The sequence below is a fragment of the Rhodococcoides sp. S146-33 genome, from assembly GCF_059489205.1.
In genome coordinates this window covers 132823-190493 of record NZ_JCAJWY010000001.1, presented here as the reverse complement: position 1 = coordinate 190493, position 57671 = coordinate 132823, and the positions used below count along the sequence as shown (strand labels likewise).

The 57671-nt window shown below is 65.5% G+C and carries 47 protein-coding genes (1 of these 47 running past the window's edge); 17 read left to right on the top strand and 30 right to left on the bottom strand.

Translation table 11 applies throughout. From position 1 onward, the window contains the following. From AC5WEY_RS00865 to AC5WEY_RS00850, 4 genes are all read left to right on the top strand, one after another. On the top strand, nt 1-905 hold the 3' portion of the coding sequence (locus AC5WEY_RS00865; protein ID WP_495644292.1) for a flavin-containing monooxygenase. Its footprint begins 619 nt before the window's first position; 905 of the gene's 1524 nt are visible here — the last part of the coding sequence; the start codon falls outside the window, past its left edge; it ends in the stop codon at nt 903-905. Nucleotides 906-1017: 112 nt separating this feature from the next. Continuing rightward, nucleotides 1018-1752, top strand: coding sequence for a MerR family transcriptional regulator (locus AC5WEY_RS00860; protein WP_057478945.1), 735 nt, complete (start codon nt 1018-1020; stop codon nt 1750-1752). Between the two features lie 77 nt (nt 1753-1829). Beyond that, nucleotides 1830-2036 (top strand): hypothetical protein, encoded by a 207-nt coding sequence (locus AC5WEY_RS00855; RefSeq protein WP_032376182.1) that lies wholly within the window; start codon nt 1830-1832, stop codon nt 2034-2036. 71 nt (nt 2037-2107) lie between these two features. After that, nucleotides 2108-2662, top strand: a complete 555-nt coding sequence (locus AC5WEY_RS00850; RefSeq protein WP_057478944.1) for a YdcF family protein — start codon at nt 2108-2110, stop codon at nt 2660-2662. A 12-nt stretch (nt 2663-2674) separates the two neighbouring features. Here AC5WEY_RS00850 and AC5WEY_RS00845 read toward each other — a convergent pair whose 3' ends face one another. Both AC5WEY_RS00845 and AC5WEY_RS00840 read right to left on the bottom strand, forming a co-directional pair. Then, entirely contained in the window at nt 2675-3040 is a 366-nt protein-coding gene (locus AC5WEY_RS00845; protein ID WP_495644291.1) for a CrcB family protein, read from the bottom strand. After that, nucleotides 3037-3432 (bottom strand): fluoride efflux transporter FluC, encoded by a 396-nt coding sequence (locus AC5WEY_RS00840; RefSeq protein ID WP_495644290.1) that lies wholly within the window; start codon nt 3430-3432, stop codon nt 3037-3039. The genes AC5WEY_RS00845 and AC5WEY_RS00840 overlap by 4 nt, the downstream gene beginning before the upstream one ends. A gap of 80 nt (nt 3433-3512) precedes the next feature. On the opposite strand from AC5WEY_RS00840, the gene AC5WEY_RS00835 reads away from it, so the two are divergent. Genes AC5WEY_RS00835 through AC5WEY_RS00825 form a run of 3 tightly spaced genes read left to right on the top strand, consistent with a single transcriptional unit; the run spans nt 3513 to nt 6188 of the window. Next, complete coding sequence (locus tag AC5WEY_RS00835) at nt 3513-3893, top strand: STAS domain-containing protein (RefSeq protein WP_442971008.1); 381 nt, start codon at nt 3513-3515, stop codon at nt 3891-3893. Nucleotides 3894-3914: 21 nt separating this feature from the next. Further along, entirely contained in the window at nt 3915-4379 is a 465-nt protein-coding gene (locus AC5WEY_RS00830; protein ID WP_057478941.1) for an ATP-binding protein, read from the top strand. A 21-nt stretch (nt 4380-4400) separates the two neighbouring features. After that, the gene (locus AC5WEY_RS00825) at nt 4401-6188 is read left to right on the top strand and encodes an ABC transporter ATP-binding protein (protein ID WP_495644289.1); all 1788 of its coding nucleotides are present in this window, start codon (nt 4401-4403) and stop codon (nt 6186-6188) included. Nucleotides 6189-6192: 4 nt separating this feature from the next. On the opposite strand, the gene AC5WEY_RS00820 is transcribed toward AC5WEY_RS00825, so the two are convergent. Together AC5WEY_RS00820 and AC5WEY_RS00815 are read right to left on the bottom strand one after the other, a co-directional pair. After that, nucleotides 6193-6564, bottom strand: coding sequence for a hypothetical protein (locus AC5WEY_RS00820; protein WP_495644288.1), 372 nt, complete (start codon nt 6562-6564; stop codon nt 6193-6195). A gap of 93 nt (nt 6565-6657) precedes the next feature. Beyond that, nucleotides 6658-7164, bottom strand: coding sequence for an arsenate reductase/protein-tyrosine-phosphatase family protein (locus AC5WEY_RS00815; protein ID WP_495644287.1), 507 nt, complete (start codon nt 7162-7164; stop codon nt 6658-6660). Nucleotides 7165-7317: 153 nt separating this feature from the next. On the opposite strand from AC5WEY_RS00815, the gene AC5WEY_RS00810 reads away from it, so the two are divergent. After that, entirely contained in the window at nt 7318-8673 is a 1356-nt protein-coding gene (locus AC5WEY_RS00810) for an Hsp70 family protein (RefSeq protein ID WP_495644286.1), read from the top strand. A 16-nt stretch (nt 8674-8689) separates the two neighbouring features. Here the strand turns inward: AC5WEY_RS00810 and AC5WEY_RS00805 are convergent, their stop codons facing one another. Further along, nucleotides 8690-9628 carry an endonuclease/exonuclease/phosphatase family protein gene (locus AC5WEY_RS00805; RefSeq protein WP_495644285.1) on the bottom strand — a complete coding sequence of 313 codons (939 nt, stop codon included), beginning with the start codon at nt 9626-9628 and terminating at the stop codon, nt 8690-8692. A gap of 357 nt (nt 9629-9985) precedes the next feature. On the opposite strand from AC5WEY_RS00805, the gene AC5WEY_RS00800 reads away from it, so the two are divergent. Continuing rightward, a complete protein-coding gene (locus tag AC5WEY_RS00800; RefSeq protein WP_495644284.1) occupies nt 9986-10990 on the top strand; it encodes a DUF1839 family protein in 1005 nt (334 codons plus the stop codon). Next, entirely contained in the window at nt 10987-13404 is a 2418-nt protein-coding gene (locus AC5WEY_RS00795) for a glycoside hydrolase family 2 protein (RefSeq protein WP_495644283.1), read from the top strand. The genes AC5WEY_RS00800 and AC5WEY_RS00795 overlap by 4 nt, the downstream gene beginning before the upstream one ends. A 28-nt stretch (nt 13405-13432) precedes the next feature. On the opposite strand, the gene AC5WEY_RS00790 is transcribed toward AC5WEY_RS00795, so the two are convergent. From AC5WEY_RS00790 to AC5WEY_RS00735, 12 genes are all read right to left on the bottom strand, one after another. Then, the gene (locus AC5WEY_RS00790; RefSeq protein WP_057478934.1) at nt 13433-14395 is read right to left on the bottom strand and encodes a glycosyltransferase family 2 protein; all 963 of its coding nucleotides are present in this window, start codon (nt 14393-14395) and stop codon (nt 13433-13435) included. Continuing rightward, nucleotides 14392-15249: a glycosyltransferase family 2 protein gene (locus tag AC5WEY_RS00785; RefSeq protein WP_082521117.1), complete on the bottom strand. Its 858-nt coding sequence runs from the start codon at nt 15247-15249 to the stop codon at nt 14392-14394. Before AC5WEY_RS00785 ends, AC5WEY_RS00790 begins: the two co-directional genes overlap by 4 nt. Nucleotides 15250-15462: 213 nt before the next feature. Beyond that, the gene (locus AC5WEY_RS00780; protein WP_495644282.1) at nt 15463-17715 is read right to left on the bottom strand and encodes a hypothetical protein; all 2253 of its coding nucleotides are present in this window, start codon (nt 17713-17715) and stop codon (nt 15463-15465) included. Next, a complete protein-coding gene (locus AC5WEY_RS00775) occupies nt 17696-18982 on the bottom strand; it encodes a glycosyltransferase family 2 protein (RefSeq protein ID WP_495644281.1) in 1287 nt (428 codons plus the stop codon). The genes AC5WEY_RS00780 and AC5WEY_RS00775 overlap by 20 nt, the downstream gene beginning before the upstream one ends. A gap of 48 nt (nt 18983-19030) precedes the next feature. Beyond that, the gene (locus tag AC5WEY_RS00770; RefSeq protein WP_495644280.1) at nt 19031-20011 is read right to left on the bottom strand and encodes a glycoside hydrolase family 16 protein; all 981 of its coding nucleotides are present in this window, start codon (nt 20009-20011) and stop codon (nt 19031-19033) included. Beyond that, nucleotides 20008-20709 (bottom strand): DUF998 domain-containing protein, encoded by a 702-nt coding sequence (locus tag AC5WEY_RS00765; RefSeq protein WP_495644279.1) that lies wholly within the window; start codon nt 20707-20709, stop codon nt 20008-20010. The genes AC5WEY_RS00770 and AC5WEY_RS00765 overlap by 4 nt, the downstream gene beginning before the upstream one ends. Beyond that, nucleotides 20706-21986 carry a hypothetical protein gene (locus tag AC5WEY_RS00760; protein ID WP_495644278.1) on the bottom strand — a complete coding sequence of 427 codons (1281 nt, stop codon included), beginning with the start codon at nt 21984-21986 and terminating at the stop codon, nt 20706-20708. Before AC5WEY_RS00760 ends, AC5WEY_RS00765 begins: the two co-directional genes overlap by 4 nt. Then, nucleotides 21983-23548, bottom strand: coding sequence for a lipopolysaccharide biosynthesis protein (locus AC5WEY_RS00755; RefSeq protein ID WP_495644277.1), 1566 nt, complete (start codon nt 23546-23548; stop codon nt 21983-21985). The genes AC5WEY_RS00760 and AC5WEY_RS00755 overlap by 4 nt, the downstream gene beginning before the upstream one ends. A 110-nt stretch (nt 23549-23658) precedes the next feature. Next, entirely contained in the window at nt 23659-25428 is a 1770-nt protein-coding gene (locus tag AC5WEY_RS00750; protein WP_495644276.1) for a hypothetical protein, read from the bottom strand. A gap of 41 nt (nt 25429-25469) precedes the next feature. After that, a complete protein-coding gene (locus AC5WEY_RS00745; protein ID WP_057478928.1) occupies nt 25470-26417 on the bottom strand; it encodes an amino acid--[acyl-carrier-protein] ligase in 948 nt (315 codons plus the stop codon). Beyond that, complete coding sequence (locus tag AC5WEY_RS00740) at nt 26417-27571, bottom strand: acyl-CoA dehydrogenase family protein (protein ID WP_057478927.1); 1155 nt, start codon at nt 27569-27571, stop codon at nt 26417-26419. Before AC5WEY_RS00740 ends, AC5WEY_RS00745 begins: the two co-directional genes overlap by 1 nt. Nucleotides 27572-27575: 4 nt before the next feature. Then, nucleotides 27576-27833, bottom strand: a complete 258-nt coding sequence (locus AC5WEY_RS00735) for an acyl carrier protein (protein ID WP_057478926.1) — start codon at nt 27831-27833, stop codon at nt 27576-27578. Nucleotides 27834-28083: 250 nt separating this feature from the next. Here AC5WEY_RS00735 and AC5WEY_RS00730 point away from each other — a divergent pair, with 250 nt between their 5' ends. After that, complete coding sequence (locus AC5WEY_RS00730; RefSeq protein ID WP_495644275.1) at nt 28084-29529, top strand: DUF7159 family protein; 1446 nt, start codon at nt 28084-28086, stop codon at nt 29527-29529. Nucleotides 29530-29702: 173 nt separating this feature from the next. Then, nucleotides 29703-31826, top strand: a complete 2124-nt coding sequence (locus AC5WEY_RS00725) for an Hsp70 family protein (protein WP_495644274.1) — start codon at nt 29703-29705, stop codon at nt 31824-31826. A 6-nt stretch (nt 31827-31832) separates the two neighbouring features. Here the strand turns inward: AC5WEY_RS00725 and AC5WEY_RS00720 are convergent, their stop codons facing one another. Next, entirely contained in the window at nt 31833-32357 is a 525-nt protein-coding gene (locus AC5WEY_RS00720) for an Lrp/AsnC family transcriptional regulator (RefSeq protein ID WP_495644273.1), read from the bottom strand. 116 nt (nt 32358-32473) lie between these two features. On the opposite strand from AC5WEY_RS00720, the gene ald reads away from it, so the two are divergent. After that, a complete protein-coding gene (ald, locus tag AC5WEY_RS00715) occupies nt 32474-33556 on the top strand; it encodes an alanine dehydrogenase (protein WP_495644272.1) in 1083 nt (360 codons plus the stop codon). 82 nt (nt 33557-33638) lie between these two features. Here ald and AC5WEY_RS00710 read toward each other — a convergent pair whose 3' ends face one another. After that, nucleotides 33639-35006: a YibE/F family protein gene (locus AC5WEY_RS00710; RefSeq protein ID WP_495644271.1), complete on the bottom strand. Its 1368-nt coding sequence runs from the start codon at nt 35004-35006 to the stop codon at nt 33639-33641. Nucleotides 35007-35236: 230 nt separating this feature from the next. After that, entirely contained in the window at nt 35237-36487 is a 1251-nt protein-coding gene (locus AC5WEY_RS00705) for a pyridoxal phosphate-dependent aminotransferase (protein WP_495644270.1), read from the bottom strand. Nucleotides 36488-36587: 100 nt separating this feature from the next. Between AC5WEY_RS00705 and AC5WEY_RS00700 the strand changes: the two genes are divergently transcribed. After that, entirely contained in the window at nt 36588-37292 is a 705-nt protein-coding gene (locus AC5WEY_RS00700; protein ID WP_495644269.1) for an SOS response-associated peptidase, read from the top strand. Between the two features lie 3 nt (nt 37293-37295). Here AC5WEY_RS00700 and AC5WEY_RS00695 read toward each other — a convergent pair whose 3' ends face one another. Beyond that, complete coding sequence (locus tag AC5WEY_RS00695) at nt 37296-37523, bottom strand: DUF3263 domain-containing protein (protein ID WP_057478919.1); 228 nt, start codon at nt 37521-37523, stop codon at nt 37296-37298. Nucleotides 37524-37624: 101 nt separating this feature from the next. Between AC5WEY_RS00695 and AC5WEY_RS00690 the strand changes: the two genes are divergently transcribed. Beyond that, nucleotides 37625-39538: a dipeptidyl-peptidase 5 gene (locus AC5WEY_RS00690; RefSeq protein ID WP_495644268.1), complete on the top strand. Its 1914-nt coding sequence runs from the start codon at nt 37625-37627 to the stop codon at nt 39536-39538. Here the strand turns inward: AC5WEY_RS00690 and AC5WEY_RS00685 are convergent. From AC5WEY_RS00685 to AC5WEY_RS00675, 3 genes are all read right to left on the bottom strand, one after another. Continuing rightward, entirely contained in the window at nt 39531-39800 is a 270-nt protein-coding gene (locus AC5WEY_RS00685; protein WP_156399642.1) for a hypothetical protein, read from the bottom strand. The two genes, AC5WEY_RS00690 and AC5WEY_RS00685, sit on opposite strands and share 8 nt — an antisense overlap. A 162-nt stretch (nt 39801-39962) precedes the next feature. After that, nucleotides 39963-40883 (bottom strand): hypothetical protein, encoded by a 921-nt coding sequence (locus tag AC5WEY_RS00680; RefSeq protein ID WP_495644267.1) that lies wholly within the window; start codon nt 40881-40883, stop codon nt 39963-39965. 168 nt (nt 40884-41051) lie between these two features. Beyond that, the gene (locus tag AC5WEY_RS00675; RefSeq protein WP_495644266.1) at nt 41052-44357 is read right to left on the bottom strand and encodes a (Fe-S)-binding protein; all 3306 of its coding nucleotides are present in this window, start codon (nt 44355-44357) and stop codon (nt 41052-41054) included. A 555-nt stretch (nt 44358-44912) separates the two neighbouring features. Here AC5WEY_RS00675 and AC5WEY_RS00670 point away from each other — a divergent pair. After that, nucleotides 44913-45566, top strand: a complete 654-nt coding sequence (locus tag AC5WEY_RS00670) for a DUF8020 domain-containing protein (protein ID WP_495644265.1) — start codon at nt 44913-44915, stop codon at nt 45564-45566. A gap of 65 nt (nt 45567-45631) precedes the next feature. Here the strand turns inward: AC5WEY_RS00670 and AC5WEY_RS00665 are convergent, their stop codons facing one another. From AC5WEY_RS00665 to AC5WEY_RS00640, 6 genes are all read right to left on the bottom strand, one after another. Further along, the gene (locus AC5WEY_RS00665) at nt 45632-46750 is read right to left on the bottom strand and encodes a S1 family peptidase (protein ID WP_495644264.1); all 1119 of its coding nucleotides are present in this window, start codon (nt 46748-46750) and stop codon (nt 45632-45634) included. 78 nt (nt 46751-46828) lie between these two features. Beyond that, on the bottom strand, nt 46829-48127 hold the full coding sequence (locus AC5WEY_RS00660) for a S1 family peptidase (protein ID WP_495644263.1): 1299 nt from the start codon (nt 48125-48127) through the stop codon (nt 46829-46831). Nucleotides 48128-48202: 75 nt separating this feature from the next. Then, nucleotides 48203-49843, bottom strand: coding sequence for an Hsp70 family protein (locus tag AC5WEY_RS00655; RefSeq protein ID WP_495644262.1), 1641 nt, complete (start codon nt 49841-49843; stop codon nt 48203-48205). Then, nucleotides 49840-50970 (bottom strand): hypothetical protein, encoded by a 1131-nt coding sequence (locus AC5WEY_RS00650; RefSeq protein ID WP_495644261.1) that lies wholly within the window; start codon nt 50968-50970, stop codon nt 49840-49842. The genes AC5WEY_RS00655 and AC5WEY_RS00650 overlap by 4 nt, the downstream gene beginning before the upstream one ends. 59 nt (nt 50971-51029) lie before the next feature. Continuing rightward, complete coding sequence (locus tag AC5WEY_RS00645; protein WP_495644260.1) at nt 51030-53537, bottom strand: helix-turn-helix transcriptional regulator; 2508 nt, start codon at nt 53535-53537, stop codon at nt 51030-51032. Between the two features lie 7 nt (nt 53538-53544). Then, a complete protein-coding gene (locus AC5WEY_RS00640; RefSeq protein ID WP_235581765.1) occupies nt 53545-55350 on the bottom strand; it encodes an Hsp70 family protein in 1806 nt (601 codons plus the stop codon). Between the two features lie 261 nt (nt 55351-55611). Here AC5WEY_RS00640 and AC5WEY_RS00635 point away from each other — a divergent pair. Next, nucleotides 55612-57671: IniB N-terminal domain-containing protein (locus AC5WEY_RS00635; RefSeq protein ID WP_495644259.1), on the top strand; the 2060-nt coding region annotated here is incomplete at its 3' end.

The following is a 57671-nucleotide window of genomic DNA, read 5'->3' as shown; positions in this document are numbered from 1 at the left end:
GTACCCCGGGTTGGACGCTGCCCAGAATCAATCGAAAGGTGCAGGCAGGCACCAAGCGTCGATACGCCCGGTACCCGCAGACACAGACCCTGGCGCGTTCGCTGTGGTTCTGGGGCCACGAGTCCGTTGCCCTCGGTGTCGTATGGAAGACCCCGTTGACGCGCATCGTCGAACTGGCCGGTCGTGCCCATCTGCGTCAGCAGGTTCGCGATCCGTGGCTGCGGCGACAGCTGACACCCCGGTTCCGGGCCGGCTGCAAACGACTGTTGATGACCAGCGACTACTACCCGGCACTGCAGAAGCCGAACTGCACGTTGGTGACCTGGCCGATCGCAACGCTCTCGCCCAAGGGTATTCGAACCGTGGAAGGGGTCGAGCATCAGTTCGACGCCATCGTGTTCGCCACCGGATTCGACGTCTCCAACACCGGGACGCCCATACCGATCACCGGCCGTGACAGGCGCGTGCTGGCCGACGAATGGAGCGCAGGGGCCAAGGCGTACAAGAGCATTGCGGTCTCGGGATATCCGAACATGTACTTCACGTTCGGTCCCAATTCCGGACCTGGACACAGCTCTGCTCTGGTGTACATGGAGGCCCAGATCGACTACATCGTCGAGGCGATCTCCCTGGTGCTCGAGAAAGATTTGCACAGTGCCGATGTGCGCCAGGACGTCCAGGATGCCTACAACGAGGAGATGCAGCGCAAACTGGCCAAGACGACCTGGAATTCCGGTTGCAGCAGTTGGTATCTCACCGAGGACGGCTTCAACGCCACCATGTTCCCGGGCTTCGCCACCCAGTACGTCAACCAACTCAGAGGTGTCGAACAGAGAGACTTCACCATGGTTCCGCGCCGCGTCGATCTGCCGCGGGAACCGGCACGGGCCGTCGCCCACTCCTGAATCGCTCGCGAGCACACTTCTCGTTGCGGTGACGTTGGGCTCCGGCTCCCCCTTCTGCCGCGTGGTCGACGTATATCCTGTGGGTCGACGCGCGGCGGAGGTAGGGAGCTCGGTGGAATATCGAATCGACGACTTGGCCCGAGAGGCCAAGACGACCACTCGCAACGTGCGGGCGTACCAGGAACGAGGCCTCCTGCCGCCACCCACCCTCCGCGGACGAGTCGGTATCTACGGTGACGATCACCTGACGCGGTTGAAGGTGATCGATTCTCTGCTCCAACGTGGGTTCACCTCGGCGCACATCGCCGACTTCCTCTCGGGCTGGGAGCAGGGCAAGGACCTGGAGGAAATCCTGGGTCTGCAGGAAATCGTGACTCGTAAATGGTCCTCGGCCGAAACCACCACCATTCCTGTCGACTTGATTGCGGAATTTCTCGGCGAGGACAACAACGACATCGTTGCCCGACTGATCGACGCGCAACTGATCAGAATCGACGGGGACCAGGCCGAGATCCTCGACCCCACTCTCCTCGAGGTGTTCGTCGATCTCAGCCAGTACGGCTTCACTCTCGAACACCTACTCGACCAGCACGAGCGGACCGCGTCGATGATGAATGCCATCGCGGAGTCGATGGTGCGGAGTGTGACCGACCATCTCGCCGCGAAACACGGACCGGGTTGGCTTCCCAAGTCGGGGGAGGTGGCCGAGACGACCGAGATGTTCGAGAAGATGCGCAGTCTGGCGATGAAATCTGCGCAGGCCGAGCTGGCTCGCGCCCTCGACCGCGTTCAGGAGCAAGCTCTGAGCGACTATCTGTCGCAGACGCTGTCCAGGCAGAACGAGTGAATGGTTTGCCGACTGCGACAATCGGACATACGTAGCTCTCGACAGCCGAACGGCGGCTGACCGCCTAAGGGGGCACCATGAGGTTCGTAACGTTGATCGTTCTCGTCTGGCTGATCATCGGCGCATTCGCGTCGTACCAGCGTGGAGATTTCGAGAGCGCACCCGACAACTGCGCAGGCGCGGGCACCATTGCCCTGACCGTCGTCGCAGGACCGCTCAACTACTTCGGCGTCAACCCCGAGGTCACAGATTGCAACGTCACGGTTCCGCAGCCGAGTGAGTGATCCGAGTCTCTGACCGCGCGGACGCGGAACACCTTCCCTAACCTGGTGGGGTGTTCCGTGGACGCCTGTCGATGCTTCTCGCCTTCGCGATCCCGGTTGTGTTGGTGTCGTTGGTGGGCGTCGGCGGATACATCGCGTTCACCAAAGCCCGCGTCGATCCACTGACCACCGCCGATGCCATCGTGGTACTCGGCGGCGAGCACGACGGGCGCGAGGCTTACGGCATTTCTCTCGCTCAGCAGGGTCTGGCGAAGACGGTGGTGCTCTCGGATCCGTACGGATCCAGCGACCCCACCATGAAAAAGGCCTGTGCGGCCTCCACCGCCGAGTTCGAGGTGCTGTGCATTCCGCCGATTCCGTCGACGACGCGCGGAGAAGCGATGTTCACCGAGGAGCTCGCCCGCGAGCGCGGGTGGAATCACGTCATCGTCGTCACATGGCGCTACCACCTACCGCGCGCTCGGTACATCTTCGATCAGTGCTTCGACGGCACCGTCACGATGCGTCCGACGCCACGCGCCTACGACTTCTCCCTCGTCGAATGGGAATTCACGTACCTCTATCAACTTGCGGGGTTCGTCAAGGCCGGCGTGCAGGGATCGTGCCAGGACTCGGCGGGCGACTGACCCGGGTGGGGCTCACCCGATCTTGTAGTAGAGCGTGACGCCCGACTTCCAGGCCAGAAATCCGAACATCGCCGCAGCGATACCTCCCACGACATTTGCGACGAAAAAGGTTGCCGCACTCCGATACCGCCGCCGTCGGGCGAGTCCGATCGTGACCGATACCAGTGCCGCCATCGGTGCCACCGAGGCCAGGAAGCCGACGCCGACCACAGATCGGAGAGCGTCCGGTGGATCGATCGCGAACACCGACCCCAGCGCTGCGCATGCCAGAAGATTCAGCGCGGACAACCGACGGCGGGATGTGATCGCGAACGAGAACACGAACTGGAGAAGTGCCGCCAGCGCGCCCCCGACGGCCACGAGAACGATGGTCGTCATCGGCTGCTCGGTCTTGTCACAGCGGCACCGATGGCCATGGCGATCAATGCGATGACAGGAGTGGCGACGAGGTACACCACCGAGTTCCACGCACCGCGGTGCGTCACCGCCTGCAGCGCATACAGGCTGAACGTGGTGAACCCGCACGCCAGCCCGAACACTCCCGCGCGAGCAACCGGGGCCGACCGTCCCGACAGATAACCGAGGGCGGCTCCGACGACGAGGCAGCCGAAGACATCGACGCCGAACGTGCTCATCAAGAGCCATCGCGGCGTGACGCGCCACGTCCAGACCTCGTACCGCATCGCCGCACCGACCGCACCGCCGACGGTGACCGCGAGGTACTCACCGATCGAACGACGACGGTCCGCTCCCCGCAGTCCCTCGATCACCGAAGCAAGCCTAATGGGAGTCGAGCCAGTCGGCCGATCGGAAGAAAGTCGGCCGGGGTGTGCCGGGGTAAAGTCGCCGTGTGACTGTGGACGACATGGGCCTCGGGCCCCAGCACTTCGATGTGATCGTGGAGTGGCGTGATCGGGATGTGGTTCTGGCCGTATCCGGCGAATTGGATCTGGCGACTGCTCCCGACCTGTCCGAGTCGGTTGCTCTCGTACTCGAGAAGTCGCCGACGGCAGTGGTGATCGATCTCAGCAACGTGGGATTTCTCGCGTCCGCCGGTATGTCGCTGCTGGCATCCACTCATCAGCAACTCGGCAGCGAGGCCGGGTTCGCGGTGGTCGCAGAGGGTCCGGCCACCGGTCGGCCACTCACGCTGGTCGGTCTGGACGAGGTCTTCGGTATCTATGCAACGGTGGACGAAGCTTTCGTTGCACTTCGTAAGGGTAGATCCTGAACTTTTGGGTAGACGGGACTCATGATGGCGACACTCTCCGGAGGTGACGACTCACGTTCCGACAGTTCGATCTCGACGGCAGGCACGCGAATGAAAGAACTGGTGTTCACCGGCGAGCCTGCTGACGCTGATCGTGCGTCGGCTATTCGTCGTGAGCTCGGTGAGTGGTTGGACAGCGTGGGAGTCGATCCGGATCGGGCTTACGACGTGGTGTTGGCGACCTACGAGGCGATCGCGAACAGCGTCGAGCACGCGTACCGCGATCATGCCGACCGTGGAACTCTCGATATCCGCGTGCTGTGGGCCGCGGAGGGTCGGATCGACGTGAAGGTGGTCGACCGCGGCGACTGGGCATCGCACAACTCCGATCCCAATCGTGGACGTGGCGTCCCGCTGATGCGGGCATTGGCCGACAGTGCGGCGGTCACGTCGGATCAGAACGGGACGACGGTCCACATGATCTGGGATGCGGTCGGCACTACCTGATTCCTCCGGCACACTGGTGGCATGGTCGACGTGCAGATCGCTACAGCGGAGAAGAAGAAGATCACTCTCCCCAACCTTCGTGTGCTGTGGCAGTTCGTTCGACCGCACAGCCGAACCCTTGCGGTCGGAATGGCCCTCGGTCTGATCGGAACAGGTGCCGCTCTGGCCACCCCGATGGTCGCGAAAGGTGTGCTCGACGGCCTGGGCACCGATGCCTCGCTGATCGGGCCGATTCTGTTGCTCGTGGGTTTGCTCGTAGTGGGGTCGGTGGTGCTGTATTTCCAGTGGATCGTCCTGGGGGTGCTGGCCGAGCGGATAGTCCTCGACGCCCGCAAGTCCATCGTCCGTAAATATTTCGGAGCCACTGTCGGCAGTCTCGGCACGCGGCCAACCGGCGAGCTCGTCACCAGAGTCACCTCCGATACCGTATTGCTGCGTGAGGCGGCGTCGAATGCGTTGGTGGCCATAGTCAACAGTGTCGTGGGCCTGGTGGGCGCACTGATTCTGATGGCGGTTCTCGATCTGGTTCTGCTCGGTGCGATCGCGACGGCCATCATCGCGATCGCGGTCCTGTTCTCGCGTTTGATGCCGCCGATTGCCGTGGCGCAGCGACAGTCTCAAGAAGCAGTGGGTCGTTTGGGCGGAATCCTGGACGGCACCTTGCGGGCAATTCGCACCGTCAAGTCGAGCCGGGCCGAGACCCGTGAATCGGAGCGGGTGATCTCCGAGGCACGCACCTCCGCTCAGCACAGTGTGCGGGCGGTGAAGATCTCGGCACTGGCATGGACTTTCGCCGGTGGCGGTGTTCAATTGGCCATCATCGGGATCCTCGGTCTCGGTGGCTATCGAGTCAGCACCGGAGCGCTCGCGGTGTCGAGTCTGATTGCGTTCCTGCTGTACGCATTTCAAGTGATGGGCCCGGTCCAGACCCTGGCCACCAACATCACCGCGTTGCAGGCCGGAATGGCGGCGGCTGCACGTATTCGCCAGATAGACGATCTGGTCACCGAGGTGGGTGTGGAAGGTTCGACGCGCTCGGTGAGAACCGACTCCGTTGCACCCGCCCTCGAATTTCGTAGCGTCACAGCGCGATACGCGCCCGGTCGAGAACCCGCCGTGCACGGTATCGACCTCGAGGTGCCGGCACGTGGACACACGGCGATCGTCGGACCGTCCGGTGCAGGCAAGACGAGCGTGTTCTCGTTGATCCTGCGTTTCCTGACGCCCGAGAGCGGTGAGATCCGGCTCGGCGGCACCTCGTACGAGCACCTGACCATCGACGAGGTGCGATCCCGACTGTCCTACGTGGAGCAGGAGACGCCGGTGATCCCCGGATCGATCCGAGACAACCTGCTGTTCAGCCATCCCGAGGCCAGCGAGGCCGACATCTGGACGGCACTCGAGTCGGTGCACCTGGGCTCGACCATCCGTGCGCTGGACGACGGGTTGGACACCGATCTGATCGGCTCGACCGTTTCCGGCGGTCAGCGTCAACGAATTGCGTTGGCGCGCGCCATCGTTCGTCGGCCCGAGATTCTTCTGCTCGACGAGGCCACCGCGCAGGTGGACGGTCGCACCGAGGCGGCCATTCACGAGGTGATTCGGGCCATTGCGTCCGAGGCCGCCGTGGTCACCATCGCGCACCGGCTCTCCACGGTGCTCGACGCCGATACGATCCTGGTGATGGAGGACGGAGTTGTCCGCGCTCGGGGCACTCACGAGGAACTGATGAACTCCGACTCGCTGTACCGAGAACTGGTGGCGGCATTGCGCATCGGCGATGCCACCGCGCTGCCGAGCCCGAGCTGAGCAGCTAGCGTCCGGAACCGGATTCCGTGGTGGTGGTCTCGTCGTCCGACTCTTCCTCGGACGTGGTGGTCGATCGGTCGGCACCGGTCGTGCGACGCGAGCTCCGCGTCGTCGTCTCGGACCGATCCGGCGTGGTCGTCGTGGGACGAGCGGTGGTGGGCACCGCGACCTGCCACGTGGGGGACGGGGGTACGACGACGATCGTCGAGCTCGGCGACGCCACGACCGAGCTCAGGTTGTCCGACTTCAGTGCGGGTGGACGCACCGTCTGATCCGTGTCGTCGAACGCGCCGCCCAGAGCTCCGATGGTCAAGCCGACGGCGATGGCCACTCCAGCGCTTGCCACTGCTGCCAACGCGATGACCTTGTCGCGCATGCACAGACCCTAACGCCGTGGCCGAACCCGGATGGTCGGCAATGATGCGAGAACGTTACCTCAGGGTGCGGGGCTGTGAGGGATGGACGTTCGTCACGGCGTCAACCGCAGCACGGTGGGCAACGCTTCCGCGATCAGCTCTCCGGCCAGCTCGTACTCCGAGGGCTCGCGGCGGTAAGGATCTCCGATGTCCAGGGTGTCCACCCGATGTACCGCTCGCGCATCCGCGAGAGCAGCGATCGTGTGTGCGCCCGACGCGGCGGCCAGGCCGGCTGCTTCGAGGAGAGTGAACGTACGACGCATCTGCCGCGGTGCGAGGGCGAGAACGGCGTCGCGATGAGCGGACGACATCGTCAGCACCAGGTCTGCGTCGGCAGCGATTGCCGGTGTGAGGCGTCGAGCGACGAAACCGTCCGGATCGCCGCCGAGCTGAGTCAGCACCATCGCGGCAGTCAGGTCCATGGCGTGACCGGTCAGACCCTGGGTTCCGGCGCTGCTCGCGGTCAGGTCGAACCCACCTTCGTGGGCGAATGCGGCAGCGAGGCGCTCGGCCGTCGGAGATCGGCAGATGTTCCCGGTGCAGACGAACAGAACGCGCATGCGGCAACTGTAATGGTGTCGTCGACGCGAGATGTCGCGTCCACTGGGGCCCGGTCGCGGGACGCGCTACAGTGTGCCTTTGGGGGGATCGAGACTGGTTCGTGACATCGGGTCTCGGCGTGTGTTCACGGGGAAATCGACAAGAGGCGGGTAATGACCGAAGTTCTCGGTGTGTCGGTGGGGGCCAGTGCGGTCCGCATGGCTCGCCCTGACGCGCGCCCGCACAATTCGGGTCGCCTGGATTTCCACCACGACACCGTCGACGCCTACTGGGATCGTGCCGAGGAGTTGGCGGCCGAGTCGATCGGGGTGGTGCTGTCTCAATCGGGCGACAGCGGACCCGTGCAGGCGACCGGAGTCGCATACCGCGATCAGCAGCAATTCGGTGAGATCCAGCAGGCGATGGCGAGTCAGCGCCTCTACAACTACCGGTTGGTGCCCGAGGCGCGTGCGGCGTTGCAGTACCTCGAGGCATCGGGCGAACTGGGCCATTTCGGCACGATCGGGCTCTACGACCTCGGCAGCTCCGGGTTGACCATCAGCGTCATCGACCGCGGCACCGGCCAGGTATTGCTCGCCGAGCGCACCATCGACATCAGCGGTGACGACTTCGATCGGCTCATCTCGGACAACCAGCTCGCCAAGCAAGGCGTCGACATTGCCGACAACCAGGAGCTGAGCCAGTTCACCGCGCGTTGCCGGGTGGCCAAGGAGCAGCTGTCGACCAGTGGTGCAGTGTGCTTGCCGGGCGAGGGCGGCGTCATTCTGATCTCCCGCGAGGCGTTCGAGTCGCTGGTGACCGTTCCGATCGAGTACTCGGCCCGGTTGGTACGTGACGTCATCGGGCGATCACCCAAACACGTCGACGCCCTTGTCCTCATCGGAGGCGGAGCGCGTATTCCGCTGGTGGAGTCGATTCTCGGTGCGTGGATCGGCCTTCCGATCATCACCCCGGCCGATCCGGAATCAGTCGCTGCCCGTGGTGCGGCACTGTTGGCGACTCCGGTTGCCGATACGCCGCGTCCGCCCACTCCGCCCCCGGCCCTACGGCAGTCGTCGTCCGAGCCCGCATCGTTGTCCGGAGCTCCCGATTGGTTGAGCCCGGACCCCGCGTCCGACAAGCCGATCGACTCCAAGCGCAAGGTCCGCGGCGCGGTACTCGTCGCGGGTGGTCTCGTTGCCGTCGCCGCCCTGGGGTTGTCTCTCGGGTACGGCGGTGGTTCCACGCAGCCGACCAGCGCTCCGGCGGAAACGACGGCTCCGATCACGGCGGTGCCCACCACACCGAGAACGACGATTCCGCGTACCAGTGCGCCACCCACCACCACGACCGTGCCGCCCACCACGGAGGCTGCGCAGGCTCCGGCCCGCACGTACTCCGAGCCGGATTACGTTCCCCCCGCGGCGCCGGCACCCGCGCCGCCGCCGCTGATCCCGGGCCTCCCGCAGATTCAGCTGCCGCAGATCCAGTTGCCGCCGCCGCCGGTCTTCCAGCTGCCGCGTTTCTAGCCCGCGCTCGTCAGGCTCAGGGCAGCTGTACCTCCGCGAGAACCGCCAGGTGATCGCTCTTCGGGATCGTGAGCGGCTCGACCGACAGAGCACGAACGTTCTCACTCGTCACCACATGGTCGAGGCGTGCCAGCGGTCGCTCCGACGGGAACGTGCGGAACAGGCCCGCGCCCGCTGCGTCGGCGGCGTCGGAGAACGGAGACGACGCCAACGTCCGGAACTGCCGGTGATCGTTGGTGGCGTTGAAGTCTCCGGCGACGATTGCGGTCTCCTGGTAGGTCTCCATGATCGACCGCATCCTGGCCAGATCGGCATTCCATTCGGTGGTGTGCCGGGGTGTTGCCGGCGACATCGCGTGGAACGAGACGAGAGTCAGATCCTGCCCGTCGACGGTGGTTCGTGCCTGTACCGGCACGAAGCCGAAATTGTCGAGACGGGTGCCCTCGGTCAGCGGTGTGCGGCTCCACAGGCCGGTGCCGTCGGCCACGGGCAACGCAGCGGTGAAGGAGAACGGGAGTAGTTCGTCGATACCCGCCGCCTGCAGATCGGTCACTTCCTCGGGCGTCAGTTCCTGGACGGCGAGGATGTCGACGTCGTTGGCACGTACGGCGTCGACTATGGCTGAAGCGTCGGCGTCCCCGTGCGCAACGTTGACGGTCAGCAGGGACAACTCGGGGCCGGAGTTGTCCGGCCCGTCGGCCAGAAACATCGGCACCTGCACGCCGACGACAGCGATCGTGAGCACCACGGCGACGGCCGACCCGAGCCGGGCGCGGGCAGCGGCGAAGAGGATCACGGCGGCGAGTGAGGCGGTGCCGAGATACGGAGCCCCGACAACCAACGCAACAAACGTGATCTCCGTCACTCCCACTTGCCGGACGACGAACATTCCCAGGGTCACGGCGACCAGAATCCAGCCGACGACCTGCGCTGCGGTGCGAACGAAACGGCGCATCGCCGCGGTACCTCCTGTTGCGTGCCCGAGTTGGGCATGGATGTGTCGTGCGTTGTCTACACTCGGCATGTGCCCAGCTCAGAGCCGATATGCAAGTGTCATCACGAACAAGCTGCGCACCGGCATTACCGGCGTGGAACCAACTGTTCGCTGTGCGACTGCCCGCGTTTTCGGGGTCCGATACCGCTTCTGTCGAGATGGTGGCCCAGAAAGTATTTCGCCGAGCGAAAACAATCCTACCGTCCGATCCTGTGCGAATAATAAATCCAGTCGATAGGATTAGGGGCCTGGATACAGGCAATACGGACAAATGCGGCTCGGGGACCGTCCGACATTCGATCCGGTAGGAGAGGCGTCATGTCGAACGATGCAGTGCTGGACAGGCTCGGAACGGGATTGAGGGTCCTCGAGGTAGACCCCATCACGTACCGACCGCACCCGATTCACAACCACGACCGCATCTGGACCGAAACCAACTGTTACGTCGATCTCTGGATCGAGGTACTGCATTCGCTCGGTGCGGACCCCACTCCAGCACTGGCATTCGTACTCAGTGCCGGGTGCGACGGCAGGCAGTGGGACTTCGTGAAGATCATGCCCGAGGACCTGCGCACCTTGTACGGCATCGACGTGGCCGAGATGAACGTGTGGCGGCCCGTGCTCGAGCATGTGGTCGAGGGTCTGGACGACGGCATCCACGTCACCGTGGAAGTCGACGGCTTCTGGCTGCCCGACACCGCGGGCACCAGCTACCGAAACCAGCACACCAAGACCACCATCGTGCCGAACCTCGTCAACCGCGAGGACAAGGTGATGGGGTACTTCCACAATCGCGGGTACTTCGATCTCACCGGGGCCGACTTCGACGGGATATTCAACCTCGCTCCCGAACCGCATGCCGAGGTGCTGTTGCCCTACGTCGAGCAGATCCGGGTGAACTCTGCGGTGCTCGCTGCCGGATTCGGTGATCGAGACCTCGACGTCGCTCGCGCACACTTGGCACGCCGCGCGCCGGGCAACCCGGTGGATGCGCTTGCCCGGCGCATCGTGGCCGACATTCCGCTCGTCCAAACCGCCGGGCCCGACGCATTCCACCTGTGGTCGTTCGGACTGCTCCGGCAATTCGGAGCCACCGCGGAGCTCGCAGCGAACTACGTGGAATACCTCGACGGCCGTGGCGCGCCGGGTGCTGCCGCCGCAGCATCGCACTTCCGCGATGCCGCCTCCGGTGCCAAAGCCGTGCAGTTCCGCATGGCCCGCGCCGCCCGTGGCCGTGACGTTGTGCTCGACGAACCGCTGACCGAGATGAGCAGGAACTGGGCGGTAGCCATGGACCTCGTTGCAGGTGCCGTGGGCACGTGATCGATCTGCTCGACGGCGTCCGGTGGCGGCTGGGCCGAACCGACGCCGGCACCGTTCTCGACCCCGTGGACCTACCCGCCGATCTCGACTGGATCGACGCGGAGGTGCCCGGCACGGTGGCGTCGGCCCTCGGTGCGTCGCGTGGTGCAGCGAACCCGGACGATCACGACTGGTGGTTCGTCGCGGACGTCTCCGCCGCCGACCACGGCCGGGTGCGAGTGACGTTCGGCGGCATAGCAACTCGGGCCCAGATCTGGATCGACGGCAGTCACCGCCGAACGGTCACGTCGATGTTCGTACCCGAGATCATCGATGTGACCGAATGCGGGCCCACGGTCCGTATTGCCGTACACGTCGAATCGCTTGCTGCGCAGCTGAAATCACGCCGTCCCCGCGGGCGATGGCGATCGTCGTTGATTGCCGCGCAGGGGCTTCGGCACGAGCGGACGACGATGCTCGGCCGGGCGCCGGTGTACGGGCCCCTTCCGATCGCCGTCGGACCGTGGCGTCCGGTGTCGATGACGCCGATTCCCGATGTTCGTCGCCTCGAATCGACGACGGCCGTGTCCGGCACCGACGGCATCGTGGTGCTGCGCGCCGAACTGGGATCCCCCGCTGTGGCTCGAATTCTCGTCGACGACAACGCCTTCGAGCTCGGCACGGTCGAGCACATAGATTCGACTCTGACTCTGCCGGACGTCGAACTCTGGTGGCCGCACACGCACGGTCGACCGCGAACGTACCGGGTGGCGCTCGAGATCGACGGCACCGTACATCACACGGGGGTTGTCGGCTTTCGTACCGTGGAGCTGGACCGCTCCGACGGCGGCGCGCAACTCGTGGTCAACGGAGAGGACGTGTTCTGCCGAGGTGGAACGTGGACGCCGCTGGATCCGGTGCGATTGTGGTCCTCGGAGGCGGATCTGCGTGCCGCGCTCGAACAGCTTCGCTCCGCGGGTCTGAACATGGTTCGGGTGGTCGGCACCCTCGTGTACGAACAACCCGAATTCTGGTCGCTGTGTGCAGAACTGGGCATCATGGTGTGGCAGGACCTGATGTTCGGCACCGTCGACCCGCCCACCGACGAGACCTTCACGGCGTCGGTCGCCCGCGAACTCGACGCGTTTGCCGATACCGTGTCGGCCAACCCGGCACTGATGTTCGTCAGCGGCGGAAGCGAGACGCAGCAGCAACCGACGATGCTGGGGCTTTCCGCCGCAGATCAGCGAATGGAGATGTTGGACAGCGTTGTTCCCGACTTTCTGGCCGATCGTCTGCCCGACGCGGCGTATGTGACGTCGAGTCCGTCCAGTGTGCAGGGCGAGCTGCACACGCACGTGGGTGACGGTATCGCTCACTACTTCGGTGTCGGCGGGTATCTCCGTCCGCTGTCCGATATCCGCACTGCCGGTGTACGTTTCGCGGCAGAATGTCTTGCATTTGCCGTGCCCCCGGAACGGGCGTCGGTGGAGCGGTTCTTCGGGTCCTCAGCTGTGGCAGGTCACCACCCGGAATGGAAAGCTGCTGTCCCTCGCGATCGCGGCTCGTCCTGGGATTTCGAGGATGTGCGCGATCACTACGTACGCAGCATCTTCGGCGTCGACCCGCATCTTGTCCGCCGGGACGACGCCGAGTTGTATCTCGATTACGGCCGAGCCGCGACCGTCGAAGCGTTCACGGAGGCATTCGGCCACTGGCGTCGGGCATCCTCGGGGTGCGCCGGTGCCCTCGTGCTCACGTTGCGCGATACCGTTCCCGGTGCCGGCTGGGGCATAGTCGATACTGCCGGGGTGCCGAAAGCGCCCTTCTACGCCTTGGCGCGAGCAAGCGCGCCGATGGCACTACTGCTGTCCGACAACGGACTCGACGGCTACTCGGTGGAATTGGTCAACGACGGTCCGGCGTGCACGGGCACAATGCGAGTGGTGCTGCACGCCGCTGGGGGCAGTCACGAATTCGAGCAGCCGGTGAAGGTGGACACGAACTCCTCGGTCGCGCTGACGGTGGACTCCATCGTCGGCACGTTCACCGATGTCAATCATGCTTACCGCTTCGGCCGTCGAACCTACTCCGCCGTCACCGCCGCATTCCTGGACAGCAGCGGGGTCGAGTTGACGCGCACCACCGTCCTCGTCGGCCCGCAGGCCCGTCAGAACACTGTGGGGTTGTCTGCCGAGGTGACCGAGACGCGTACTGGTTCATGGGAATTGACGATTCGATCCGAGTGGGCGGCGCAGTACGTCTGTGTCGACATCGACAACTTCCAGGTATCCGACTCGTGGTTCCATCTGGCACCGAACGAACCCCGGACGGTGACTCTTGTCGGTGATGGCGCGCCCCGCGGACACGTACGTGCGCTGAATTCCGTGGAGCGGGCTACGGTTGCGCCCAAGGTCGTGAGCGGTAATTCGTAGTGGGCTACGAAGTTTCGTGCACGTGCCGCTAGCGGCTCGTGCTGAGTTTCCCTCGGGCATAGCCGATTCCGGCCGCGCCGACACTTGCCACCACGGCCATCGCACCCCAGGCGCGCATCGGATTGCCGCGGGCAGCGGCACTGGTTTCGCGACCGACTGCGCGAGGCAGGATCTTGGCGGTGTAGGCACGCTCCGAGGACAGTGCGTCCTCGGCCCCGATCAAGCGGGCGATGGCTGCCTTCGAGACACCCTCGGCGTAGCTACGGGTGATGAGGTAGCGCGGTCGAGTGCGGTCTGCGCTGACCGTGTGATCGACGACGATCGAGGGATCGAACACGATCTGTGCATCGGGATGCGTCTGACGGAGGCGGATGCACAGTTCGGTTTCTTCGCAGCCTAGGGGAACTCGACCGATTCGGCCGATGCCGGAGACGAACCCACCGAGTGCAACGACGGGCTCACGGCGGAACGACATGTTCGCGCCCATGAGATTGCGGACCTGAGCGGTTTCCGTTGGCTGCCCGCGGTAGGTGCACCCGACGACCCAATCGAGTTCGCCGGGTTCACCCACTACCTCGGCCGGTAAGAAAGCCGGACGTTTGTCCGGCCATACCGGGTATGCAGAGCCCCCAACGGCGTACACGGCATCGTCCGAGTAATGGGACAGAATGGCTCCCAGCCATCCTGTGGTGCGCGGTGACGCGTCGTCGTCGAGGAAGACGACGATGTCACCGGTAGCGAGATCCAACGAGGTGTTGCGCGCACCGGACAAGCCGCGCGGGTGGTTGTTCTCCACCACGTTCACGGTGTCGTGCAGCGGCAAGAATTCCTCGCGTGCGCGCTCGGCCAGCTGTGCGTTGTGGTCGATCACGACGATCAATTCGTCGGCCGGTACGACCTGATCGAGGACGGCGCGGACGGCGGTCCGAAGCTCGGACCACCGAGCCAACGTGTAAGCGCAGATGACGACCGAGGAAGTCGGCAGGCTCACGCCGTCCTCTCGCGAAGTTCGAGAACCTCGTTGTACGACTCCAGGGCCTCGAACTCGAGGTCCATGTCGGTACGAGCGTCGATCGACTCACGCAACGGGCGAACGATGGACTTGCGCTTGATGTGGCGAGCTCGCACGCGCTCGGTCATGAGCGTGCGCAGTACGCGGAAGCCGTCGGAGAAGGTCCGCAGGTTGCTCTGACCGTAGATCCGGGCGAGCTCGACGCTCGGCACCTCTTCGATACGAACGGACGCTTCGGCGAAGCGGCAGTTGATGATGGTCTCGATCTCGAAGCCGTCGCCCCAGAGCATCATGCCCTCGGATCCGGGCTGATCGACGACGGGCAGATCCAGCACCGGCACCAGGTCGCGCCAGAAGGCGTTGTAGCCGTAGCAGAGATCGGAGAAGCGGGTTCCGAAGAGCGTGTTCGCCACCAGGTGCAGACCGCCGTTGCCGGCGCGACGCAGCGGTGTGATGTCGTGGCTGCCGCCACCCTCGCAGAATCGGCTGCCCTTGGCGAAGTCGGCACCGGCGATCAGGGCCTCGACGAAGCGCGGGATCTCGGCAGCATCGGCCGAACCGTCGGCGTCGAACATCACGATGATGTCGCCGGTGGCGGCCTCGAAGCCACAGGCGAGCGCGTTGCCCTTGCCTTTGCGGGTCTGCTTGATGATGCGGATGTCGCCGCGAATCTCGCGAGCGGCGTCGATGGTGCCGTCTACCGATCCACCGTCGACGAGTACGAGTTCGTAATCGTGGGAGAGCAGGGGGAGGACATGGCGAAGGTTCGCCGCCTCGTTGAGCGTCGGGATGACGACACTGACGCGGGGATTCTGACGATTCAACATATCCATTCCACATGGGTCGAGTGCGATGGGCAGATGTCTCCGAACTCCGTGAAACGACCCCCGCCGCATCCACAGACAGTGTCTTGACGCCGTTTGTGAAGCGTAAGAACCTGTTTCCATTGACTGAAACCAAGCTTAAAAGAAGCTACGAGATTGTCAAGCTATAAACAAACCAACTGGGAGATTGTTTGGAGACGCTCGTCATAGTTTGTGGTCCGGCTACCTGGATCGGTACTGGTAGACGATCGTGTCGGCGTCCTGGTACCTGACCGACCATGCCGAGTTGGTCCGCAGCCACTGCCTGAAACGGTTCACTGCGTCGTCGGGAACGAACCCGTAGTAGTGCATCGCTTCGAGCGACTGGCGAGTCAACACCATGTATGTAGGCGTAGGGCTGACCGAGGCGTTGTAGTCGATCTGGCCGAGTTTCTCCGGCGTCGGGAACCCCTGCATGTACTCGGGGCCGAGAGCGTACAGAGGAACGTCCCAGTAGTCGTTGGCCTCGGTCAGACGGCCGTAATCCGATGTCGAGCGAGCCGGGTACCCCGAGGAGTAGAGCATCGTGACGGCGGTGCCGGAGGGCGACTCCGCGGCCACCGCTCGGGCATCGTCGATCTGGTCACGATGCTCGAGCACGATCGGCCACAGTCCGAAGTACGCCTGAAGCCCGAGAACCGCCGACCCGACCGCGCCGGCCGTGGCGACTGCGACAGCGGTACGTGCGGTGAGCCTGCGGGCGCGCGACGGCCGGTCCTGCGACGGCTGACGGTCGAACAGGGCAAGGAACAGCGGCGTGATCAACAGAACGCACCCCGGGATCGCATAGAGGTACACCCGGAAGATCGCTTCACCGCCGTAGCTCTGCCCGGCGAGCAGCATGATCGAACCGAATGCCATCACCATCGGGGCCCAGAACGTCTTCTTGGTACGCCAGGCGTAGATCGCCGAGACGAACGCCAGGCCGAACACTCCGCCGGACAACGCCCGGCAGACCAGAGACGTGATCTGTTTGCCCAGCACGCCCTCTTCCTGGACGTTGCTCGCCGCGTTCTGAACCGGGTCGAACCCCTGGAAGAGTCCGTACGGTGCCACGATCGGCAAGCGTGGATACAGGTATCCCAGCAGGATGACGCCGAGTGGAATCATCAGCCACCACGGCTTGGCTCGTCGGGTCACCAGCAGTACGCCTGCGACGGCCATCAACCAGTACGGAGTCAACTGATGCGTCGGCACCAGAGCAGCGAACGGGATGATCGACAGGAACGCCGCGGATCTGGTCAGCGACGAGGACATCAGCAGAGCCAGGAAGCCCACGGCGAGCAGCAGTGCCCAGGCCTGCGGGGAGTAGTAGTCCTGGCCCACCCAGTTGACGACCTCGGCGAGCATGGCGGCGGTGATGGCGGCCCGCTTGGTGAACTTCATGACTCGGGCCAGACCGTAGATGCATGCGGCGAGCACCACGTGGATCATCGGCGCGAACACGTGCGCCAGCGACAGCGTGTCGTACCCGGTGACGTGCTGGAACCACGCCGAGACGAGGAAGAAGCTGGGCCACTCGCTGTAGATGTCCACCCCGCTCGGGGCGAGCCGGTTCAGGTCGAGGACGAATTCGGTCACCGCGACGTGCTTGTACGTCCAGTCGTAGATCGGCGCGGACGTGATCAGCGTGACGGTGAACCGCTGCACCACGATGGCCAGTCCGATCGCGACCATCATGGTGCGCAGCTGATTCCGCCGTAGGGCGATCAGGAACGCCGCGATGATCAGGACCATGCACAGCACGAGCCCCGGGCCGGTGCCTGCGGTCAGCAACCCGAACTGCGAGTACGTCGCTCGTTCGAGGCCGGGCAGCATCGGCAGCCACAGAAAGAAAGCCAGTGCGAGAATCAGGCCGGCAACGTTGCGGCGCAGCGTGTCTCGGTCGGTCACGACGAACTTGGTCGACGCGACGGCCGCAGCGCGTGACGACGGTGAGACGACCGCCCGTGTGCGCGCGATCCATTCGGGCAGATCGGGACGACCGTGCTTGCGGTACCACAGCACCGACGAGCCGATCAGGGCCAGACACAGCCACAGCGTCCACATCCGGGGCGACCAGCGGTATCCCCACATCGCCACCGACACCATCAGTGTCACCACCGAGATGCTCAGAATCGGCAGCGCAGCCGGGACCGCGGTCCGGGGGATGCGCACCCACGACAGAATCGCCGCACCCGGCCCGAAGAACAACAGGACCGTGAGAAGTACGACGCGAACGAGGGTGGGCAGCGCGATCATCGAGGCCAGACCGGACCCTGCTGCGAGAACAGCGATGTCGGCGTAGCGCAGTCGACTGCCCGCGCGCCGCCGAGTACCGGCAGCGGAGTCGGTCGAGCCGACCGGCCATTCGAGGGTCCAGTCGGACGGGACGAACAGCTTGTGCCGCAGGTCCGTGAGGGACCGGTGGCTGGAATCAGTCGAGGACCGGTTCACGGCTCACCCCCGCCAACGGAGTGCGCTCGCGACCTTCGCGCCTGCTGCGCCGAATGGCCGCCGGGCCCTTGGCGATGGACAACAATTCCATTCGGCCGATGCCATCGGGCAGGTCGGCGGCAAGGTCGTCCGGAGGCGACGCGACCTTGCTCATCTTGGCCGACAACCGAATTGCGCTGCCGAGCCGGCGGATCGCCACCGTGGCCGCGAGCGTTGCGGATCGTCGGTTCGTGGCGACGGTGTACAGCCAGGCGCCGAGGCCGAGGCCGTAACCGCGGGCCTGCACGGCCAATGCCTCGGAATCGGCGCGGTGCCGGTGCCACACGATGGCCGCGGGCTCGTACACGAGCTTGTCGCCCGCCATCAGAACTCGAAAGAACATGTCGAGGTCCTCACCGCCGTTGGTCGGGGAGCCGACTCCCAACGCCTCGTCGAAGCCTCCCAGATCGAACATCCGACTGCGGTCCACCGCGAAGTTGGCCCCGGTTCCGTACATCCCGACCTGGAACGGGAACAGCGGAACATCGGCCGGGGGGTTCTTCAGGTCGTAGACCCGAGGCGTCACCGAACTCGCCCACCCGACGCGGCGATCGAAATACGCCTGCGCCTGGGTTCTGATCTCCCCGCTCGGCACGATCCCGGACACGCACGTCACTCGATCGGCTCGTGCGAAACCGCGCGCGATGCTCTGCAACCACTTCGTATCCACCGCGACATCGTCGTCGGTGAACGCAACGATGGTGTTCCGCGCCGCGCGCAGACCCGTGTTCCTCGCCCTCGACAGCCCTGCCGTCGGCTCGGACACAACACGAATGCGCTTGTCGCTCAGGCCTTCTACGTACCGCCGCGTCGCATCGGTCGGAGAGGCGTTGTCGACGACGACGACCTCGTAATCCGGGTAGTCGAGAGCGGCGACCGATGCGAGCGCTCCCTTCAGGTGATCGACCCGATCCCGGGTGCAGATCACCACCGTGATCGGAGGCAGTGACCGACCGGGTTCCGGCAGAGCCTCGGGCATCGGAACCTGCGCGAGAGACATCGCCGCCGTCCGTACGGCCGCCGCAGGCACTGCGCCGTCGAGAACGTCCATTTCGACGAAACCGAGCGGGTCGAGTCCGCGTCGGATCAACAACCGGGCACGCCGATAGCCGTCGGAATCGTCGAGTACGAGAGACGTCGGAAGTTCCTGCTCCAGATCGATGTCCCCGATCCACACGGCACCGTCCCATTCGGGAGACTGGAGTCTGGGGAGCGCGGGAGGTAACACGGGAGAGATCCTTTCGGGTGACACATTTCGGGGCAGGTACTGCAGGTCTCAATCGGTGCGATACCGCACCCAGTCGACGGACATGGTCGCCGGGAACGGCGTCGAATTGTCGGTGGGCCCGGGCCAATCGCCGGCCACGGCGACGTTGAACAGCAGGAAGAACGGCTTGTCGAAAACCCAGTAGTCGTCTCCGCCGACGAGGTCGGCCGGGGTGACGGTAGCCAAGGTGGTGTCGTCGATGCCGGTGGTCACGCGCCCCGGTGAGCGTTCGACCCAGTAGGTGTGGAAGCCCTTCGACAGCGGTTCCGGTGGGGTTCCTCCTGCGTCCACCTTCTGGCTGGTGAGCGAATCCGGTTGGGGCGCATGGATTCCGGTGTGGTACTGATCGGCCTGGTTCAGGGTCTCCATGATGTCGATCTCGCCGGACAGGGGCCAGCCGACGGAGTCCAGATCGGTACCGAGCATCCAGAACGCCGGGTGCAGCCCGGCGCCGGCAGGCATCTCGATCCGCGCCTCCACTCGGCCGTAGGTGAAGTCGAACTTGTCCTTGGTGGTCACCCTCGCCGAGGTGTAGCCGTCACCGTTGCGCATGGCGTTGATGACCATGTGGCCCTGGCCGTCGACGGAGGAATTCTCGGTCGAGTCGGTGTAGTCCTGCTTCTCGTTGTTTCCCCAACCGGTCCGACCGACGTCGTGGCTCCATCGGGCGTCCGCCAACGCGTCGCCCGCCGTTCCCGAGAAGTCGTCGTAGACGGTGTATCCGGGCTTGGCTGCCGAAGTGTTCGACGCCGATGTCGTGGACGTGGCGTCGACGGTGTCGCCCGTCGCGGATTCCGAATCGCTCCCGGTGGAGCGGTGGCCCAGTCCGTACACCGTGCCGGTGACGACCAGCCCAAGCACGACGAGAAATGCCAGCACCGACGGCCAACGGCGTCGCGGACGCTCGACGAGCAGTCCGGTGCCGGGGAGCCGTGAGATCTCCACGGTCCCGGCGCGGGACTCCCCGCCCGATGCGGAGTGACGGCTCACGCGGACTCGTCGATGGTCTTCGGTACTCGCGTCGCGTTGAACTGCGAGACCGAGAGCACCACGACGCCCACCAGTAGGGAGTAGGTGGCGATGCGTTCCATTGACCCGATGCCGAGTCCGAATTCGTGGCCACTCATGTAGGCGAAGTATCCGGCCAGGCCGACGGCACCGAGCGCGGTGACCACGATGCGGATGCTTCGTCGCAGACTCCGGTGCCCGCCGGCGACGACGAGGCCGAAGTTCCCGAAGACGAAGAACACGGTGGCACCGAACGAGTGGATCGGGTAGTTGACGCCCTGGTTGACGACGCCGGCCGTGATCGCACCCGCACCGGCAACGACGAAGAACGACGCGGCCCTGCCATCGATCCGGCGAACGATGTACCACGATCCGCCCACCGCCGCGATCGCCACTCCGAACAGCACCATCGAGGCGTTCAGCAGGACGTAGAGCTGGCTGCACGGCCAATCACCTGCAGGACCGCAGAAGGGGATTCCGAGTTCGCTGATGTAGTTGTTCCGGTAGCTGTAGAGCCCACGCCAGGTGGCGGAGACGATGTACTCGACGAGGACGAACTGCACCACCGACAGACCCGCCCACCGAGCGACATGGGCAACGAAGCGTGATCGCTTCGGGGCGGCGGTGGGCTCGGCCCGCGCCGTCGTGCGATTCGCTTCGGACTTCGCTTCGGTGGTCATGCGATCTTCTCCTGAGGGGCGAGCAATGCGAGGGGGTCGGCCGCCACCAGATCGAGTGCGGATTGCACGGTCTGGCTGTCGAAAACGTTGTCGTGGAACGATGCCGAGACGAACACGACCGAATCGATGGTCTCCATCGTGATCATCACCGACTCCGGACTACCGGGAGCCGCGATCACGAAGAAGGCTCGATCGGCAGGTTCGGCAACCCACGACACCGGCTCCAGCTGCCTGACTCTACCGACGTCCGAAAACATCAGATCGACATTCGGACTGACCGGCGCACGGTCGTCGAACACACCGGAAACAGCTCGCTGTTCGCGCTTGTACTTGATCGTGCTGATCGTCGCGGACGCGATCGGACGCCCCTTGTCGATCGCGCCGGACAGCGCGTCGTTCACCTCACGGGGCGAGGTGGGATCGATGTCGGTGAAACCGATACCGGCGGCGAAGTTGCCCAGCACCGTGGTCGACGGCGGAAGGTAGCGGCGGCAGTCGAAGAGAAACCCCGCGGACCGAGCGACCGAAAACGACGTACGAACGAAGGCCGCGGACACGGCCGCGCACATCACGGCACTGACACTCGCACCGGGCAGATTGGATATTCGCCACCGACGAATCGCGTCGGTGGTGCCCACCGGGGTCACAGCAACGGCGACCGCGGCTGACGGTGTCCAGGGGCGAAATGCCGTCGGTGATGCGGTGCCGGGTCCCCCGGTCGATTCTGCGGATTCGGGAGTCGTGCCGGGAAAAACGCGGCCGTAGATGGTGTCGACAATCTTTCGAGGATTGCGAACAGCCCAGTGTAGCAATGCTTTTCGCAAAGGGTGACCCTCCACTGCACTCCCGGCCCAGGCCGGAAGCGGAGCATTCGGGGTGGCGTCGGCCAAGTAGGCGAACAGGTCGACCGGCAACAGGGCGTCGCCGAGTCCGTGATTGAGATCGAGGAACAGGTACCGACCGGCCAGCCGGATCCGAACGGGAATGTCGACCGCAGACTCGTGCGCGAACTCGGTCAACCGCTCGGCCAGCTGTGCGTGGTGCACGGACGGTCCCTCGGTGATGTGCTCGACAACCCGATCCGGCTCGAAGGACCATGCGGCCGAGAATTGTTGGGCGTGCAGACCCAGTCGAGTTGCCGGACCGACGGACGCCAATGCGAGCACGCGGCTCTGCACACGTGTGAGATCGCCGAAATCTGCCGGCCCCAGCACGGTCACGATTCGCGAATCGGACCGAAGCATGTCCAACGAACTTGCTCGATAGGTCTGGGTCATGGTGCCGTCCTGTGTTGAGCGTGCACCGGAATGCGACGCGGCGACGGCTCGGCGTGCTGCGGCTGCGCGTCCTGTGGCTCGCTGTGACGAGGTTCGCGGTGTCCCGCTTCATCGTGTCGGAAATCCCGTCGACTCGATCGAGCGGAGTCGTCGTGACGGTCGTCGATCGGCCCGCGCGGACCGGGATCGTCGGGCGGTCCTGCATCGTCGTCGGGCCGGCCGTTGCTCCCTGCCGACAGCTCGCGAATCCACCGAATCAGCGGCACGATCAGCACCAGCGCGCCGAACGCCTCGGCAGCGAGGTAGGCCCAGCCCACAGCGGCGATACCCATCGACGACGACAGCCCGATCGATCCGCCGATGATGATCGACGTGGCCACGACCTGCACGATCACAGCCAGCCGCATGCGTCGGCGGACCCGAGCCAAACCGTCGTACAGGGAACCGACCACCGAGAGCGGAATGGTGAGCGCGGCCAGCTGCACGATGATGGTGCCCTGGTCGCGGTAACCCTGGCCGATCAGGCCGAGGCCGAACGGTGCGATGAAGGCCAGGAAGATCGACCCTCCGACCGCCACGATGCACACAAGGGTCATGAACCGTTTGGTCAGGCGGTGGAACTGTTGTGGATGTGCGGCGACCTCGGCGACATACGGGCCGATCAACACGCTGATCAGAATGTAGAGGGCGCTGACGATCGACCAGGTGAGGGAGAAGTAGGCGTTCTGCTCGGCGCCGAGGGTGGCGACGACGATCATCGGCACCAGCAGCGGAGCGAGGGAGCCGAGTGCGGTGATGCCGTAGGCCGAGCCGAAGTAGGCCCACATCTCCCGCCGGGGCGGCAGATCCGGTGTGCCGGCGTACCGCTGTTCGGTGCGGACGTTCTTCATGATCGCGCGCAGGACGAAGATCGATGCCAGGATCGCCGGGACCGCCCAGGCGGAGATGATCGAGGTGCTGCGCTCGGTTGCGAAGAGCGCCAACAACATGACGAATTTGACGACCGCGTGGAAGATGTTCTTGGCTGCCGCCCAGCGGGCTACGCCGAGACCGGACGACGTCTGATCTTGAAGTGCGAACACCGCGAGCACCGCAACGAAGAACGGAAACGTCACGATTTCGGCAGTGTTGGTGAACATCTCGTCGACGGGAGCTACCAGCAGGAAGCCGCCGCCCAGTACGAACGCGAACGCCGTCACGGTGATGTAGCCGCGCACGATGAACGACTTGGCCAACCGGCCCGAGATCGGAAGGAAACGCTCGTACATCGACCCGAGGCTCAGGTTGGACAGCGTCGAGAGCATCACCGCGGAGGTGATGACGGCAGAAGCACTGCCGACCTCTGCCACGGGGTAGAGGCGGCCGGCGGCTGCCCAGAACAACAATCCGAGCGCTCCGGTGATGGCCGTCGACAGCATCAAGGCCAGTGAATTCAGCGCCAGGTTGCGATCGGATGCCTTCGACCCGGGTCCTGATTCCGGGTTCGGGTCGGCCAGGACGTCGGCCGGTCCAATATCGACGGAGCGGACCGGGTTGTGCCGTGGCACGGTCGGAACCGGCATCGTCGGACTGTTCATCAAACCCATGTCGAACCGCGCAGGCTCGACCGGATACCACCGAAGTTGTTCGAGTTGCTCGTGTTTGGGTGGCGCGATCCTGGGAGCGCGGTGCTTCACAGTCGCACCCGCCCCACTGCGACAGGCGGCGACGGCGCGGAGATCTCGATGTCGAACGCGGCGGAGGTGGCAGCGATCAGTTCGGCTCGGACGTTCTCGCGTAGATCGCGGCCGTAGAGCGAGTGATCACCGGACTCGAACGACGTGACAGTGGGCACCGACGCTCGACGCTGCAACCGGCGCATGCCTTCCGGACCCCGGTTGGTCTCGAACCAGGTGGCGTCCGTGGGGGAGAGCAGCACCCGCGTCTGCACCTCCCGATCGCTGAGGAGCCGCAACGAGATCTCGGGAACCTGAATCAGTCCGCGGCGTCCGAGCCAGATCCAGAGGGCATAGGGAATCCGCGGCTGCAGGGCATTCTTGGTGGCCACGCCCCAGTGGTGGAGTCGATCGAGCGCGCGTGCCCGCAGTCCGGTCTCCTCGGTGTGCATCGAGGAGCGTTTGACGAACTCGAGTCGACGAGTTGTCCAGTCCAGCGTGTTGAGAAGTACTGCCGATCGCACTCCCATTTCGCGCGCAGCAAAGCTGGAATACCAGGAGCCCGAGCACATTCCGGACACCAGGATGTTGTCGGGGGAGGCCCCCGACTGCTGGACGGCGGTGAGGGCGTCCTCGTTTCCTTCGGGACTGTAGAGGCGAGTCACCTCCCCGTCGGAGACGACACCGGACTCACCGGTGCCACGCCGATCGAACCGCACCGTGGAAACTCCGAACCGGGGGAGAAGCCGCGCAAGTTCCACCCACATGCGCACCGGACCGACGCGGTGCTCGTTCGCGGTGGGGTAGAGCACCACGGTCGGACCACCGGGTGGGCATCGGTCCGAGCTGGAACGAATTGCGAAAAGCTCTTGCGCGCCCAGGAACTCGATGCTTTCGTCGATTCCGTCGACCAGTGAACGCGTTCGACGCGGCACCTCGACGTCGTAGGCGGTTCGGCTAGGGAACTTCGCCGCCGTCCAGATGGCGAGAGACGCGATGTCGGCGGCCGGGATGATGACCTCGAAGTCGCTCGGCTCGAGAAAGTCGTCGTGACCGGACAGCGTGTGCTCGTCCGCGGAGAGTGCGTCGACGAGTGTGCGTACCGGCTTGGAGTCACCTCGCTCGGCGCGGGTGGCGACCAGTACCGGTGCCTCGGTCGTCGCCTTGGTGGCGTCGAGTGCCGCGAAGTCTGCAGCCGAATCGGGATGCAGCGCAGCGCCGATGATCGACACACGAGGATCGGCGTCGGAATCGGTGGTCACGCTGACCGAATACAGGGCGCGCTGCTCGTGCAGATACGACCGGCCGCGGACAACCGGATCCCAGAGGGTCAACGCGGTCAGTGGCCCACACTCGGCGGCTACCGAGCACGCCAGCAGTGCACCCATACGGAGGCCGACCAGACCGACCTCGCCCACACCGCAACCGCGCACGTAGGCGACAGCGTCGACGACGCTGCGCTGCCAATGACCGACCGCGCCGGGCGCATCCTGCTCACCCCACGAATCGCCGGTGCCGCGATAGTCGAAGCGCAACACCAGAAGTCCCTGCGCACAGAGCTTCTGCGCGAGCAGAGTCATGCCCCGGTACGAGTCCACCTGCTCCTTGCCGAGCGGCGGGCACAGGACGACGCCTCCGCGCGCCCGGCCTCCGGTCGGCACGTGGACGGTACCGAACAGAGGCGAATCGGACGGGCCGAACCACGTCGAATACTTGCCGCCCGGGGTACGCGAGGACTCGGCGGGAACGGAGCCGATGCGCCGAGGAGCGGTGCGGGAACTGTTCACTTCAATTGGTCCTTACACGTACACGGGTGAAGCGGAATCGATCAGGGGCGCAGTGCGGCCGGCCACGCGGAACGATCGAGTCCGTGGGTACGGAGCATCGCCAGTGCGATGCGTTCCATACCGAACCCGACACATGCACTGTGAGCCGGTTCGCCGTCGACGGTGGCGATGTCGAAGGTGTGGCCGAAATGATCTCGGTGGCAGTTGCACGACACGACCGCGGTGCCGTCGTCCAGATCGCCGTAGAGTTTGACGACCAACTCGGTCTTGAGGTTCTCGTTGCGCTGGTTGGCGGCGAGCATGCGTCCGGCGCGACCGAAGAACGGATCGTTGGCAATGACCGCCTCGGCTTCGAGCCCCAGATCGGCCAACACCTGCAGGCCACGCGGCACCCACCGTTCGCGGTGTTCGATCGCCTCGTCGGGGGTGCCGACGCGGACGAACTCGTGCATCCGAAACGCTTGCATCCGAGCCGGATCCACCGCAGGCTCGTGCCGGAAGCAGAAGCCGTAGATGTCCATCAGGGCACCGTCGGCGGGCAGTGTTCCGGTGAGCATCGAGTACGACGGATGGCACGCGGCCGAGACCAACATGGTTCCGGCGGAGTGCAGAAAGTGATCCCAGTCCTTGCCGTCGGATCTCTCCGCCAACAACGCGGCGTGGGCCTTGTTGTCGCCCTCGAACGTATTGATGGCACCGGTGAGATTGGGGAACGACGCGATGTAGTCGGTGCGCTCGAAGGCCTCTCGGGGGAAGACCGGAGCGAATCGGAATCGCTTGGCCTGGTAGCCGTGCTCGGCTGCTCCCGCCGCGACGACACGCGAATCGATGAATTCGATGATGTCCTCGAATTCGCCACTGCGCCCGTACAGTCCGGGAATCGAGCTGGGTACCAGCAGTCCCGCGTCGATGAGCTCGGCGCGGAAAGATGCTCGGGCGGAGTCGAGTTCGCTGATATCGGTCTCAGGTGCGGAATGTGTGGTGGTCATCATTTTCCCTTGTAGACGAGGGAGAGCTGCGAGTTGTGGCCGAGGATGCGCTCGTTGCTCACCATGATTGCGGACCCGTGCGCGTCGCGAAGGTGACGGCCGATGCTGAGCTCGCCGCCCTGTCGGTAGCCGGCGATGCCACAGATCTGCAGGGCCTTGCCGACGATGTCGATGACGAGCGTCGACGCAGTGACCTTGACGTTGTTGATCTTGAGCGCAAAACCGATGGCACCCAGCTCGGCCGGACTGTCTGCGACGGCCTCGAACTTCGCAGCTGCGCCGAACACCGTGTCCACCAGCTGCTCGTGCACCACCATCAACTCCGCCAAGCGCAATGCGCTCGGCGGCGGTGTTCCCGGTGTCTTGCGCGCGGCCTTCTGGACGAATTTGCGTGCCTTGGTCACGGCAGCATCGGCGATGCCGAGCCAGGCCGATCCCCAGAGCACGTGTGCCACCGGAAGCATGGTCTGCGCGGAGATGTCGCCGTAGTTGTCGCCCAGAATGTTCGACGTCGTGGTGCGCGCGGCCAACATGAAGCCGGGGCTGCAGGTGCCGCGGAATCCGAGGGTGTCCCAGGTGCCGGTCTTCTCGAGCGTCACGTCGGGCTTCTCGCACACCACGAGGACCTGGTCGCTCGGCGGGCTGTCGACGCTGCGGCGCGCCGTCGCCAGCACGATCTGCGCGTACTCGCCGTACGAGATGACGGGCGCGTTTTTGCTCAGGGTGATCCGCTCGCCGTCGTACTCCACCGCACAACTGCTCGAGCGGACGTCGCCGCCGATGTTGATCTCGGTAGTGGCGGAGGCCACCAGGATGCGATCGGTCACAATTCGTCGCTGTAGGTCTGCCATGGCGTCGGACTTGCCGTGGCGCACGATGCTGAGCACCTGCGACTGGTGCATGACGAAGATCATCGCCGTCGAGGCGCACTCGGAGCCGAGGGCACGCGAGATGCGGGCGATGTCTGTCAGGGTTGCCCCGCCACCGCCGAACTCACGCGGAATCCCGACACCGAGCAGCCCGGCGTCGCGCAGCGCCTCCACCGATTCGGTGGGGAAGCGGGCATCGCGATCTACTTCGTCGGCATAGGTCCGCAGAACGGCCAGCACGTCGGTCATCGACTGGTCGATCGAGCTCTCGTAGACGGTGGTCATGGCCTCAGTCCGTCAGCTGGGCGATGGCCGCGGCGATCGCGTTGATGCTGCCGAACGTCGACTTCTGCAGCATGGTGTCGGGAAATTCGACGTCGAACTCGTCCTCGAGGGCGATCATCACGTTGACGCTCGCGTGCGAGGTCAGGCCGCTGTCGTAGAGATCGGCGGCTTCGTCGATGCTCTCCACGGGGACGGGCAGCTTTCCGAATTTCTCCAGAACGGTTCGCACCCGAACCACGTCCTGAGCATTGAGCGTCTGCATCGAAAACCTCCACCGATCGCGTTAACCACGAGACCGGACGGCCTCGTAGTCGTCTCCAGGTCCGCTGGCTGTGCGCCTTTTCGACCCAAAGTCTCCCCAGACCCATTCAAACAATATCCTAGATTGTTTAGTAGCGTTAGTTCGATGCCCGCATCGGTCCTCGGGACCGCCGTACACTTCGAGTGGAGCGGGGGCTCGTGAGGGTGCCGATCGGGTACCGAATCGCAATGCGCAAAGGATTGTCTTGTCGATGAGTGGAGTCTGCGGTGTGTCCGTGGGTACCGGTGCCGTGCGCATCGCGTACATCGCGGACGGACGCCGCGTCGAGGACTCCATAGACGCAGTGGGCGCGCACGACGTGCTGCCCGGCAAGCTGGTCGACCACGGCCCGTTCGAGGACATCGTGCTTGCCGGATGGGATACCGCAGCCGTCACGGCGCTTCTCGACACGCTGGACGACCGAACGGTCCCCAACGCCCGCATGGTCGAGGAATCTCAGGCCCTGATGGCCTACGCCCGCACAGTTCCGGAATTGGCCGACAAGGACTACGTGCTGGTGGTGGACCTGGGCAAGAAGGGGTTGTCGGCCACCGCACTCGACGTCGCAGGCGACTACGTCGAGTGGACCGCACGTACCGTCGACATCAGCGGCGATCGCTTCGACGAGGTGGTCCGCGGCATCGTGATGGCCAAAGGCATCCTGCCTGCACCGGTCGGCCCGGAGGGCGACGCGGAATATCAAGCCTTCTTCCGCGAACTCAAGGAACTCGTCAGTTCGTCGGCGGGTGTCCGGGCACCGAACCGCGGCCCGATGTTGCTCAGCCGCAAGGAATTCGAGCGCGAGATCACCCCGCTCGTAACCGACGCGCTGGACTGGGCGTCCAAGCAGGCTCCCGACGCGGTGCTGCTCATCGGCGGCGGTGCAGGCATTCCCGCGGTGCGCACCATCATCGAGGACAAGTGGAGTGTCCCGGTCCATGTGCCCGACGCGCCGGCTATGGCCATCGCCAAGGGCGCGGCACTCGACGAGAGACCCGTTCTCGAAGCCGCTGTCGGCACGGATGTTCTGGACGCCGATGTTCTGGACTCGGATGTTCTGGATTCCGATGTGGGACTTGTCACGGTGCCCGACGACGCGTCCGAGCTTCTCGATGCGCCCGGGACCACGGATTTCGGTGCGGTCGACGAGTGGATGATCGACGGCCTGACCGTCGATCAGCTCGCGACCGAAGAACTGGCGATCGCGTCGACCGTGTTCGACACTGCTGCCGGCTCTTCGGCAATCGCGCCCGCGGTGATCGAGCCCGCGGTTGCGGAGCCCGACGTTCTCGAACCCGACGTTCTCGAACCCGGTGTCGTCACCCAGCCGACGCGGCGCACGACGAGATGGTCTGTGCGCGACGCGTCGGTTCTGGCGGCGGTCGCCCTTGTGATCGTCGCGGTGGCAGGTCTGGTGTTCACTCGCGGAAACACTCCGGCACCCACTCCGCTCATCGACGAGCAGATTCCCGTCGATGCAGGGTTCGCTGCCGCCCTCGCCGACGCTGCCGGGCCGGCCGAGGATGCAGCTCCCGGGCCGGCCGAGCTGCCCGTCCAGGGACCGGTTCGCCTGTCGGACGCGGATCTGTACGAGCGAGCCTTCACCTACGACGGCGAGCTGTACCAACCTGATGTCGATACGGAACTGCCGGAGTAAACCGCACGGCCGGGCGGGATGCTGGAACAGGCAGCGCGACCGTTTCCGCGGCGTACCGCCTCGGCTGCTTCTGGGGCGCGCGCCCCGTAGTTTCGGTCGAGGCGGTAGCCTGGCGCTCTGGACGAGGTGTACCGCGTCCGCCGCTACCGCCGAACGAAGTGAGGCCGACAACCGTGACTGTGCTGCTTGGGGTGTCCATGGGGACCCGGGCTGTGCGTACGGCGCAGCCCCGAGCCGAGCAGTTCCAGGCTCCTGTCGGCGACGCGTCCGGCCTGGTCACCGACATCGAGCGGCCACTGTTCTTCCGTAACGAGCTCATCGACAGCGTGGGCGGCGATCTCCCGCACCTGGCCGCCGAATCGATCGGTGCGGCCGTGGAAACCGAGCCCGAACTCGCCACCGGTGTCGCCTACCGCGACCCTCGGCAGGCAGATGCGCTGCATGCCGCGCTCGCCGGTGCTCATCTGCACAACTACCACCTGGTGCACGAGGTGGAAGCCGTCGTCGAGTACCTGGCAGCCACCGGCGAGGCCCGCGACTACAGATCGGTCGCGTTGTTCGATCTCGGTAGTTCCGGACTGACGGTCAGCGTCGTCGACCTGGTACAGCGGACCGTCACCGCCTCGCAGCGGTCGGGTGCATACAGCGGCGACCTGCTCGACGCCTACGTCCGCAACAACCAACTCGAGCGTCTCGGCAAGAAGATGACGGACCCGGACATCGCACTGTTCGAGAAGCGCTGCCGAATCGCCAAGGAACGCCTGTCCACTCAGGATGCGGTGTGCCTGCCCGATGCGAGCGGGATGATTCTGCTCTCGCGCGAGAATTTCGAGCTGTTGATCACCGATCTGCTCGACGAGGCCGTCGAGTTCGCGCGCGAAGTGTTGATCGGGGCGAACGTGCCCATCGATGCCGTTGTGCTGATCGGCGGAGGCGCACGGATGCCGATCGTGCAGAATCGCGTCGGACCGCTGCTGGAACTGCCGTCGATCGTGCCGACCGAGCCCGAGACCGTCGCAGCACGCGGCGCTGCTCTGACCGCGCGACCGCACTCACGCTCACGAACCGCTCCGGGCCGCAATCCCGACGCGAACCGGCGGGTGGCACCGCAACCGGCAGCCCTCGTCGACCCTGCAACTCGCGTGGACTCGACACCGACATCTGCGCCGACCCCTCAGCACCGACCTGCGCCGCCGCGTCCGCCGCAGTCGCGTGTGGCGAACCCTCGGCCACCTAGACCACCTCTACCTACGGCCGCCCCCGTCCGGCCGATTCCGGCCCGCACCGAGTCGCTGCACGCTGCACCGCCGGCGTCGGCTCCGGTGCCTTCCACAACGCGTCCGGTCCCCGCCCGTCCCTGGGTCGCGGCGGCTCCGATCGCCGGCACATCGGTCGAGGCCCCGGTGGACACCACGTCTGCCGAGGCCCCGGTGGACACCACGTCTGCCGAGGCTCCGGTGGACGCCACGTCGGTCGACGCCACGAACGCGGCCGGCGGGTTCGAATCCTCGAGATTCACCGATTCCGTTGTCGATTCTTCCCATTCTCTTGCTGTCGAGCCGGAGTCGCCTCCGGCCGTGACGGATGATGTTCTCGACGACCACGTGCAGGGGGCGCAGGTCGACGGGGAGGTCGTTGTATTGAGCACGGATGCCGGCGATGGCACCGTCGAAGGCGCAGTCGACGACTCGGACGCGGCGGAAACTGTTGCGGCACAGAGTGTTACGCAGGTTCCCGAGAGGCGAGTCGATACCGAGACGACCGGCGACGACGACGGTAAGCCGGTTCCTTTCCAGCTGAAGAACATCTACTGGCTCGACGCCGACTACGACGACGACGACGGTGAGGACGATCGAACTCGTGCTCGACGCAAGCTTCGCACCGGTGGTGTGCTCGCCCTCGGCCTTGCTGCAGTGGTAGGCGTGTCCGGTTTCATGCTCACCCACCAGAACACGCCGCGGGTGGTCGACACCTCGGTCAGTCGCACTCAGACTGAGGTCCCGGCCACGACGACAGTTGCGCCCACGTCGGTGATTCCTGCTCCGGTATTGCCGCCCCCCGCGCCGGAGACCACCGTCGAACCGACCACCGTGCCGCCCGAGACCGAGGTCTACCAGGAGCCGGTCACTCAGGAGCCAGTCACTCCGGAGCCGACGACGACCACGGCCGAGCCCGCGCTGCCGCCACCAGTCGAGTCCGTTCCACCGACAACGACGCAGCAGCAGCCGCCGCTGTTCCCGGCGTTCCCGGACTTCACACTGCCCGGTTTCCCGCCGATCGCACCGCCCGCCCCCTGATCGGACTCAGCTCTCGCCGTGGGTGTTTCGCGGCCTGATGTGTTCGAAGATCAGGATCGTCTCGGTTGCGGCGACGGCAGGGTCGGCACTGAGATTCTCGACGACGAAATCGCGGAGCGTGGCGGTGTCGACGGTTGCCACGTGCACGAGGAAGTCGTCGGCACCGGCAATGAAGTAGATGTTCAGGGTTTCTTTTCGGGAGGCGATCTTCGATCCGAATTCGCTGATCCGCCGTCGAGCATCTGCTTGTAGCCGCACCGAGATCATGGCTTGGATCCCTTGGCCGAGGGCCTCGGGATCGATGTCGGCGTGGAAGCCGCGGATGACACCACGTTCGACGAGTGCGCGGACCCGGGCCAGTGCGGTGGACGGAGCGACACCGGCCGCGGCAGCAAGCGCGTTGTTGGGTGTGCGGGCGTCGCGGCGGAGCTCGTCGAGCAGGATGTGATCGATTCGGTCCAGCGGGATCGACCGAACATCCTTCGGCTGGGACCCCGCGCCACCCGCCTCGAACGAACTATTACTCACCATTCGACCAGGCTACAGAATTATGTTCACTTCCATTGCGGCGATTCCGTAGATAATTCATAGTTGCCCTACACGGATGAAGCCACGGCTTCACGTCACCCACCACCGAGGAGGCCGCCATGAAGATCGGAATTCCACGCGAGATCAAGAACCACGAATACCGGGTGGCCATCACTCCGGCAGGCGTGCACGAACTGGTCTCGCGAGGACACGAAGTGATCATCGAAACCGAGGCAGGAGCCGGATCGTCGTTCACCGACACCGACTACAAAGCTGCAGGTGCACAGATCCTCACCGATGCGGCCGAGGTCTGGGAAACGGCCGAGCTGCTGCTGAAGGTCAAAGAACCTATCGCCGAGGAGTATTCACGCCTCCGTAAGGGGCAGGTGCTGTTCACCTACCTGCATCTCGCGGCGTCCAAGGCCTGCACCGACGCGCTGCTGGACTCGGGGACCACCGCCATTGCCTACGAAACAGTCACTGCCGCAGACGGTTCGCTGCCGCTACTCGCGCCGATGAGTGAAGTTGCCGGACGCCTCGCGCCCCAGGCCGGTGCATACCACCTGATGTCCAGCGAAGGTGGGCGTGGAGTTCTCATGGGCGGAGTGCCCGGAGTGCGTCCCGCCAATGTCGTCGTCATCGGTGCCGGTGTGTCCGGAAAGAATGCCACCGCAATCGCTTTCGGTATGCACGCCGACGTCACCGTTCTCGATCTCGATGTGAAGGCACTGCGTGCCATCGACGATCAGTACCGCGGCGCCGTCAAGACTCTGGTGTCGAATGCGTACGAACTCGAACAGGCTGTTCTCGCGGCCGATCTCGTCATCGGTGCGGTGTTGGTACCCGGAGCCAAAGCTCCGAAGTTGGTGTCCAACAGCCTGGTTGAGCGTATGAAGCCGGGTTCGGTTCTGGTCGACATCGCCATCGATCAGGGCGGCTGCTTCGAGGATTCGCACGCCACCACCCATGCCGATCCCACGTACAAGGTGCACGAGTCGGTGTTCTACTGCGTCGCCAACATGCCCGGAGCCGTTCCGCGCACGTCCACGTACGCTCTCACCAACGCCACCCTGCCGTACGTCGTCGCACTCGCCGACAAGGGTTGGGAAGCTGCCTGCGAGGCAGACGCGGGTCTGAAGGCGGGACTGAGCACGCACAACGGGGCCCTGTTGTCGGACACCGTCGCAGCTGCATTCGCCTGAGGAGCGGGTGAGCGGCTGCGCCGCATGTGAACGGAACTTCGTAGTCCGCTACGAACTTTCGTGCACGTGCGGCGCAGCCGCTCTATGCACTGTGGCGACCCGAGCCCCGCGAGCGAGTGGGCTTGGCTGCCCGTGACGGCGCGCCTTTCTTGGACGAGTCGGCCGGTCGAGACGAGGTGATCGGCCGGGCCAGCAGCACGGCGATCGCCGTGGTGAGGGGCACCGACAGGGCGAGGGCGACGCCGCCCACGGAGGATCGGACGATTTCGATCGACACGGCGTCGCCGGTCAACACGTCCTGGATCGACCGGTCGGCGACGCTGAAGAGCAGTAGGAGTGGCAGCGCGCCACCGGCGTAGGCGAGGACGAGGGTGTAGACGGTACTGGCGATGTGATCGCGGCCCACCCGCATCGCGGCGGTGAAGATCTCGCGCCGCGACGCCGTCTCGTCGACCGATGCCAACTCGAAGGCTGCCGACGCTTGAGTGATCGTCACGTCGTTGAGCACACCGAGCGAGCCGATGATGAAACCGGCCAACAGCAGACCGGTGACACTGACGTTGCCGATGTACGTCTGCACGGCGGTGTTCTGTTCCTCCGACAACCCGGTCAGGTGCGTCATCCGAATTGCGATGTACGACAGAATTGCGGCCAGGCCCATCGAGGTCAATGTGCCCAGTAGCGCCGAGCTGGTACGCAGATTCACCCCGTGCGCCAGATACAGCACGGCGTAGAGGATCACCGCGCCGGCGACGAGGGCGACCGGAATGGCGGGCGCGCCGTCGAGCAGAGCCGGCAGCATGAACACCACCAGCACCGCGAACGCGATGAGTAGGCCGACCAGCGCGCGGAATCCCCGCCAGCGAGCGACGACGCAGATGACCACGGCGAACACGCCGACGATCAACCCCAGCGGAAGCCCGCGGGAGTAGTCGTTGAACGAGTACCGAACCCCACCGGACGGGTCGGTCTGCAACACCATCCGGATGTCCTCGCCTGCGCTCAGCGTCGGTTGGCCGGGACCCGGTGCGATCTCGAGTACCGTCCGCTTGCCCGCGTCCTCGCCCGTCGTGATGTCGACGATGCTGCGCTGACATTCGTACGAGTCGTTGACCGCTGGGGTCGGGTTGCCGGTGAACGCTCGGCCGGCGTCGGGGCTTCCGCAGGGACCGATGCTCTGCGAGGTGATGGTGCCCGCCTCGGTGGACACAGCACCTCCGCCGGAGGTCTGGAACGGCAGCGGGATGTCGACGCTCTGTTTGCTCGGCCACAGCGCGAAGGCCCCGGCGATGACGGCTATGCCGATGGCGACGAGCAGTCCGATGACGACCTTGGCGGCTACCGGGCCGAGCGGCGCTGGACTGTCGCTGTGTCCGTGCCCATGTCCGTGGCCCACATGGGAGTCGAGGCCCGGCCTGGTGCCGTCGGGATGATTGCCGTGTGGTTCCACGGTGCAAGGCTAGTACGGGGCCATCTGGGTGGCCGATGCGAGGAGCTCGGTGGCGGGGAGCAGGGGGGGCGTCCCCCGCCACCACCTGACCGACCCGGGGGGGGAGGGGCCGACCAGGGCTCGCGGGCACCGAAGTGCCGTCCGCCAATCTACAGACCATTCGGCCGCAGGGCGCGCTCCCACCCGAGTTTTTTGCGTCACTTTCAACTACTCGCGCGTAACTTTTGTCGTCACTGCTTGTAGGACGCGAGAAAGTTGCCGAACCTTTCGATCGCAACGGCCAGGTCACGCGCCCAGGGCAGAGTCACGATGCGGATGTGATCGTGGCCGGGCCAGTTGAAGCCGGTGCCCTGAACGACGAGGATTTTCTCCTGCAGCAGAAGATCCTGCACCAGCTTTTCGTCGTCGTAGATCTCGTGTACTTCGGGGTCCAGTCGCGGAAACGCGTACAACGCGCCCCGAGGCTTGACGCACGAGACGCCGTGGATCGCGTTGAGTTTCTCCCACGCGACGTCGCGCTGCTCGAGCAGTCGTCCGCCGGGCAGGATCAAATCCTCGATGCTCTGATAGCCGCCGAGTGCGACCTGAATGGCATGCTGCGCAGGAACATTGGGGCACAACCGTGTCGACGCGAGAAGGTCGATGCCTTCGATGAACCCCGCTGCGTGCTTCTTCGGCCCGGTGATCGCGAGCCACCCCGCGCGGTAGCCGGCCACTCGATACGCCTTGGACAGTCCGTTGTACGTCAGGCACAACAGATCGGGAGCCAAGCTCGCCAGGGAGATGTGCTGGGCGTCGTCGTAAAGGATCCGGTCGTAGATCTCGTCGGCCAGTAGCAGCAACTGATACTTGCGGGCCAGATCGACGATGCCCTGCAGAACTTCCTTCGAGTACACCGCACCGGTCGGGTTGTTGGGGTTGATCACCAACAGCGCGACGGTCTTCGGAGTGATCTTCGACTCGATGTCGGCCAGATCGGGATTCCAGCCGTTCTCCTCGTCGCAGATGTAGTGCACGGCCTTGCCGCCCGACAGCGTCGTCATCGCCGTCCAGAGTGGGTAGTCCGGGGCTGGGATCAGCACCTCGTCACCGTCGTCGAGCAACGCCTGCATCGTCATCGTGATGAGCTCGGACACCCCGTTACCGAGGTAGATGTCGTCGACGTCGAGGACAGGGAAGCCTGGTTCGAGCTCGTAGCGCGTGACGATGGCACGTCGCGCCGACAGGATTCCCTTCGACTCCGAGTAGCCCTGGGCGACGGGCAGTGCGGCGATCATGTCTCGCACGATCACATCCGGAGCCTCGAAGCCAAACGGAGCCGGATTACCGATGTTGAGCTTGAGGATGCGGTGCCCCTCGGCTTCGAGTCGAGCGGCGTGGGCGTGTACCGGTCCGCGGATCTCGTACAGCACGTTCTGCAGCTTGGTGGACTGTTGCAACGTGCGATAACGCGGCTGAGTGTGGATCTGCGGAGTGGTCACCCGTCACATCGTGCCAGGCGAGCGGTCTCGATTTCCACGAGGTTGTTTCGCGAGAAGTTGTTTCGGCCGGGTTGTCGGTGGCGAGTGGAACAATCGGGCTATGTGCGGACGGTATGCCAGTACCCGGAGTGACAGCGACCTGCAGGCGGTGTTCGACATCGCCGAAACGGTGGGCGAGGAGGTGCCGCCGTCGTACAACGTCGCCCCGACACAGACGGTGCGGACGGTGCTCGAACGCGCCCCCAAGGACGAACCGGAGTCCGACGCGGTGCGGCAACTGCGCTCGGTTCGCTGGGGTCTGATCCCCTCCTGGGCGAAGGACGCGAAAATCGGTTCCCGGCTGATCAACGCCAGGTCGGAAACCATCACCGAGAAGCCGTCGTTCAAGAAGGCCGCGAGCCGTCGACGCTGCATCGTGCCTGCCGACGGGTACTACGAGTGGGAGAAGCGCGACGGCGCAAAGGTGCCGTACTTCCTTCATACGGAAGGCGTGCTCGCGATGGCGGGTCTGTACGAACTCTGGCGAGATCCCACCAAGGCCGAGGACGACGAGAACAGGTGGGTCTGGTCGGTCACGGTGCTGACCTCGCCTGCAGCCGACGCGCTCGGTCACATTCACGATCGCTCGCCGGTCGTTCTACCACCGGATCTCCGCGCGAGCTGGCTCGATCCGACCGTGACCGACCTGGGCGCGGTGCAGGACATCTTGGCAGCAATTCCCGAACCACGTCTGGAGCCCTACGAGGTGAGTACGGCAGTGAACAGCGTCAAGAACAACAGCCCGGAGCTGTTGACGCCGGTGTAGTGATCAGGTGAGTCTCGCCCGGCAGATCTCGAGAATTGCGGACCGCTCGTCGGGGGACAGCTCCTCGGCCACCGGCGAGTCGAGAATACGACGCAAGCGCTCGAAGTAGGTACGTGCGTCGACGCCGAATGCGACGTAGATGTCCTCGTCGCTGCCGCCGCCGTAGCCCTGCCAGGTTCGGCCGAACGTCAGAATTTCGTGGTCCACCGATTGGGTAGTGGTCCGGCGCATGGTGTTCCCCCTACTGGTACTTGTGTTCCATCATCCGGGTCACTGTTGAAGGGCCGGTGAACACCGCGTTACAGCCACGTCAGTTCACTAGGGTGGAGATCGTGACTGCACTCGCCTTCGGATCCTGGCCTTCGCCCATCACCGCAGCGGACCTCTCGTCCGCGGGCCATCCCGTCGAGGGCGGTCGCTACGTGGGAGGCGAAATCTGGTGGTCGGAATTGAGACCGGCCGAACAGGGCCGGACGGCTGTCTGCCGCTACGTCGACGGAGAAGTGCAGCCGATTCTGCCCGCACCGTTCAACGCCCGCACCCGAGTCCACGAATACGGCGGAGGGGCTTGGACCGCGACAGCGGACGGCGACCTGGTGTTCGCCGAGTTCTCCGATCAACGCGTCTATCGACTCACCCCGGGAGGCGCACCTGTGCCGCTCACTCCGAAACCGGCTGTGGCGTCGAGCATCCGGTACGCCGAACTTTCGGTAGTCGGTAAGGACGTCATCGCAGTCCGCGAGATGCACGACGCCGGAGCGGTATCGAGAGACATCGTGGCGATCGACCTGAGCGGTGGCGGGGTGCGCTCGTTGGTGGCGGGATCGGACTTTCTCGCGTTCCCGCGCGTGTCGCCAGACGGCACCCGCATCGCCTGGATCGCATGGAATCACCCGCAAATGCCCTGGGATGGAACGGAATTGCGTGTGGCGTCGCTGTCCGACCCCACGTCCTGGACGGTCCTGCTGGGTTCGACCGAGGAATCGGTGATGCAGCCGGAGTGGATCGACGACCGGTCGCTGTACGTCATCAGCGACCGAAGTGGTTGGTGGAACCTGTATTCGGCGACGCTCGATGGAGCGCTCTCACCTCTGCTGACCCTCGATGCCGATTTCGGTGCTCCACTGTGGCGACTCGGATCCAGTTGGTACGAGGTGCTCGACGACGGAAAGCTGCTGACCGTGCGGACCATCGGTACCGATACGTTGGCAGTGCTCGACCCTGCGTCCGGGACACTGGACGACATCGCGCTCGACGGTGTGACGTCGGTAGGTCTCGGTGGGCACCGCGGATCGACAGTGTTGATCAAGGGCGGTGGGGCACAGGTGGCGGGTGGAATGTTCGCACTCGATCTCGTAACTCGTGAACTCACCCCTGTCCGTTCGGGTTTCGAGTCCGTGCCTGACGCTGCGTATTTGCCGGAGGGGCGTCAGGTGACGTTCCACGGACCTGATCGTGAGGTGCACGCCATCGCGTATGCGCCGCGTAACCCGTCCTACGAGGGGCTCGATGGCGAACTCCCCCCGTACGTCGCGTTCGTCCACGGCGGTCCGACGGCGCACGTGGCACCCGCGCTGAACCCGCTGTTCGCGCACTTCACCAGCCGCGGCATCGGCGTCGTCGACGTGAACTACGGCGGGTCGAGCGGGTACGGTCGCGAGTACCGTAATCGCCTGCGCGGGCAGTGGGGCGTTGTCGATGTGGAAGACACCATTGCCGCCGTGCAGGGTCTCGCCGACAGCGGTCTTGCCGACCCGCGGAGGTTGGCCATCGAAGGTGGCTCCGCAGGTGGGTGGACAGTGCTGGCAGCGCTGACGTCGTCGGATGTATTCGCCTGTGGGGCTTCCTACTTCGGTGTCGCTGAGCTCGAGCTGTTCGTCGCCGAGACCCACGACTTCGAATCCCGTTACATCGACGGGCTCATCGGACCCTTGCCCGAGGCCATCGACCTGTACCGCACCCGTGCACCGGTCAACAATGTCGACGGACTGTCCTGCCCGGTGCTGTTGCTGCAAGGATTGGACGACCCGATCGTACCGCCGTCACAGGCCGAAAGATTCCGAGATGCCATGGTGGAGAAGGGGATACCCCACGCTTACCTCGCCTACGCAGGTGAATCGCATGGGTTCCGCAAACTCGAAACTCAGGTGAACGCGCGAGAGTCCGAACTGTCCTTCTACGGCCAGGTCATGGGATTCACGCCGCCCGGAATCCCCGAGCTGGAGCTGTGGCGTCCCGCTAGCTGAGAGGTGGGTGTGCGCGCTTCGCCTCGAGAAATTCGAGCAGCGCGCTGGGGATGGCGCAGTACTTGCTGTTGCCTTCGGACAACTTGCTGCCTGCCTCGAACGCGGCCTTCGACGGGCCGTCGTGTTCGCGGATGAGGGTACACAGGCGCTCGTCGGTCCGGCCGGACTCGCAACACTTCTCGACATGCGCTCGGTCGTCGGGGGTCAAAGCCGACCACCACTCGTCGTAGCGTCGCCAGAGCTTGTCCGCGTCGTCGGTCATGCCTGCTCCTACTCGTCGGGTACGCCGTGCGATTCCGACCATACTCACGATGCCCGATTCGTCCACGTCGCGGGGGTGTGGCAAGGAAGCTCACACCCTTTTTGCAGACTGCGCGCCCCTGCTCTGACGCGAGCGGGCACGCGCAGTCGGTAGAAGGGGCGCTCACTTACGCTGTCGGGCGCGTTCGGCAGCCTCGCGGATCATCCGATAGACCAGTTCGGGACTGTCGAGGTCCGCCCAGGCGATTCGTACAACCTGGCGTCCGGTCCCACGAATGCGATCCTCGCGACGCTTTTCCTCCCACACCACGTCCGCCGCAGACTGTCCCTCCGGCACGTAGCGTCCGTACTTCACCTTACCGTCGAATTCGAGGACGGTCTCGATGTCCGGCAGATCGAAATCCACGCGCCCGACGAATCCGCGGGCATCTGTGATCGTCACCTGCAGATGTGGGGTGTACCCCAGGTTGTGCAGCAACACCCGGGTGCGGGATTCTCCGACACTCTCGGACCTGCCGTCCATGAACTTCGCGACGGTGTGGGCCTTTCGGTTTCCCGGGTGGTTCGGGCACGAATTCAGTGCTGTGACAACCTGTTCGACGGTGATGCCTCGGGTTCGCGCGGCTACGTCTGCAATACAGACGGCCGTCTCGAAGGGGAGTGTGCGAGCGCAATCGGCGATGGTTCGTGCCAAAGCCGTCACCCGCACACCATCGATGTCGACGACGTCAGCGTCGGAGTAGGGAGACGTGTGCAGTCTCCGGAGGCCACTGCTGCGCCCACCGCCACGGGCACGATTGCGGGTGATGTGTACTCGGCTCAGATCGGCATTCCACACATCGAGACCGTGGAAGACGGCTGCGCTCACATGACTGACAACAGCGTCGGGTGCCGTGGCCGCGTCGAACACAGCCTCGGCGATGACGCGGTGCTTCTCTTCCGCGGTGAGCGAGTCGAATTGCGACCGGCTGACGAACCGCCCGGGTCGCAGTCGACGCCACGCTCGCGTTCGGCAGTAGCGCTGCAATTCGGCATCCGAGGTACCACGGGAGAGAGCGTCGGATCGCGAGACGATGCGGTTCATGGAGGAATGCTCTCCAGCGCAGTCGCTTTGGACAAGCCCCGTGTGCCGGATTGTGGATAACTCGTCGCCTGTGGATAACCCGAGGCGGGACCTCACACCCCTGTTGACGACTGCGCGCCCCTGCTCTGAAGTGAACAGGGGCGCGCCGTCGGTAAAAAGGGTGTGAGGTTACTTCCGGCGACCCGGAACCTTGGCTCCCGGAGCGAATCCGAGTCCACCGGCCTTCGGCTTGGGCGGAGTCCGATCATCCGAACCGTTGGACGTCGCATCGGCCGCAGTGTCCGACGCTTCCGCCTTCGGTGCCTCCGCTTCCGTGACCTCTGCTTCCGTCACCTCGGTCGCTGGTGCTTCCGTCACTGGTGCTTCGGCCTTCGGTACCTCGGCTTCCGTTGTCGGCTCGGCCGTCTCGGGCTCTGCCTTCTCCGGCGCGGCAGGTGCAGCCGCACCTGGTGTCCGCGCGCCTGGCTTCTTGAATCCGGACTTCACGGCCAGACCCTTGGGCTGGACGGTCGGCTTGGATTCTGCGGCAGCGGGTGCCTCCGCGGTCGAAGCCTCGGCAGCGGGTGCTTCGCTGGCAGGTGCCTCCGAAGCAGGTGCCTCGGCAGCCGGAGCTGCTGCAGTAGGGGCACTCGCAGTCTTCGCTCCCGGCTTCTTGAATCCGGACTTCACGGCCAGGCCCTTCGGCTGGACGGTCGGCTTGGATTCGCTTGCCGCAGCACTTGATTCCGAAGATTCGCCGACAGCCACCGGAGCAGCAGTCGGGGCAGCGTCGGCGGGCTTACCCGGTGCCTTGGCTCCCGGCTTCTTGAAGCCCGACTTCACGGCCAGACCCTTGGGCTTGACGGACGGAGTCGATTCCGAGGCCTCGGCGGTCTCGGCAGACGGAGCTTCAGCGGGAGCGTCGGCAGGCGCAGGGGCAGCTGCCTTCGCGCCGGGAGCCTTGCCCTTCATCTGCAGACCCTTGCCGCCGGGTGCCTTGCCTCCGGCCATGCCGAGACCCTTGGGCTTCGGTGCTGCCTCGGCTTCGGCAGTGTCGGCCGTGTCGGTGGCTCCAGCCGAACCCGGTGCCTTCGCGCCCGGTGCCTTGGCCAGACCCTTCATCTTCAGTCCGCCGCCGGCCTTCGGAGCGGGAGCTGCGGGAGCGGTCTTCGCCTCGGCAGGCTCCTCGACGGGTGCGATGCGCTCGGCCTCTTCGACCTCCATCGCCTTCTCGGTCTCGAGCTCCTCCTCCGCTGTCCGCTCGCGGGGGATGACCTTGATGTTCTCGGCCAGTACCGAGGACTCGACGCGGGTGATCGACTCGAGCATCAGCTGCGCGACGTCGACGACCTCGACACCCTCGTGCGCGCCGCCTTCCTGCCGTGCGGTGACACCGTCGGTGAGCATTACGCGGCAGAACGGGCAGCCCGTGGCGATCTTCTTCGGGTTGGTCGCGAGCGCCTCGTCGACCCGGTCGATGTTGATGCGCTTGCCGATGTTCTCTTCCATCCACATGCGAGCGCCACCGGCACCACAGCACATGGACCGCTCACCGTGACGCGGCATCTCCTTGAGGTTGGAGCCCGACGCAGCCATGAGCTCACGCGGAGCGTCGTACACCTTGTTGTGACGGCCGAGGTAGCACGGATCGTGGTACGTGATGTCCTGGCTGACCGAGGCCACCGGAATAAGCTTCTTCTGCCGCACGAGGCGGTTGAGCAGCTGCGTGTGGTGGACCACGTCGTAGTCGCCGCCGACCTGCGGGTACTCGTTACCGAGGGCGTTGAAGCAGTGCGCACAGGTGACGACGATCTTGCGCTTCTTCTGCTCCACGCCGTCGAACACGTTGTTGATCGTTTCGATGTTCTGCATCGCGAGCTGCTGGAACAGGAACTCGTTGCCCGCGCGGCGAGCGGAGTCGCCGGTGCAGGTCTCGTCGGCACCGAGCACCATGAACTTCACGCCTGCAGTGGCGAGCAGCTCGGCGACGGCCTTGGTGGTCTTCTTGGCGCGGTCCTCGTAGGCACCGGCGCAGCCGACCCAGAAGAGGTACTCGTAGTCCTGGAACGAATCGGCGTCCTTGCCGAAGACCGGGATGTCGAAGTCCATCTCGTTGATCCAGTTGAGCCGGTCCTTGGAGTTCTGGCCCCACGGGTTGCCCTTGTTCTCCAGGTTCTTGAACAGACCTGCGAGCTCGGACGGGAACTCGGACTCGATCAGCACCTGGTAACGACGCATATCGATGATGTGGTCGACGTGCTCGATGTCCACCGGGCACTGCTCGACGCAGGCACCACAGGTGGTGCAGCTCCACAGCACCTCGGGATCGATGATGCCGCCTTCGATGGCGTCGGCGACGAGCTTGCGATCGGCCTCGTCTCGAGCGGCCTGCGGAATGGCGTCGAGCGCCTTCTGGTCGACGTTGCCTTCTGCATCGACGAGTCCGACCTCGTCGCCGGCCATGTCCTTCTTGCCGCCGGCCAGCAGGTACGGGGCCTTGGCGTGGCTGTGGTCGCGCAGCGACATGATCAGCAGCTTGGGGGAGAGGGGCTTGCCGGTGTTCCAGGCGGGGCACTGCGACTGGCAGCGGCCGCACTCGGTGCACGTGGTGAAGTCGAGCCAGCCCTTCCAGCTGAAGTCCTCGATCTTGCCTGCGCCGAACGCGTCGACGTCGGGGTCGGCCTCTTCCATCTCGAGGACCTTGCCGCCGGACATCATCGGCTTGGCCGGTCCGAGGGCGACGGTGCCGTCGTCCATGCGCTTGAAGTAGATGTTGGGGAAGGCCGTGAAGCGGTGCCATGCGACGCCCCAGTTGATGCGGGTGCCCACGATGTAGAGCCAGATCATGCCGGACATCAACTTGATCAGAGCGAAGATCGAGACCATGTTGGAGTTGGCGGGCAGCAGCTCGGCGAGGCGCATCGTGAAGAAGTCGGTGTACGGGTTCGCGTCTCCGTAGGTGGCGATCTTGCCCGCCTTGACGAACACCATGCCCAGGCCCTCGATGAGCACGACGGCCTCGACGAAGTAGGCGGCCTTGAACCCGGAGCCGGCGAAGCGCGACTGGCGCTCGGGCTTACGCGGGTGGTTGAGCTGGCGAATGACGATCAGCGTGACGATGCCGATGACGGTGCCGAGCCCGAGAATTTCGTCCATCAGGTGGTAGACGGCGGTGTCGCCGACGATGGGCCAGTGGAACTCGGGGTTGAACGTCTGGCCGTAGGCCTCGAACCAGAACACCGATCCGACCATGAAACCGATCATGACGAGCCAGTGCGCCCAGCCGACGGTGCGGAACTTGACCATCTTGGTGTGGGCCGCGAACTCGATCACCATCTGCTTGAAGCGTGGGACGATCGGTCGCCAACGGTCGGGTGCCGGCTGACCCAGCCGCACGATGTTGAACATGCGCAGGGCCCCACGAATGAAGGCGTACCAACACACGAGGCTGAGCAGAGCACCGACTGTGCCCAACGTGATCGTCAGGGCGTTCATGTCGCGGCCTTTCGCTGTGGGGTGATAGCTGGGAAAGCTACCGCTGGTTCAAGCCCGTCGAACTGTATGCCACCCGATGTTACTCGCCGGTAGCTAACCAACTGTACTGACGGGTAACTTAGCATCGTTCTGTCAGCCGACGCTGGTGGGCGCCGAAATGAGGTCATTCGACGGGTGGGCTGAACTCGTCGGTAGGTTGTCTCGTGGATCACGTTAGGCGTATGGCCTGCGAGGCGAGTCGAGAAGGCAGTCCTTACTTGTCCTCTGCACTATCGAATGCGCCGCAGTAGTGGGCCCGACAGTCGACCGTTCGGATTACATTTTCGCCGCATGGTGACGTACTGCAACTCTGTGTGCTGCAGAAACTCAATATGTTTGTGACAGTTGATAACTGATAGGCGTCGGGACAGTTGCAAAAGGACAACGAACGGTCCGGTTTGTGCGCTACACTTCGGGCGCATCGAACGTCGCAAAAGGGTCATCGGGGTGGCTTTGAGCTCGAGCGGACCTGGTCCCGCAGAGCGTGCACATCACAGAAACGGAACAGAACTCCACATGAAACTCAGCAAACTGGTCGTTACCTCGGCCCTCGTAGCAGCAGCTATGGGTCTGGCCAGCGGAACTGCGTACGCGCAACCCGAGTCCAGCACGACCCCGGATACGAACTACTCCGTGGAACTCGAAGACCGCACCATCGTCACCACCATCGATGCGGGCGTCTTCAAGGTTGCCGACGACGGCAAGACGGTCGACGTCCTCGACGCCGCCGACAAGACCCTCGTCACCCTCCCGCTCTCGTTCAACCTGGGCGGACTGAACTTCCCGTACGAGCAGAACGTCGACGACAACGGCAAGACCCTGCGCCTGATCCCGAACCTCGACTTCACGAAGGCGTCGGCGAACTCGCGCAGCATCGGTGCCACGACTGTCGCATCGCCCGAGGAAAACCTCAAAGCGCAGCAGAACTTCTCCTCGCAGCTGGGTATCGCGACCGCCATCGGCGGCTTCACCGGAACCGCGATAGGCGCGTTGGTCGGCGGACTCGGCTTCTTGGGAGGACCCGTCGGTCTGGCGTCCGTCCCGCTGGGCGCAACCGTCGGGGGAATCGCAGGCACCATCATCGCCGGCGGACCGACTCTCGTTGTTGCAGGCATCGACCTGATCAATACGCTGAATGCGGCACCCGGAACCACTGTCTGGGCCAAGTAAGCAACGTCCCACATAAAAACCCGCACCCTCGTCGAGGGTGCGGGTTTTTTGTGCGCTGTGTGTGGCTACGACGTACGGACCGTCAGTCCGGGGTTCTCGGCCAACACGTCGTTGATGGGGGTGGCGAACAGTTCGGGTCGTTGGCCCTGCAGCATGCTGAACACCATCGCGATTTCGCAGGACGGTTGATCACCCACATTCGAGGCACTGGCGATGCCGACGGCGAGGGTGCCGCTGACGATCGGGCCGCCGCTGTCGCCGCGGAGAGCGCAGATGGATGTAGAGAAGCTTCGGTCCATGACGGCTGCACCCATGGCGACGTTCCGGCCCGTGGACAAGATTGTGCCGCAACTGAATCCGGTTCTGGAACCGGATTTGCAGACCGGTGCACCCACGATGGGATCCACCGTTCCGGTGACGTGCAGCGGTCCCGATCCGGGCACTCTCACCGCATTGCTCTCGAATTCCCCGACGTTGGCGTCGTCGATCTCGATCAGGGCGTAATCGTTGTGCGACTGGCTGGTTCGGTAGAAGGAGCCGAACTTCGACCCGACGAGACTCCCGTACATCGGGTAGGCGCCGGTCGACCCTGCGGAACCGGTGGCGGCCGGATCGCAGTGTCCCGCAGTGATGTTGACCGGTCCGTGGGTGGGATCGACGGCGTTGAATCCGAGAGAGCAACGCAAACCGAGACCGGCCGGAGTGCCCGCGAGGAAGCTGTCTCCGCCCAGATAGGAACTGGCCCGAATGGGACCGGCCGTGGGCGCGACATCGAAGGGGAGCAGCTCCACCAGCGGGTCGACGGCGTCGCGCACTGCCTGTGGAATCTCGATTCCGGAGGCGACCGTTGCGAAGCCGCTGGCCGACGCGGCGTCGGCCACCTCGGTATAGGCGTGTCCGTCTGCTACCGCGACGACGGGCCGACCGTCCGTATCGAGCCAGGTACCCGTGATCGCCTCGGAACCGACAGCGGCAGTGAACTCCGCTAAACGTCTTGCCGCGTCGGCCCGTTCGAGAAACTGGTGCGGATCGAGCCCGAGATCGCGGGCGACGGCGTCGACCAAGTCGGGCGGCAGCACCGGATCGGTACCCGCTGCGGGCGCGGCAGTGGCAACGGGCGCGAACACCGCCATCGCAATCACGCATGACACGGCAATCGACAACCCCAGCCCACGGCGACGCATGAAACCCCTCCCCCGAGGCATCAACGATGTGATGCCGTTCACTGACTATAGGGGGTGCGCAGGCGTCGACCTACCGGCTCATTCGGTTCGCAGAGTCGCTCCGGTTGCGCCGATGACCTGATCGATGGGAATGCCGAGACTCGCAGTGCCCCCGTACTGGGCCAATGCCAGATTTGCCTCGTTGCAGTCGGGTGCGCCACCACTGTTGGATCCGCTGGTGATGCCGAGCGCGAGTGTTCCGGTCACGATGGCACCGCCGCTGTCGCCGGCCAGAGTGCACGCGGTGCTGGCGAATCCACGGACCGTGCGGGAGGTGCCGTCCTCCATGTAGAGCTGTGTCTCGACGCGGTCGGCGGCAACGACGCCACACGTGAACGACGAGGACTGACCCGACTTGCAGACCGGCGCTCCGATCACGGGTGCTGCGGTTCCGGTGATCGTGACGGTGCTGCCGTTGGCTCCGCGGACGGTGGGACGGTCGAGGCCGGACGAAATACCGCTGTCGTTCAGGTCGATCACCGACCAGTCGAGGCCGTCCTGCGCGCCCAGGCTCGACCGATCGAACGAGCCGATCTGCGTGCTGCGCTTGATGTCCGACGGATCGGGAAGGTAGACCGGTGCGCCGCCGGCTCCGGTGGCCTTGTTCGGATTGCAATGTCCAGCAGTCAAATTGACGGCGTCGCCGAAGGAGTCGATTGCGTTGAACCCGAAGGAACAGATGCTGATGTCGGTGGTCGGGGCGTCGGCGATGGGCCCGGTGCTGGTGACGTAGGTGTCGCCGCCCATGGGAGCCGGGTCGACCGGCTTGTTTCCACCGGGGGAGAGGATGACCTTGATGTTGGCCAGCAACGTCGGCAGGTTGAGTGCGCTACCGATCGGACTGTTCACCAGGTCGATGACCACCTGGTTGTCGATGAAGTCGATCGCCGTTCCGTTGATCTGCTCGGAGATCTCGCGGGGGAGGCCGGCGATCCATCCGTTGAGATCGGCCAGAGACTTCTCGAGCCCGTCCGCCGACACCGGCGACTGAGCTGTGGCGTATCCGTCCTTGGCCACTGCCTGTGCTGCGGCAGGGGAGGTGACTGCGACGACGGCGTTGCCGTCGGGTCCGATCCATGCGCCGGCGAAATCAGCGGGGCGGCTGGCACGGAAGTCCGATGCGTAGGCGGACAACTCCTGCGCACGAGCGGCCCGATCGAGATACTCCTGCGGAGAGATCTTCAGATCGCGCTGCACAGCCTCGACGAGCTCTGCGGGAAGCCGATCGGCTGGAGATTGGACAACGGGCTCGGCGGCCGCTGTTCCGGAGAACGAAGCGAACAGAACGAAAGCCGTCGAGCACAGCACTGCAGTACGCAGAGCCCCGGTGTTACGCATGAAATCCCTTCATCGGGTGCTTGGTATCAGCGCCCCACCCTAGGGCATGAGCCGCTGAACCAGGGTTTGCGCAGGTCAGGGGGTAGCAGTGTCGGAAGATGTCGGTGTTGTTGCAGACGTAGTAGTAGGTGGCGTTGTGGTCGTCGCGGCCGGAGTGGTCGTCACCGGGGTCGTCGTCGGCACCGGGACGGTGGTGGTGACCACGGGCGGGGGCGTCGGGATCGGTGCGGGTGGCGGCGCAGGCAGCGGCGCGGGTTGGGGCGGGATGTACGGCTCGTACGTCGGTTCGTCGACCACCTCCGGCGCGACGACGGCCGCAGCGGGAGTGGTGGTTGTGGTCGGCGGCGTGCGGGTCGAGGTGACGACCGGCGAGCCTGCGTCGGTGACGGCCGGGGGCGTCGGAGCGGGCGAATTGCTGAACACGCCACTGATCGCGGCGATCGCCAGCACGATCACCACGCCCGCCGCGGCACCGGCAATGATCGTGGTGATGGTGCGCGAGCGTTCGCTGCGTTCCTTCGTCGCATCCGTCGACGCGAGCACGGGGGCCACGGCCGGTGCGGCACCGGTGTTCGACGTGTTCTCCTCGGCCGGTTCGACCGGATGGGACCGAAACTCCGAGGGCTCGAACATCGGAGCCACCGCTGGGATGGCCTCGGAGAAGGCAAGGGACTTCTCTTGTGGCACAACAGGAATGGCGTCGGTATCGAGCGAATCGGTGCCGTCGTTACGGGTGACGATCGGCGCGGCGCCGGTGACCAGGGAGTTGCCGTCGACATCGTTTACCTCGGCGAGCAGCAGTGCGCCTCGGGGTGCTGCCAGTGGCTCGACCACTAGATCACCCGAAGTCCGTTCGGCAATCTCGGCGGCCACCGACTCCAGTTCGGCGCTGCCGCCGGTGAGCACCACGGTGCCGGTCTGCGGCACGTCGAGCGTGCGTACCGACGGCGCGACCAGGTCGGCGAACTCGGCTCGCGTCACGGTCGTGGTCTGCGACAGCCCCGGCAGATCGACGGAGATGGTGGCGTTCTCGTCCGTGCTGAGTGCGTGTTTGGCTGCCTCGCAGGACGCGACGACGCCGGCGAGAGCGGCCAGGACTGCGGCGTCGGACAGATCGATGTGGTCTCGATCGGTCACCACGTGATCGAACAGCGCATCGGTGAATACGTCTCCGCTGACGGCGGTGGTGCGAACCGTTCCGCCGCCGGGATACGTCGAGATGTCGGTGCCGGTAGCGCCGATGTCGATCACCGTGGCGGCCGTGCCGGGGTGGCGCTGCGCGAAGGTGCTGGCGGCTTTTGCGTCGGGCACCAGGGCGACTGCGGTCAGGCCGGCGTGATCGAGGGCATCGCGCAGCAGTGCAACGCTCTCGCGCGGCCATCGCGTCGGGTACGTCATGGTCGTGACGGGTGCGTCGGCCGACTCGGTTGCCGAGGACATCATGGTGACCAGGCAGTTGGCCGCGTTCGCCATCAGATCCTCGGCGCGGTACGCGGCGGCGTCGGGTTCGAGGTCCTCCTGCTGACCGACCAGGTCCACGAACCGGGTGAAGGGGGCTGTGTCGGCGGGTTCGCCGAGATGAGCTCGGCCGTCGTCGTCGAATCTCAGGGTCGTCGGGACTACGACGACCGTCGGTTCGTCGTCGGTGCGGACGCGGTGGACTGCCACCGACCGGGTGTTACCGACGGTGATTCCGAGATGGCCCGCACCGCTCATGGAGTTCCCTCTGTCGTTGCGTCGCGTGCCTGCTCGGTGTCGGACTGCGGGTCGGTCGTGTCCGGGTCGGTCGTCTCGCCGGTGTCCTCGGTGTCTTCGTCGGCCGGGACCACTGGTTCGGGGTCGACCGGATCGACGGTCTCACGCGGGTCCTCGCGGTCGCGGATGTCGGGTGTCTCTACGGCGGGACGGGTGTCGATCTCGGTCGGGTCCGCGTTGCGTCGTGGGTTCTCGGAGGTCTCGGGGGTCTCGGCCGGGGTCGATTCTTCGGTCGTTTCCAGCGGAAGAGGTTGGACCGGCGCGATCTCGGCGGCCGGTTCGACGACGACGGTGGGGAACTGGATCGGGCCGCCGGCACCGGTCCCGGAGGACGTTGTCGGCGGAATCAGCTGCGCGTTGCCGATGGTGGGCACCGTCGTGTCGGAAGAGGTACCCAGTTGCAGCGCGATCAGGGACGCGCCGACGATCAACGCAGAGGCGAACGCCGCCGCCGCGAACAGCGGGCGACGGTCGGAACGGGTGGGGGTCAGTACCGCTATTCGCTCGGTGACCGCGTCGACGGGGAATTCCGACGCCATAAGTGCAGCACCACGCGCCGCGGCGACGGCCGTGTCCTTGCTTTGAAGGGTCGCTCGCACCGATGCGTTCCACGCTGCCAGCGCTTCCGCTTCGGCTACCAGCGACACGTGCGCGAGACCGTGCGCATTCATCGCCGAACGCAACGCGAATAACTGATCGGCCGTCCAGCGTGCCGGGTAGGTGGCGGCCGCGGCGAGGTCGCCTGGTTGCAGATCGATCGACGACGCCACCTCGGTGAGCAGGCACAACAGCGCCATCGACGTCAGCTGCTCGGCCGGAAACACGGTGCCCTTGCTGCCGGTGACGCCGACGCCGTCGGCGAGAGAGTCGAGGAAGTGGGTGTACGCCTCCGACTTCTCGCCGGGTGTGTCACCGAGCGAGACGGTGCCGTCGGGATGGGTGTTGAGCACGGTCGAGTGCAGCGACGCCAGGTGCAGTGACGGGCCGGGCGCAATGGGATGCGACACCGCAGCCACGGCGCGTTCGTCGTCCAGATAGAGGCCGACGTCCGGCGTGCCGATCCTCACACTGCCGGGCTGCTCGGTCATGGGGATGCTGCCTGTTCTGATCGGTTACCGATGGTCGGTCGTTATGTCGCTTCCGGCCCTCACACAGTTACATTGCTGCTCGATGTGCTGGTGGAGCCTCCGTATCCCATGGCGCGCAGCATCGAGATGAGCTCCGAGCGAGACTCGGCCCCGAGCCGGCGCCGTATGCGAGCCACATGATGTTCGACGGTCTTCGGGGAGATATAGAGGCGGCTGCCCACCTCGCGGTACGTGACTCCGAGTACGAGCAGCTCGGCGACCTCGGCCTCGCGTTCGCTCAGCGATCCGGTCGGGGTGGGCGTGGTTCCGGAACTCTCGCGGCGGTGCGCGGTGGGCGGCTGCGACCCGGATTGGCGCAGCGACCTGGCGATGTGCAGCAGTGCGGTGGCGGTCGCGGTATCGGTGACGGTCAGCGCGGCCTCGCTCGCCAATCGGGCTCCATCCCAGGGCAGCCCGAACGCGGTCAGCGTCCGTGCCGAGTTCTCCACGTCGGCCGGATCGGGCCTGCCCTGCAACACCCCGAGCCAGGCGCGGCCGGCGGCGGCGAGGGCGGCGCTGTACGGGTGGGTGGGGGCGGCAGCCGCGAGGGCCTTGGCGTGTGGCACCAGCGCGTCGGGAGTCTGGGCCACGATGGCCGCTTGGACCTGGTACCAGTTCAGCGCAGACGCCCAGACGGGCGGATCCCCGAGCGCTGCGAGCAGATCGGCGGCATGCGCGACGAGGTGTTCGACGCGGTCGACCTGGCCGAGTCGGGCTGCAGCCAAGAGCAATTCGCCCAGAGGGAGCAGCGCGAACAGATCTGCCGAGTATTCGGCGATGACGTTCTGGGCGCCGGTCCATGCGGTCATCAACGACCCTGCGTCACCCGACCTGCGAGCCAGGCCCACCCGGATCGCGTGCAGGAAGAGCTGATTGCGCATGTGCGACAACGGTATCCGGAGGCTATCCAGCGCAGCGCTCGCCTCGGCGGCATCGCCCCGCAGCATCGACGCCCATGCCCCGAGGAGGATCAGCCGAGTGTGCGCCTCGGATCCGGGACGCTGTTCGGGTAGGGCTCGGGCCAGAATGGAATCGACGCGAGCGAGGTCGCCGCAGTGCACGGCGTGCAGGGCTGCGACGGCCGCGGCGGTGTCGGTGGCATACGAACGATCGGATACGTTGCCGGTCAACGACAGTGCGCGCATCAGCGAGTGCGCGGCACCGCTCGAGGCGGCTGCGCTGCGGGAGTCGATCGACCCGAGGACGCCGGCCACCAGCAAGGTGCCGGATGCTGTGCTCGACGTCGGCGCAAGTGTGGACACCGCTTTCATGGACCGGTCCGCAGCATCACGATCGCCGGCTCCGGCAGCGGACAGAGCGGCCCACACCCCATCGGGCCCGAGTCGATTCTCGCCGAGCCATCCGAACAGTTGCGCACTGCGGGAGAGCATTCCGCGCTGCGCGGCAATCGCGGCCGAGACCCGCACCGCGGTCCGCAGATCCGCGGAATCACAGACGGCGGCGCTGTCGAGTACCACATCGGCGTAGCGTCCAGCCTCGTCCAGGTCGCCGGTGGCGGCCGCGACCTCGGACCGGCGGGCGGCGAGCACCATCGGATCGAAACCGGCGTCGACCGCTGCATCGTACAGCGCGCCGGATGACTCGACCGGTGCCGAATCTGCTTGCTGTACAAGAAAATCGGCCAAACCGACATGGACGACGCCTCGCTGCGCCAGCGCACGCGCGGCGGTGGCGTCGAGCAGGCGGGATCGGGATGCGACGTCGGTGACGGACTGGAGCAGGACGCGGCAGCGCCGATCACCGATCAGCTCGGTCAAGGGAACCTCGGCGGCCGGAACCAACGCGCCGGTGGAGTCGAGCAGGCCGGAGCTGCAGGCGAGATCGACGACAGATTCGACCTCGTTCGCGCGCGCGATCAGTTGCGCGGCCGTCGTGGGATCCGGTGCTATGCCGAATCGAGCTGCGAGCAACAGCGCCCGAGTGTCGTCGGAGGTGTCGAGCAGCATCCGACGATGCTGTGCCGCAACGGCTTCGGTCACCGCTCGCAGGGGTGAAGGGTCGGCGAGCTCTGCGGATAGCGCGGCAAGGGCTGCGTCGACGGCAGAGAGGATTCCCCCGGTGGACTTCGCAATGGCAGTGGCCAGTGCCGCCGAGATGGGCCGTGCGGTGGCGGCAGCCCGTGCGGCGATCGACGTCTTGTCCAACGGAACCAGAGTCAGTCGACCGGAACCGGCGGACGAGATCAACTTCTCGATCCGAGAATCGAACAAGCGCGGAGCCGTGGCCACGACCAGCGTGATGTCCGACCGCGTTGCCGCCGCGGCGATCTCGTCCAACCGTTGTTCCGACAGTAGATGGGCGTCGTCGACGAGAACCGTCGAGCCGGACGGGGCATCGGCAATGCTGCCCGAATGCGGATCCACCGCCGACCCGATCGCGTCGAGAACTGCGGAGCGACCGGACCCGTTCACTCCGACCGCAACATGAAACCCCGTGGTGTCGAGGGCATCACGAACGAAACGATCGGCGCGTTCGACGCCGACGAGGGAGGGCCGGATGCTGGTCACGGTCGGCTTATCGACCGGTCAGGCCGCCGAGGGCTCCGCCGAGACCGTCGCCGACGCCACCGACCGCACCGCCCAGTCCGTCACCGACTCCGCCCACGACGCCGCCGAGGCCTTGACCCACACCTTGGCCGACATCGCCGAGAGTAGGGCCCTGGTACGTAGGTGGCTGGTAGCTGGGAACCTGTGGCACCTGCACAGCCGGTGGTTGGTAGTTGGGCACCGTCGGTGCCGCGACCGATGGGATGGTCGGCACGGTTGCTGCGCCGTTGTCGGCAGGGGCCTGCGCGGGTGCTCCCGCCGCGGGCGCACCGGCAACCGGGGCACCGGTGGCCGGATCGATCTGCGTCACGGTGCCGTCGGCGTTGACGACCGTGGTGGGAGCGCCCTCGGATCCGACTGCAGCAGCGCCGTTCTCGCCCGTAGTCGTGGTCGTCGTCGATGCGTCCGCGACAGCCGCGGTGGTTCCCGGTGTTTCGGTGCTCGAGATGTCGGCATTGGACTCGGCCGGTGCCGTGTTGTCCGAGGTCAACGCGGTACCCACCGACAGGCCTCCGCCGGCGAGAAGTGCCAGAACGACAACGGATCCGGCGACGAGGCCGGCCTTCTTGCGGCCGGACATCCCTGCGTCGGATTCCACCGCAGTGGGCGTCGGGGCCGGTCTCGGGGTGGGGCGAGGCATCGGGGCGGCGGCAGCGGTAGCCACGGACGCGGTCGGGACCGCAGCCAGGGAGGCTGCATCTTCGGCGGCGGTGGCGTCGGCGATGTCGCTTCCGAGTATCGCGGCTCCGATCGCAACGGTCAGTTCCGGACGCGGACCGGCCACCACGGGGGCGCGCAGTTCGGACGAGATGAGTTCGGCAACAAGGGGAATGGCCGAGCTGCCACCGACGAGCACCACTTGGTCGATATCGGTGACCTCGAGCCCCGCGGCGGCCACGGCGTCACGGACGACCCCGACCGACGCCAGCAGCGATGCGCGTACCAGTTCCTCGATCTCGGAGCGCACCAGGCGAACCTCGGTGTGCAGACCGGGCAGGTCCACGGTGAGCGAGGTGGACGTGTCGTAAGAGAGTTGTTCTTTGGCCTGGCCGCACCGTGCTCGCAGTTCCACCAGCGCACCGACGGTGTCGGGGTCGAACGGATCGAACTCGAACGATTGACTTCCCGAGACGGTATCGAGGACGTATTGCATGATCGCGTGATCGAACTGCGCGCCGCCGAATTCCTGCGAGTGGACGCCGCTGCCGACGACGCCTGCGTCGGTGCCGGTCCGCATCAGGGTCACGTCGAGGGCGCTGGCACCCAGGTCGTAGATCACGGCGAGGCCGTCGGCCTGTGGTCCGCGAGTCACCTCGAGCCAGCGCATCGTGGCAACGGACTCGGGTACCAGCGTGGCGTCGGCCAGGCCGGCGCGATCCAATGCCTCGCCGAGGACCTCGGCCGTGTACGCCGTCCAGCGGGTGGGGTGGGCGACGACGACCGTGGGGGCGGAATCGGCTCCGGCGGACACCTCGGCCACGAGTGCGCGAGCGGCGGTGGCGTACAGATCCTCGGCACGGTGACTGCGGCCGTCGTCGTCGATCAATTCCACCGGGTCGCCCACTCGGTCGGCGAACCCGCTGATCAGATGGCGGCCCGATCCGTCCCACAGCTCGGCCAAGCTCGGAGCCGCGCCGGGGCGAAGATCGAGTGCCGAACGCTTGACGACGGAAGTAACGGGGTCGGTGTCGAGTGCAGCAGCCGCTGTCACCGAACCGATACGTATGCCGAGCCCTGTCCCGGTCATTCCGCAGGCTGCACTCTTGCCGTTCATAGTGATGTCGCCGCCTTCATCTCGCCTCAGCCGTCAGTAGTACTGCCGTCACCCGCACTGTCGGACCGCGTCCGTTGTTCGTTACGTCTCACAGCAGGTTAGAGCGTGAAATGAGTGAAATCCCCTAAAGCGCTCAGATCCCCTAACGAAAGCCCCCTGGCGGACCCCGGGGTATTAGGGGGATCGGCCCCGTTGGGCGGGGGCTCTCCGATGCATAGCTTTGTGATCAACCACGAACGACCACTCGTCAAGGAGACCCAGATGGCTACCAACGCCGTACTCGATTTCATTCTCGGCTTGCTGCGCGACGACCAGGCCGCGGCGGCCTACTGCGCCAACCCCGAGACCACGTTGGCCGCCGCAGGCCTCGGCGACGTGACCCACGCAGACATCGTCGCCGTAGCACCGCTGGTCGCCGAGTCGGGTCTGTTCGCCGGAGCGGGCAGCCAGCTGTCGGCCATCTTGGGTGCAGGCGGATCGGCCGGCCTCGAGGGCGCACTTGCCGGAGGGGCGAGCCTCGGCGGCGGATTGTCTGCCGGACTCGGACTCGCTGCAGGCGCAGTTGCCGGCGGCGGACTCGCTGCAGGCGGCAGCTTGACCGGCGGAATCGATGTGACGGGTGAGATCGCGGCATCCCTGCAGGCTGCTCTCGCTGCAGCGTTGGCCGTCGGCGGTCAGATCGGTCTGGAGCTCGGCACTGCCTTCGGTGGTGCCCTCGACGCTCTGATCGGCGCGGGCGCAGGCATCGGCGGCGGACTCGGAGGCAATCTGGATCTCGATCTCGACGGTCTGCTCGGCGGAACCGTCGGTCTCGGCGCTGCCTTGACCGGACTGATCGGCGCAGGTGCAGACATCGGCGGCGAGATCAGTGGCGACATCGCCGCACAGCTGCAGGCAGCACTCGACGCTGCTATCGGCGCGACCGGTGCCGTCGACCTCGGCGCACTGGCCGACATCCAGGGCGGACTGGGCGGCGCGCTCGGCGCGATCTTCGGAGTCGGTGGAACCGTCGGAGCCGAGCTCGGCACGGCGCTCGGTGGAGTCTTCGACGCCGCCCTCGGTGCCGGAGCCGGACTGGACATCGCGGGTGACCTCGGTGCCGCTCTGACCGCCGGAATCGGCGGCGCACTCGCGGGCCTCGGGACCGTCGGTGCAGATCTCACGACCGACGTCGGTGCTGCTCTCGACGGCGCAGTCGGTGCCGGCGGCGCACTGATCGGCGACATCGCCGGTGGCATCGGCGGCAGCCTCGGCGGGCTCTTCGCCGCCGACGGTGCCATTGCCGGATCCATCGGATCCGCACTCGGAGCCGTCCTCGACGCCGGTGCGCTCGCAGACCTCGACGTCGACGGCCTGCTGGCCGCAGGAGGCAACATCGGCGCGGTCGTCGGAGGCGCACTCGGAACGGCACTCGACCTGGACACCAGCGCGATCGGCAGCCTGACGGCGGCCATCGACACCGCGGTCGACGGCGTCATCGGCGCAGGTGCAGGCATCGGCGGAGGCCTCGCAGGCGGTGTCATGGGCGGCATCGAAGGTGGAGTCACCGGAAACCTCGAAGGCATCCTCGGAGCCGCATTCGGCGTCGGCGGAGCGGCTGGAGCCCAGCTCGGCACCGCTCTCGAGACGGTGCTCGACACCGGTGCAGCACTCGACCTCGGAGCCGTACTCGGTGCCGGAACCGACCTGAGCGCGGGTCTGACCGGAGCGATCGACACCGCGGTGGCAGCAGGAGCCGATCTCACGGGAACCGTCGAGGCCGCTCTGGGTGGAGTCGGCGGAGTCGGCGCTGACCTCTCCGGTGGGCTGGCCGGTATCGGTGGACTCGCCGGCGGCGTCACGGGCGGTCTGGCCGGTATCGGTGGACTCGGTGGCGGTGTGACCGGTGGTCTGGCCGGTATCGGTGGGCTCGGTGGCGGTGTGACGGGCGGACTTGCCGGTGTCGGCGGCGCTGCCGCCGGTGTGACCGGTGGCCTCGGAGCCGTCGGAAACGTGGGTGCGGACGTCACCGGTGGGCTGGCAGCAGTCGCCGACGCCGGTGCAGGCGTCACCGGAGGTCTCTCGGGACTGGCCGACGCCGGAGCAGGACTCACCGGAGGGCTCGCCGGTCTCGGCAGCCTGGGCGGCGGGATCGCCGGGGGAGTTGCGGGCGGAGTTGCCGGCAGCGTCGATGCGGCAGCGTCGGCCGGCGCGGGTCTGGAGGGAACCGTGACCGGTGCCGTCGATACCGGACTGGATGCGGCAGCGTCGGCCGGCGCAGGTCTGCAGGGAACCGTGACCGGTGCCGTCGATACCGGACTGGATGCGGCAGCGTCGGCCGG

Bases quoted from the DNA above. Each gene is read 5' to 3' on its own strand.
- ald (WP_495644272.1), top strand. From the start codon at position 32,474: ATGAAGATCGGAATTCCACGCGAGATCAAGAACCACGAATACCGGGTG.
- AC5WEY_RS00850 (WP_057478944.1), top strand. From the start codon at position 2,108: ATGCTTCTCGCCTTCGCGATCCCGGTTGTGTTGGTGTCGTTGGTGGGC.
- AC5WEY_RS00755 (WP_495644277.1), bottom strand. From the start codon at position 23,548: ATGCCGGTTCCGACCGTGCCACGGCACAACCCGGTCCGCTCCGTCGAT.
- AC5WEY_RS00665 (WP_495644264.1), bottom strand. From the start codon at position 46,750: ATGCGTCGCCGTGGGCTGGGGTTGTCGATTGCCGTGTCATGCGTGATT.
- AC5WEY_RS00700 (WP_495644269.1), top strand. From the start codon at position 36,588: ATGTGCGGACGGTATGCCAGTACCCGGAGTGACAGCGACCTGCAGGCG.
- AC5WEY_RS00730 (WP_495644275.1), top strand. From the start codon at position 28,084: ATGAGTGGAGTCTGCGGTGTGTCCGTGGGTACCGGTGCCGTGCGCATC.
- AC5WEY_RS00800 (WP_495644284.1), top strand. From the start codon at position 9,986: ATGTCGAACGATGCAGTGCTGGACAGGCTCGGAACGGGATTGAGGGTC.
- AC5WEY_RS00720 (WP_495644273.1), bottom strand. From the start codon at position 32,357: ATGGTGAGTAATAGTTCGTTCGAGGCGGGTGGCGCGGGGTCCCAGCCG.
- AC5WEY_RS00855 (WP_032376182.1), top strand. From the start codon at position 1,830: ATGAGGTTCGTAACGTTGATCGTTCTCGTCTGGCTGATCATCGGCGCA.
- AC5WEY_RS00820 (WP_495644288.1), bottom strand. From the start codon at position 6,564: ATGCGCGACAAGGTCATCGCGTTGGCAGCAGTGGCAAGCGCTGGAGTG.
- AC5WEY_RS00745 (WP_057478928.1), bottom strand. From the start codon at position 26,417: ATGACCACCACACATTCCGCACCTGAGACCGATATCAGCGAACTCGAC.
- AC5WEY_RS00685 (WP_156399642.1), bottom strand. From the start codon at position 39,800: ATGACCGACGACGCGGACAAGCTCTGGCGACGCTACGACGAGTGGTGG.
- AC5WEY_RS00765 (WP_495644279.1), bottom strand. From the start codon at position 20,709: ATGACCACCGAAGCGAAGTCCGAAGCGAATCGCACGACGGCGCGGGCC.
- AC5WEY_RS00655 (WP_495644262.1), bottom strand. From the start codon at position 49,843: ATGAGCGGTGCGGGCCATCTCGGAATCACCGTCGGTAACACCCGGTCG.
- AC5WEY_RS00810 (WP_495644286.1), top strand. From the start codon at position 7,318: ATGACCGAAGTTCTCGGTGTGTCGGTGGGGGCCAGTGCGGTCCGCATG.
- AC5WEY_RS00680 (WP_495644267.1), bottom strand. From the start codon at position 40,883: ATGAACCGCATCGTCTCGCGATCCGACGCTCTCTCCCGTGGTACCTCG.
- AC5WEY_RS00815 (WP_495644287.1), bottom strand. From the start codon at position 7,164: ATGCGCGTTCTGTTCGTCTGCACCGGGAACATCTGCCGATCTCCGACG.
- AC5WEY_RS00695 (WP_057478919.1), bottom strand. From the start codon at position 37,523: ATGCGCCGGACCACTACCCAATCGGTGGACCACGAAATTCTGACGTTC.
- AC5WEY_RS00830 (WP_057478941.1), top strand. From the start codon at position 3,915: ATGATGGCGACACTCTCCGGAGGTGACGACTCACGTTCCGACAGTTCG.
- AC5WEY_RS00735 (WP_057478926.1), bottom strand. From the start codon at position 27,833: ATGCAGACGCTCAATGCTCAGGACGTGGTTCGGGTGCGAACCGTTCTG.
- AC5WEY_RS00825 (WP_495644289.1), top strand. From the start codon at position 4,401: ATGGTCGACGTGCAGATCGCTACAGCGGAGAAGAAGAAGATCACTCTC.
- AC5WEY_RS00660 (WP_495644263.1), bottom strand. From the start codon at position 48,127: ATGCGTAACACCGGGGCTCTGCGTACTGCAGTGCTGTGCTCGACGGCT.
- AC5WEY_RS00675 (WP_495644266.1), bottom strand. From the start codon at position 44,357: ATGAACGCCCTGACGATCACGTTGGGCACAGTCGGTGCTCTGCTCAGC.
- AC5WEY_RS00650 (WP_495644261.1), bottom strand. From the start codon at position 50,970: ATGACCGAGCAGCCCGGCAGTGTGAGGATCGGCACGCCGGACGTCGGC.
- AC5WEY_RS00805 (WP_495644285.1), bottom strand. From the start codon at position 9,628: ATGCGCCGTTTCGTTCGCACCGCAGCGCAGGTCGTCGGCTGGATTCTG.
- AC5WEY_RS00640 (WP_235581765.1), bottom strand. From the start codon at position 55,350: ATGAACGGCAAGAGTGCAGCCTGCGGAATGACCGGGACAGGGCTCGGC.
- AC5WEY_RS00760 (WP_495644278.1), bottom strand. From the start codon at position 21,986: ATGACCCAGACCTATCGAGCAAGTTCGTTGGACATGCTTCGGTCCGAT.
- AC5WEY_RS00845 (WP_495644291.1), bottom strand. From the start codon at position 3,040: ATGACGACCATCGTTCTCGTGGCCGTCGGGGGCGCGCTGGCGGCACTT.
- AC5WEY_RS00785 (WP_082521117.1), bottom strand. From the start codon at position 15,249: ATGGATATGTTGAATCGTCAGAATCCCCGCGTCAGTGTCGTCATCCCG.
- AC5WEY_RS00670 (WP_495644265.1), top strand. From the start codon at position 44,913: ATGAAACTCAGCAAACTGGTCGTTACCTCGGCCCTCGTAGCAGCAGCT.
- AC5WEY_RS00740 (WP_057478927.1), bottom strand. From the start codon at position 27,571: ATGACCACCGTCTACGAGAGCTCGATCGACCAGTCGATGACCGACGTG.